Source organism: Bradyrhizobium sp. UNPF46 (assembly GCF_006658625.1).
GTDB classification, from domain to species: domain Bacteria; phylum Pseudomonadota; class Alphaproteobacteria; order Rhizobiales; family Xanthobacteraceae; genus Bradyrhizobium; species Bradyrhizobium nitroreducens.
In genome coordinates this window covers 56,894-114,564 of sequence record NZ_LFJB01000086.1, presented here as the reverse complement: position 1 = coordinate 114,564, position 57,671 = coordinate 56,894, and the positions used below count along the sequence as shown (strand labels likewise).

The 57,671-nt window shown below is 58.1% G+C and carries 52 protein-coding genes and 1 pseudogene (1 of these 53 cut by a window edge); 42 read left to right on the top strand and 11 right to left on the bottom strand.

The genetic code is table 11. The annotated features are described in order from the left end of the window. Nucleotides 1-4: the end of an ABC transporter substrate-binding protein gene (locus UNPF46_RS31285; protein ID WP_142252592.1), read on the top strand. It extends 1,184 nt beyond the left edge of the window; 4 of the gene's 1,188 nt are visible here — the last part of the coding sequence; the start codon falls outside the window, past its left edge; its stop codon occupies nt 2-4. 61 nt (nt 5-65) lie between these two features. On the opposite strand, the gene UNPF46_RS31280 is transcribed toward UNPF46_RS31285, so the two are convergent. Beyond that, nucleotides 66-818, bottom strand: coding sequence for an enoyl-CoA hydratase/isomerase family protein (locus UNPF46_RS31280; protein ID WP_210248360.1), 753 nt, complete (start codon nt 816-818; stop codon nt 66-68). A 305-nt stretch (nt 819-1,123) separates the two neighbouring features. On the opposite strand from UNPF46_RS31280, the gene UNPF46_RS31275 reads away from it, so the two are divergent. Genes UNPF46_RS31275 through UNPF46_RS31215 form a run of 13 tightly spaced genes read left to right on the top strand, consistent with a single transcriptional unit; the run spans nt 1,124 to nt 13,869 of the window. Then, a complete protein-coding gene (locus tag UNPF46_RS31275; protein ID WP_142252590.1) occupies nt 1,124-1,885 on the top strand; it encodes an enoyl-CoA hydratase/isomerase family protein in 762 nt (253 codons plus the stop codon). A gap of 1 nt (nt 1,886) precedes the next feature. Further along, complete coding sequence (locus UNPF46_RS31270; RefSeq protein WP_142252589.1) at nt 1,887-2,672, top strand: SDR family oxidoreductase; 786 nt, start codon at nt 1,887-1,889, stop codon at nt 2,670-2,672. A 15-nt stretch (nt 2,673-2,687) separates the two neighbouring features. Beyond that, the gene (locus tag UNPF46_RS31265) at nt 2,688-3,101 is read left to right on the top strand and encodes a Zn-ribbon domain-containing OB-fold protein (RefSeq protein ID WP_142252588.1); all 414 of its coding nucleotides are present in this window, start codon (nt 2,688-2,690) and stop codon (nt 3,099-3,101) included. Then, nucleotides 3,098-4,240: an acyl-CoA dehydrogenase family protein gene (locus tag UNPF46_RS31260; protein WP_142252587.1), complete on the top strand. Its 1,143-nt coding sequence runs from the start codon at nt 3,098-3,100 to the stop codon at nt 4,238-4,240. The genes UNPF46_RS31265 and UNPF46_RS31260 overlap by 4 nt, the downstream gene beginning before the upstream one ends. Further along, a complete protein-coding gene (locus UNPF46_RS31255) occupies nt 4,237-6,414 on the top strand; it encodes an acetate--CoA ligase family protein (protein WP_142252586.1) in 2,178 nt (725 codons plus the stop codon). The genes UNPF46_RS31260 and UNPF46_RS31255 overlap by 4 nt, the downstream gene beginning before the upstream one ends. After that, nucleotides 6,411-7,583 (top strand): thiolase C-terminal domain-containing protein, encoded by a 1,173-nt coding sequence (locus UNPF46_RS31250; protein ID WP_142252585.1) that lies wholly within the window; start codon nt 6,411-6,413, stop codon nt 7,581-7,583. Before UNPF46_RS31255 ends, UNPF46_RS31250 begins: the two co-directional genes overlap by 4 nt. A gap of 11 nt (nt 7,584-7,594) precedes the next feature. Then, nucleotides 7,595-8,059, top strand: a complete 465-nt coding sequence (locus UNPF46_RS31245; protein WP_142252584.1) for a MaoC/PaaZ C-terminal domain-containing protein — start codon at nt 7,595-7,597, stop codon at nt 8,057-8,059. A 51-nt stretch (nt 8,060-8,110) separates the two neighbouring features. Further along, nucleotides 8,111-9,271, top strand: coding sequence for an acyl-CoA dehydrogenase family protein (locus UNPF46_RS31240; RefSeq protein ID WP_142252583.1), 1,161 nt, complete (start codon nt 8,111-8,113; stop codon nt 9,269-9,271). A 13-nt stretch (nt 9,272-9,284) separates the two neighbouring features. After that, entirely contained in the window at nt 9,285-10,526 is a 1,242-nt protein-coding gene (locus UNPF46_RS31235) for an ABC transporter substrate-binding protein (RefSeq protein ID WP_142252582.1), read from the top strand. Further along, on the top strand, nt 10,523-11,293 hold the full coding sequence (locus UNPF46_RS31230) for an ABC transporter ATP-binding protein (RefSeq protein ID WP_142252581.1): 771 nt from the start codon (nt 10,523-10,525) through the stop codon (nt 11,291-11,293). The genes UNPF46_RS31235 and UNPF46_RS31230 overlap by 4 nt, the downstream gene beginning before the upstream one ends. Continuing rightward, nucleotides 11,286-11,990: an ABC transporter ATP-binding protein gene (locus tag UNPF46_RS31225; protein WP_142252580.1), complete on the top strand. Its 705-nt coding sequence runs from the start codon at nt 11,286-11,288 to the stop codon at nt 11,988-11,990. The genes UNPF46_RS31230 and UNPF46_RS31225 overlap by 8 nt, the downstream gene beginning before the upstream one ends. 2 nt (nt 11,991-11,992) lie before the next feature. After that, the gene (locus UNPF46_RS31220) at nt 11,993-12,856 is read left to right on the top strand and encodes a branched-chain amino acid ABC transporter permease (protein ID WP_142252579.1); all 864 of its coding nucleotides are present in this window, start codon (nt 11,993-11,995) and stop codon (nt 12,854-12,856) included. After that, on the top strand, nt 12,853-13,869 hold the full coding sequence (locus tag UNPF46_RS31215; protein ID WP_142252578.1) for a branched-chain amino acid ABC transporter permease: 1,017 nt from the start codon (nt 12,853-12,855) through the stop codon (nt 13,867-13,869). The genes UNPF46_RS31220 and UNPF46_RS31215 overlap by 4 nt, the downstream gene beginning before the upstream one ends. 508 nt (nt 13,870-14,377) lie before the next feature. Here UNPF46_RS31215 and UNPF46_RS31210 read toward each other — a convergent pair. From UNPF46_RS31210 to UNPF46_RS31180, 7 genes are all read right to left on the bottom strand, one after another. Continuing rightward, nucleotides 14,378-15,538 (bottom strand): ABC transporter substrate-binding protein, encoded by a 1,161-nt coding sequence (locus tag UNPF46_RS31210; RefSeq protein WP_142252577.1) that lies wholly within the window; start codon nt 15,536-15,538, stop codon nt 14,378-14,380. A gap of 30 nt (nt 15,539-15,568) precedes the next feature. After that, complete coding sequence (locus UNPF46_RS31205) at nt 15,569-16,615, bottom strand: branched-chain amino acid ABC transporter permease (RefSeq protein ID WP_142252576.1); 1,047 nt, start codon at nt 16,613-16,615, stop codon at nt 15,569-15,571. 1 nt (nt 16,616) lies between these two features. After that, on the bottom strand, nt 16,617-17,489 hold the full coding sequence (locus UNPF46_RS31200) for a branched-chain amino acid ABC transporter permease (protein WP_142252575.1): 873 nt from the start codon (nt 17,487-17,489) through the stop codon (nt 16,617-16,619). After that, nucleotides 17,489-19,423: an AMP-dependent synthetase/ligase gene (locus UNPF46_RS31195; protein ID WP_142252574.1), complete on the bottom strand. Its 1,935-nt coding sequence runs from the start codon at nt 19,421-19,423 to the stop codon at nt 17,489-17,491. The genes UNPF46_RS31200 and UNPF46_RS31195 overlap by 1 nt, the downstream gene beginning before the upstream one ends. Further along, complete coding sequence (locus UNPF46_RS31190; protein ID WP_142252573.1) at nt 19,423-20,217, bottom strand: ABC transporter ATP-binding protein; 795 nt, start codon at nt 20,215-20,217, stop codon at nt 19,423-19,425. Before UNPF46_RS31190 ends, UNPF46_RS31195 begins: the two co-directional genes overlap by 1 nt. Continuing rightward, a complete protein-coding gene (locus UNPF46_RS31185) occupies nt 20,214-21,068 on the bottom strand; it encodes an ABC transporter ATP-binding protein (protein ID WP_181770194.1) in 855 nt (284 codons plus the stop codon). Before UNPF46_RS31185 ends, UNPF46_RS31190 begins: the two co-directional genes overlap by 4 nt. Before the next feature lie 103 nt (nt 21,069-21,171). After that, nucleotides 21,172-21,960: an enoyl-CoA hydratase/isomerase family protein gene (locus UNPF46_RS31180; protein ID WP_181770193.1), complete on the bottom strand. Its 789-nt coding sequence runs from the start codon at nt 21,958-21,960 to the stop codon at nt 21,172-21,174. A gap of 123 nt (nt 21,961-22,083) precedes the next feature. On the opposite strand from UNPF46_RS31180, the gene UNPF46_RS31175 reads away from it, so the two are divergent. From UNPF46_RS31175 to UNPF46_RS31150, 6 genes are all read left to right on the top strand, one after another. After that, a complete protein-coding gene (locus UNPF46_RS31175) occupies nt 22,084-22,800 on the top strand; it encodes a TetR/AcrR family transcriptional regulator (protein WP_142252571.1) in 717 nt (238 codons plus the stop codon). A 109-nt stretch (nt 22,801-22,909) separates the two neighbouring features. Continuing rightward, nucleotides 22,910-24,517, top strand: a complete 1,608-nt coding sequence (locus UNPF46_RS31170) for an acyl-CoA carboxylase subunit beta (protein WP_142252570.1) — start codon at nt 22,910-22,912, stop codon at nt 24,515-24,517. Nucleotides 24,518-24,524: 7 nt separating this feature from the next. Further along, nucleotides 24,525-26,528, top strand: a complete 2,004-nt coding sequence (locus tag UNPF46_RS31165) for an acetyl/propionyl/methylcrotonyl-CoA carboxylase subunit alpha (protein WP_246668774.1) — start codon at nt 24,525-24,527, stop codon at nt 26,526-26,528. After that, entirely contained in the window at nt 26,525-27,472 is a 948-nt protein-coding gene (locus UNPF46_RS31160; RefSeq protein WP_142252568.1) for a hydroxymethylglutaryl-CoA lyase, read from the top strand. Before UNPF46_RS31165 ends, UNPF46_RS31160 begins: the two co-directional genes overlap by 4 nt. Nucleotides 27,473-27,529: 57 nt before the next feature. After that, a complete protein-coding gene (locus UNPF46_RS31155; protein WP_142252567.1) occupies nt 27,530-28,330 on the top strand; it encodes an enoyl-CoA hydratase/isomerase family protein in 801 nt (266 codons plus the stop codon). Nucleotides 28,331-28,339: 9 nt separating this feature from the next. Further along, nucleotides 28,340-30,298, top strand: coding sequence for an oxidoreductase (locus tag UNPF46_RS31150; RefSeq protein ID WP_142252566.1), 1,959 nt, complete (start codon nt 28,340-28,342; stop codon nt 30,296-30,298). Nucleotides 30,299-30,345: 47 nt separating this feature from the next. Here UNPF46_RS31150 and UNPF46_RS31145 read toward each other — a convergent pair whose 3' ends face one another. Beyond that, nucleotides 30,346-31,506: an acyl-CoA dehydrogenase family protein gene (locus tag UNPF46_RS31145; RefSeq protein WP_142252565.1), complete on the bottom strand. Its 1,161-nt coding sequence runs from the start codon at nt 31,504-31,506 to the stop codon at nt 30,346-30,348. A gap of 240 nt (nt 31,507-31,746) precedes the next feature. Between UNPF46_RS31145 and UNPF46_RS31140 the strand changes: the two genes are divergently transcribed. The 13 genes from UNPF46_RS31140 to UNPF46_RS31080 all read left to right on the top strand — a co-directional run bounded on the left by UNPF46_RS31140 (nt 31,747) and on the right by UNPF46_RS31080 (nt 46,777). Further along, complete coding sequence (locus UNPF46_RS31140) at nt 31,747-32,556, top strand: enoyl-CoA hydratase/isomerase family protein (RefSeq protein ID WP_142252564.1); 810 nt, start codon at nt 31,747-31,749, stop codon at nt 32,554-32,556. Between the two features lie 32 nt (nt 32,557-32,588). Next, nucleotides 32,589-34,157 (top strand): class I adenylate-forming enzyme family protein, encoded by a 1,569-nt coding sequence (locus UNPF46_RS31135; RefSeq protein WP_142252563.1) that lies wholly within the window; start codon nt 32,589-32,591, stop codon nt 34,155-34,157. Nucleotides 34,158-34,193: 36 nt separating this feature from the next. Then, complete coding sequence (locus UNPF46_RS31130) at nt 34,194-35,423, top strand: AMP-binding protein (RefSeq protein ID WP_142252562.1); 1,230 nt, start codon at nt 34,194-34,196, stop codon at nt 35,421-35,423. Next, nucleotides 35,423-36,211 carry an ABC transporter ATP-binding protein gene (locus tag UNPF46_RS31125; RefSeq protein WP_142252561.1) on the top strand — a complete coding sequence of 263 codons (789 nt, stop codon included), beginning with the start codon at nt 35,423-35,425 and terminating at the stop codon, nt 36,209-36,211. The genes UNPF46_RS31130 and UNPF46_RS31125 overlap by 1 nt, the downstream gene beginning before the upstream one ends. Before the next feature lie 3 nt (nt 36,212-36,214). Continuing rightward, nucleotides 36,215-37,108 carry a branched-chain amino acid ABC transporter permease gene (locus UNPF46_RS31120; RefSeq protein ID WP_142252560.1) on the top strand — a complete coding sequence of 298 codons (894 nt, stop codon included), beginning with the start codon at nt 36,215-36,217 and terminating at the stop codon, nt 37,106-37,108. Nucleotides 37,109-37,122: 14 nt separating this feature from the next. Further along, complete coding sequence (locus tag UNPF46_RS31115; protein WP_142252559.1) at nt 37,123-38,199, top strand: branched-chain amino acid ABC transporter permease; 1,077 nt, start codon at nt 37,123-37,125, stop codon at nt 38,197-38,199. Between the two features lie 36 nt (nt 38,200-38,235). Continuing rightward, on the top strand, nt 38,236-39,558 hold the full coding sequence (locus UNPF46_RS31110; RefSeq protein WP_142252558.1) for an ABC transporter substrate-binding protein: 1,323 nt from the start codon (nt 38,236-38,238) through the stop codon (nt 39,556-39,558). Further along, on the top strand, nt 39,509-40,372 hold the full coding sequence (locus tag UNPF46_RS31105; RefSeq protein WP_210248358.1) for an ABC transporter ATP-binding protein: 864 nt from the start codon (nt 39,509-39,511) through the stop codon (nt 40,370-40,372). Before UNPF46_RS31110 ends, UNPF46_RS31105 begins: the two co-directional genes overlap by 50 nt. Nucleotides 40,373-40,406: 34 nt before the next feature. After that, entirely contained in the window at nt 40,407-41,330 is a 924-nt protein-coding gene (locus UNPF46_RS31100; protein ID WP_142252556.1) for an alpha/beta hydrolase, read from the top strand. 34 nt (nt 41,331-41,364) lie between these two features. Next, nucleotides 41,365-42,963, top strand: coding sequence for a flavin-containing monooxygenase (locus tag UNPF46_RS31095; protein ID WP_142252555.1), 1,599 nt, complete (start codon nt 41,365-41,367; stop codon nt 42,961-42,963). Between the two features lie 52 nt (nt 42,964-43,015). Continuing rightward, nucleotides 43,016-43,777 carry an SDR family NAD(P)-dependent oxidoreductase gene (locus tag UNPF46_RS31090; RefSeq protein WP_181770192.1) on the top strand — a complete coding sequence of 254 codons (762 nt, stop codon included), beginning with the start codon at nt 43,016-43,018 and terminating at the stop codon, nt 43,775-43,777. Nucleotides 43,778-43,847: 70 nt separating this feature from the next. After that, the gene (locus UNPF46_RS31085) at nt 43,848-44,822 is read left to right on the top strand and encodes an NAD(P)H-dependent flavin oxidoreductase (protein WP_142252553.1); all 975 of its coding nucleotides are present in this window, start codon (nt 43,848-43,850) and stop codon (nt 44,820-44,822) included. Continuing rightward, nucleotides 44,819-46,777: an AMP-binding protein gene (locus UNPF46_RS31080; RefSeq protein WP_142252552.1), complete on the top strand. Its 1,959-nt coding sequence runs from the start codon at nt 44,819-44,821 to the stop codon at nt 46,775-46,777. Before UNPF46_RS31085 ends, UNPF46_RS31080 begins: the two co-directional genes overlap by 4 nt. Nucleotides 46,778-46,784: 7 nt before the next feature. Here the strand turns inward: UNPF46_RS31080 and UNPF46_RS31075 are convergent, their stop codons facing one another. Continuing rightward, nucleotides 46,785-47,339 (bottom strand): DUF2889 domain-containing protein, encoded by a 555-nt coding sequence (locus UNPF46_RS31075; protein ID WP_142252551.1) that lies wholly within the window; start codon nt 47,337-47,339, stop codon nt 46,785-46,787. A gap of 101 nt (nt 47,340-47,440) precedes the next feature. On the opposite strand from UNPF46_RS31075, the gene UNPF46_RS31070 reads away from it, so the two are divergent. The 3 genes and pseudogenes from UNPF46_RS31070 to UNPF46_RS31060 all read left to right on the top strand — a co-directional run. After that, entirely contained in the window at nt 47,441-48,238 is a 798-nt protein-coding gene (locus UNPF46_RS31070; RefSeq protein ID WP_142252550.1) for an enoyl-CoA hydratase, read from the top strand. Between the two features lie 14 nt (nt 48,239-48,252). Then, a complete protein-coding gene (locus UNPF46_RS31065) occupies nt 48,253-49,419 on the top strand; it encodes a CaiB/BaiF CoA transferase family protein (RefSeq protein WP_142252549.1) in 1,167 nt (388 codons plus the stop codon). Nucleotides 49,420-49,628: 209 nt separating this feature from the next. Next, a pseudogene (locus tag UNPF46_RS31060) lies at nt 49,629-49,873 on the top strand (carboxyl transferase domain-containing protein); the annotation flags it as partial. Between the two features lie 59 nt (nt 49,874-49,932). Here UNPF46_RS31060 and UNPF46_RS31055 read toward each other — a convergent pair. Beyond that, nucleotides 49,933-51,099, bottom strand: a complete 1,167-nt coding sequence (locus UNPF46_RS31055; RefSeq protein WP_142252548.1) for an acyl-CoA dehydrogenase family protein — start codon at nt 51,097-51,099, stop codon at nt 49,933-49,935. Nucleotides 51,100-51,413: 314 nt separating this feature from the next. Between UNPF46_RS31055 and UNPF46_RS31050 the strand changes: the two genes are divergently transcribed. From UNPF46_RS31050 to UNPF46_RS31025, 6 genes are all read left to right on the top strand, one after another. Further along, complete coding sequence (locus UNPF46_RS31050; RefSeq protein ID WP_210248357.1) at nt 51,414-52,607, top strand: thiolase family protein; 1,194 nt, start codon at nt 51,414-51,416, stop codon at nt 52,605-52,607. Beyond that, complete coding sequence (locus tag UNPF46_RS38770) at nt 52,604-53,029, top strand: OB-fold domain-containing protein (protein WP_142252547.1); 426 nt, start codon at nt 52,604-52,606, stop codon at nt 53,027-53,029. The genes UNPF46_RS31050 and UNPF46_RS38770 overlap by 4 nt, the downstream gene beginning before the upstream one ends. A gap of 44 nt (nt 53,030-53,073) precedes the next feature. Continuing rightward, nucleotides 53,074-53,292 (top strand): hypothetical protein, encoded by a 219-nt coding sequence (locus UNPF46_RS31040; RefSeq protein ID WP_142252546.1) that lies wholly within the window; start codon nt 53,074-53,076, stop codon nt 53,290-53,292. Nucleotides 53,293-53,315: 23 nt separating this feature from the next. Beyond that, nucleotides 53,316-54,602 carry a CaiB/BaiF CoA transferase family protein gene (locus tag UNPF46_RS31035; RefSeq protein ID WP_142252545.1) on the top strand — a complete coding sequence of 429 codons (1,287 nt, stop codon included), beginning with the start codon at nt 53,316-53,318 and terminating at the stop codon, nt 54,600-54,602. 190 nt (nt 54,603-54,792) lie between these two features. Further along, nucleotides 54,793-55,863, top strand: coding sequence for a MaoC family dehydratase (locus UNPF46_RS31030; RefSeq protein WP_142252544.1), 1,071 nt, complete (start codon nt 54,793-54,795; stop codon nt 55,861-55,863). Nucleotides 55,864-56,115: 252 nt separating this feature from the next. Continuing rightward, nucleotides 56,116-57,324 carry an ABC transporter substrate-binding protein gene (locus tag UNPF46_RS31025; protein ID WP_142252543.1) on the top strand — a complete coding sequence of 403 codons (1,209 nt, stop codon included), beginning with the start codon at nt 56,116-56,118 and terminating at the stop codon, nt 57,322-57,324. Nucleotides 57,325-57,671 lie beyond the last annotated feature (347 nt).

Genomic DNA, 57,671 nt, shown 5'->3' with positions numbered 1-57,671 from the left:
ATGAGAACGAAGGAGGATCGGCGAGTCCGATCCTCCCGTTCATCTAAAGCGTCCGTCGATCAGCGTCAGACGGAGGAAGAAACCCCGGCAAAGTCAGCATTGCGCTTTTCAACGGCCGCCTTGAGACCTTCCTTGAACTCGTTGCTTGACATGGCTAACGCCTGTCCGAGACCTTCGAAGGCAAACATGTCATGGAGACTGGTCTCGAAGGTGCGAGCCATCAATTGCTTGGCCAATCCCATGACCTCCGAGGGTCCATCAGCAAGCCTGCGTGCTTCGGCAAGGGCTTCCTCCCTCAACGTATCGCTCGAACAGACTCGCGTGACCAGTCCCTGATTAAGCGCTTCCTGGGCAGTCCAGGTTTGATTGCCGAAGAGGAACGATTTCGCCCGTGCCATTCCGATCAATCGGGGAAGATGATACATCATGCCGATGTCGGGCACGGCACCGAGCCGAAAGAAGGCGGCCATGAACTTCGCATTTTCCGCAGCGAAGAGAACGTCACCGCACAGGGATAGGCCCATTCCGCCGCCCGCGGCATGACCATTCACCGCCACCACCATCGGCTTGTTGAGGGAGATGAGCGGGATAAGCCAATCCTTGAGCGCCGCAAAGCGCCGGTGCACCGACCAAGGATCGGAGGCGACTTCGAGCATCTTGAAGTCCCCGCCGGCGCAGAACGAAGGACCCGCTGCTGCCAGCAAGACGGAGCGTGCGGAACGATCGTTTGATGCTTCCTTAATCGCGGCTCCGAGTTCGTCCCGAAGTTCCGAGGTCAGCGAGTTTCTGGTGCTCGGATTGTTGAGCGTGATGATCATGACCGATCCGTCCCGATCCACTTGAATTTGCTTTGAATCCATTTCGTGTCCTCTCTGTTGCAGGATGTCCGGTGCAAACGATATGCCGGGCAAATCTCGTCATGTTTCGCCTCGCTCGCGGAAGTCATGTGTATGCATTACAGACAGATGTAGTGCAGCGTGTGTCACCAGTGAACACCGTGTGACCAGGACAGCCAAAAATTTGGAGCAATGCATGCTCTTTACGGGGGTGGCATGGCCCTTGCTGTCAGACAGGACCGGGCGATGCTTCAAAAACCGTCGAGCCGCGAGTCAGGAAACGTTCCTTGTCAGCAGATATTGTGCAACTGCAAAGCCGTGATCGCATTGCGATCATTACATTGAATCGGCCCCAGCAGCGCAATGCGCTGTCGATCGAGATGAGGGGCATGCTGGCCAAACGTCTCGATGAAATCGATGACAGTATACGCGTGGTCGTGCTGCGGGGCGAAGGGGTTTCATTCTGCGCCGGGGCCGACCTCGGAGACGTGCCTGACTCTCCGATGGCTTGGAGAGACCGAATCGTTACTGCGCAAGACCAGCATCTGCGCATCGTCAACATGAAACAGACAGTCATCGCCGCAGTCCAGGGGGCGGCCTTTGGCGGAGGCGCGTCGCTTGCACTAGCCGCGGACATCCTCGTCATGGACGAGAACGCGAGTCTGGGATTTCCATTCGTCAAGCTGGGTGTCGTTCCGGACGGGGGGGCAAGCTTCCTGCTGCAAGCCAAGGCAAGCCCTGCGGTCGCGCTCGACGTCCTCCTGTCAGGGGGCGTCATACTCGCCGAGGAAGCGAGAGCTCTAGGATTGACGCGTCGCATTGCGCCCGCGGGCGAGCTCGAGGAGCGCGTCATGAAGATTGCCGAGGAGCTTGCGTCGCTTCCTGCCGAAGCCCTGCAGCTAACGAAATCACTGTGCGCCCAGGCGTGGGCGGCCCATCTTCCCGGAACGTTGCGGCATGAGGCGGACGCCTTCGGCCTGGCGACAGCGTCAGAAGGGCATAGGACCGCCATGGCGGCTGCAAAGGCGAGAGTTAAAAAGGCGAGATAGCATGTTTTCGGCAGATCTATTGAAAGGTCGTGTAGCTCTCGTCACGGGAGGCGGCAGCGGCATCGGGAAAAGCATTGCAGAGCAGTATCTCGCGCTCGGCGCCAAGGTAGCGATCGTCAGTCGTAACGCCGAACGATTGGAGAGCGCTGCATTGTCGCTACGTACCCAAGGCGCGTCCGAACTTGCCACGTTCCAGGCAGACGTCAGGAGCTACGACCAGGTCACGGCCGCGGTCGACGCCGTCGTCGAGCGGTTCGGATCTCTCGACATTCTCATCAATAATGCGGCGGGAAATTTCTTCTGCCCGACGGCGGAAATGTCTTCGAACGCGTGGCGCACCGTAATCGACATCGACCTAAACGGAACGTTTCATGGATGCCGCGCTGCTTACACGCATCTCCAGAAATCAAATTGGGGCGGCAGCATTATCAGCATCATTACAATGCAGGCTCTTTCTGGCTGGCCGGGCGCTGCGCATGCCGCCGCCGCCAAGGCGGGTATTCTCTCGCTCACGCGCACGCTCGCCGTAGAATGGGGAGGCGAAGGCATCAGGGTCAACGCGATTTCTCCGGGACCGATCGGGGATACGGAGGGCGCTAAGCGGATCTACGAAGATCGCGGCCGCGCCGATCAGGAGCGCAATCGCGTGGCGCTCGGACGCTTCGGCAAAAAGCAGGAAGTCGCGAACGCCGCAGCTTTCCTCGCGTCTGATCTGGCGAGCTTCGTCACTGGTGAAAACCTCATCGTCGATGGTGGCCGTTGGCTGAAATACATCGCAGAAAAATAGAAGAGGACGCAACAAGTGGAAAAACAACTCCCGCTTCCAGTAGCGAACGCGGACTCCGCCACCTACTGGCAATCCGCGAAGGAAGGAAAGCTGGTTCTCCGACGATGCAACTCCTGCGGCGAAACGCATTTCATGCCGCGATATTTGTGCCCTTTCTGCTGGTCTGAGAACCTCGAATGGGTCGAGGCTGCAGGCAAGGGGACGGTTCACAGCTTTACAATCATTCGACGCGCCTCTTCTCCCGCCTTCGCTGGGCTCACTCCGTATGTCGTCGCGTTGATCGACCTGAAGGAGGGGCCGCGCATGATGAGCAACATCGTCGGCGATGGTGCGCTGAACGTAAAGATCGGCGACAGCGTCACGCTCGGATTCGAGGACCGGGAGGGAGCCAAACTTCCTCAATTTTCGCTAGAGAGGGGCCGCCCGTGAACTTCGAGGATAGCGACGAGCAGAAACTAGTTCGAGATACCACGGCGTCATTCGTGAAGCGTCATTGCAGGTCGGCCGATGTCCGCCAATGGGACCGTGCCGGGCAGTTACCGGAGCACGTCTACGCAGCCATGGCCGAAGCCGGTCTGCTGGCGATGATGGTTCCCGCCGAGTATGGGGGGGTGGGCTCGCCGATAGCCGACTGCGCCATCGCTCTGGAGGAAATAGCCAGGCCGAGCGTGGACTTCGCGACGCGCCTGGCGCTCATCGGCTGGGGAGCGATGATCCTCGCCGATTTTGCAAGCGACCAGATCAAGTCGGAAGTCCTCCCCAAGGTGGTCAAGGGTGAGACCAAGCTGTCATTCAGCCTGACCGAGCCGGGATCGGGGTCGGACGCGGCCTCGCTGCAGACGAAAGCCCGACGCGATGGCGGCGACTACTTGATCTCGGGCCAAAAGCTCTACTCTTCCGGAGCGCACGCGCCAAACAACATGATCGTGCTGGCCGCGCGGACGAATCCGGACGTCAAGAAGCACGCCGGCATCTCGCTGTTTCTCGTTCCCAACGATCTTCCAGGCATCACAATCAACAGGCTCGATGTGGTCGGCCGCCGCATCCTGGGTCTCTGCGAGGTCTTCTTCGACGACGTGCGTCTTCCCAAGAGGATGCTGATCGGCGAGGAAAATAGCGGTTGGAAGTACATCAACAAGCATCTGGAGCGGGAGCGCATCCTGCTGGCCGCCAACTACCTCGGCAACGCGCGAGCGGCAGTCGACGATGCGGTTCGCTACGCATCCGAGCGGAAGCAGTTCGGCAAGCCGATCGCCGAATTCCAAGCTATAGCCCATCTGCTATCCGACATGGCGACCGACCTCGAAGCCGCCCGGTGGATCACCGCAGCGACGGCCTGGCGCTACGACCAGGGCCTATCCTGCGTGAAGCAGGCATGCATGGCGAAGCTGTTTGTGTCGGAGATGTTCGCGCGAGTAACGACGCAAGGCATGCAGATACTGGGGGGCGCCGGCTACACCCACGACCACGACATGCAGCGGTACTGGCGCGACGCGCGCAACGCCACCATCGGCGGGGGCACCTCGCAAATCCAGCGCAGCCTGATCGCACGGGAGCTCGGACTATGACGCAGGTCAAAGGCTACATCGAGAACCGTACTCAACTGTTCGGCCGGAAGGAACTCGGACGGCTGATCAACCCCGCGAGCATCGCGGTCATCGGCGCTTCGGAATCACCTGGCTCCTTTGGTGCGCGCACCATGGAGAATCTCGCGACATTCCGCGGGAAAATATATCCCATCAATCCGAAGCGACCCCAGATATTCGGTCACAAGGCTTATCCGACGATTGAGGCTCTTCCTGAGACACCCGACGCCGTCGTAATTTCAGTGCCCCAGGAGCACGTGGTGGATCTCGTCAGACGGTGCGCCGTAAAGGGCATCGGCGGGGCCATCGTCTATTCGTCGGGTTTCGCCGAGCTCGGCACCGAAGAACGGACGGCCGCGCAGCGCGAGCTCGCGGAGATCGCGCAGTCTACGGGCATGCGGATCATAGGACCCAATTGCGTTGGCATCATCAATTTCGCCTCGAAGATCGGCATGCACTTCATGCCGAAGTTCAACGAAATGCCGATCCTCGTTGGCGGAATCGGTCTAGTCAGCCAGAGCGGTGGCCTCGGATACACGGTGATCCAGGCGCTGCAGAGAGGGATTGGCTTCTCGCAGTTTCTGTCGGCTGGAAATTCGAGCGACGTCGATATCTGCGATTTGATTAACTATCTCGTTGATGACGAGAACACGTCAGTGATCGCGTGTCTGTTCGAGGGGATCAGGGACGGCGAGCGGTTCATCGAATCCGGACGGCGGGCTTTCGCCGCCAGAAAGCCGCTTATAATCTACAAAATGGGACGGAGCACGATTAGCAAAAAGACGGCTCTCTCCCATACCGGCACGCTGGCGGGTTCCAATGCGGCTTACGATGCCGCATTCCGTGAAATCGGCGCCATCGTCGTCGACAATTGGGAAGAAGTGCTGGAGACGGCCTGCTTCTTTGACCGCGCTGGCGTGCCGCGAGGCTCGGGCGCCGGCGTGATGGCAAGCTCCGGTGGCGCCGCGGTGATCTCTGGAGACAAGGCCGAGGAGTACGGGGTGGCGATGCCGGCTCCGCAGCAGGACACCGTGGCAAAGCTGTCGAAACTTGTCCCGGACTTCGGATCGGTATCTAACCCAACAGACATGACTGCCGAGACGATGAAGAGTTTTGACCTCTACAGCGCCTGCATCAAGGCGTTTGCCGACGATCCAAGTTACGCCGTTGTGGTTGTTCCGATGTTGTCGGCTCAGAAGCCGATCACCACGGACAGAGCGATCCATCTCGACCAGCTCGCGGCAGAGCTCTCAAAGCCGATCTGTCTGGTCTGGTTCAACGAATGGTTAGAGGGTCCCGGTAGCGAGATTTACGACAAGAGCCGGCAGATATCGATGTTCCGCTCGATGGGCCGGTGCATGAAGGCGATCCGCTCGTGGCTCGATTACTACGGCCGGCGCCAGTTCTGCGGTCCGAGTGAGGCCAGGCTTAGTGGCATCGGAGCCAAGGCGGCGGCGATCGCAGCCCTTGCGACAACCAGCCAAACGTACGTTCTCAGCGAAGCGCAGTCAAAAAAACTCTTCTCGCTCTATGACGTACCCTTTAATCGAGAAGCCCTTGCAAAGACCGTTGAGGAAGCGGTCGCATGCGCCGAAACCCTGGGGTACCCCGTGGTTCTCAAGGCCGACTCTCCCGATATCCACCATAAGACTGAGGTCGGCGTCGTGCGCCTGAACCTTGGCGATGCCGATGCCGTGCGCGCCGGTTATCGAGAGATCGAGAAGGCGATCGCGTGGCTGAGTGGCTCGGTCACTGTCAACGGAATTACCGTCCAGGAGATGGTCTCGGGTGGCATTGAGTTGATGATCGGCGCCTCCGTTGATCCGCAGTTCGGACCTCTGATCACGTGCGGCTTCGGTGGTACCTCCGTCGAGATATTTGGCGACGTGCAGACCAGACGTGCCCCGGTGAGCGTCGACCAGGCGCTTGAAATGCTCCGGTCGCTCCGCGGCAGCGGCATCCTGTTCGGCTACCGCAATCAGGCACCGGTCGACGTACATTCTGTAGCCGAATCCGTCTGCCGTATCTCCGAAATGATAGCCGACTTGCGCGAAGAGATCGCAGAGCTGGATGTCAACCCGATCAAAGTATCAACGGCTCGGGCCGTAGCAGTCGATGCGCTGATTGGATTAAGCAGGAAGAAGGATTTGGAATGAATAGGTCTGCATCGGGAAAAGTGGCAATCGTCGGAGTCGGAGAATCAGAAATCGGCAAAGTGCCGGGAATGACCGGGTTGGGCCTGAATGCCCAGGCTGCGAAACGCGCGCTGGACGACGCTGGCCTCAAAGTGTCTGACATCGATGGGGTACTCACGGCATACTCGTTTACTGAACCGTACTTCATGCTCGGATCCGTTCTCTGCGAATACCTTGGACTTAGGCCGCGCTATAACGCGTCTCTGATCGTTGGAGGAGGATCGCCCGCCATCATGCTAAAGCATGCGATGGAGGCGATCCTTGCAGGTAGCGCGAACACGATTCTGGTCTGCGCCGGGGAGAATCGCGCGACCGGACAATCGCGCGATTCTGCCGTCTCTGCCTTGCTGGCCGTCGGTCATCCGTACTTTGAACAGCCATATGGCGGATCGATCCCGGGCTTTTATGCGATGATCGCCCAGCGACACATGCACGTCCATGGAACGACGCGCGAGCAGCTTGCTCACATTGCGGTAAATACGCGCCGGCACGCGCTGTTGCATCCAAACGCGCACATGAAAACTGCAATAACTCTGGAGGACGTACTTTCGGCGAAGCCGATCGCGGACCCGTTGGGTATGCTCGACTGCTGTTTGATTTCAGACGCCGGTGGCGCCTTCATCGTCACGACCGCGGAGCGGGCAAAAGATCTCAAGTCCAAGCCAAGCTATCTGCTCGGTATTGGAGAGCATCATACGCATGAGCACTTGATGTGCGCTCCGAGTCTCACGGAATTCGGCGCCAAGCAATCGGGCGCAAGGGCCTACGAGATGGCCGGACTGAAACCCGCCGATATCGACGTCGCCCAGTTGTACGACTGCTTTACGATCGTACCACTGATCGAGCTTGAAGAACTGGGATTTTGCCAGCCGGGCGAGGGCGGTGCTTTCTTCGCCGACGGCAGAGCGTCAATCGGCGGCGAGCTACCGGTGAACACGCACGGGGGCATGTTGTCGCACGCCCATGCAGGCGCTGCGGGCGGGCTGTTTGGCATCGTCGAAGGCGTTCGACAGCTTCGCGGCGGGCTTGGACCCCGTCAGGTGAAAGATGCTGAACTTGCATTAATCCACAACGAGGGCGGCATTCTGTCTTCGCACTGCACGCTGATCCTCGGAAATAAACCGAACTGAAAGGACACGAGATGGTCAACGCCAAACCACGCGGACATTATTTCGACGATTTTGAGGTCGGCCAGGAGTTCGAAAGCCCGGCCCGGACCGTGACGCAAACCGACATCATCAATTTCGCCTGCCTGTCGGGCGATTTCAACGAGGTCCATACGAACTTCGAGTACTGTAAGACTACGCAATTCGGGGAGCCCATTGCCCATGGCCCGCTCGTCTACGCGATCATGGGCGGATTGCAATACGCGAGCGGTATCAACGACGGAACCTTGCTGGCGCTGCTGCAGATCGACAAATGGCGCCTGCTGGATGCTGTCAAGCACGGCGATACGATCCGGCTCCGCTCGAAGGTCGTCGAAAAAAAGGAAAGTAGCAAGCCCGACCGCGGCGTTGTCACCTTCAAGAGGGAATGCGTGCGTCACGACGGACGTGTCGTGCAGGAAATGCAGGCCACCCTGCTCTATCGGCGCCGGCCGAAATAGGCGGCGTTCCAAGGCTCGGTCGTCACGTAGGAAAAGCTCTAGGGACGGTAAATGCATCTGTTTGAAAATAACGAAGAGTTCGGATTATCTGACAACCAAGTGCAGATGCGCCAGAGTGTCATTGGGCTCCTTCGGGAGATGCTACCTGCGTCCAAGGTGGCGGAACTCGACGATAAGAGCGAGTTTCCATTCGAAGCGTACGCGGCTCTCGCGGAGGGGGGCTGGCTCGGTCTGCCGCACGATGAGCAATACGGAGGGGCAGGCGGAAACTATATGGACCTGGCCGTCCTGATTGAGGCGATCGCGTATCACAATGCGCAGATGGCTTCGGCCTACCTGACGACGGTGGTTTACGGCGGCATGCACCTGAAGTTCGGCGCCAGCGAACAGTTGCGGGCGTCGCTACTTCCGAGGCTCATCGCCGGACAGCTGCGACTTGCCTTCTGTTTGACGGAACCCGACACGGGTTCTGACGCCAGCGGCATTCGCACGAGGGCGCTGGCAAAGAACGAAACTTTCGTGATTGACGGGCAGAAGGTCTATATCACCTGCGCCCATGTGGCCGATTACCTCGTCGTTGCGGCGAAGACAGATCCGGAGGCGCGACATAAAGGCATCACGCTCTTCCTCGTCGATGCCAAGGCGAAGGGGGTGACCATTCGGCCGCTCCGGGGTCTCGGCAGGCGAATGATCCATACCAACGAGGTTTTTTTTGACGGTGTCGAGGTCCCTACAACCCATGTGCTTGGCGGGGTCAACGAAGGCTGGAAGAACATCATGCGCGGGTTGAATGTCGAGCGGTTGTTGCTGTCCGCGGCGGCCAGCGGCAATTGTTACAGGATTGTAGAATCTGCAATCGAATTTGCGCAGCAGCGTAAGCAGTTCGGTAAGCCAATCACCGAGTACCAAGCCATCAGCCACAAGATCGCTGACATGCGCAGCATGGCCGAGATATCGCGCGTGATGACTTACCGGCTTGCATCGCTGATGGACGAAGGCGTCGCGCCGAACACGGCAGCGGCCGTTACGAAGATCTTCGCTACGGAAAGCAATTCCAAATGCGCGGACACCGGTATCCAGATCATGGGCGGTGCGGGACTGATGATGAGTTCGGAAATGCAGATGTATTTCCGGGACTCCAGGGTCGGCACGATCGGCGGAGGTACCAGTGAAATCCTGCGCAACGTGATCGCCAAGTCGATGCTCACATAAAGGGACGGGACAAATGCGCGCAATCTCTCGACGAACATTCCTGGCCGGAACGGGTGCACTCGCGGTCGGAGGGCGCAGCGCGCGCGCGCAAAGCGAGCGCGCGGTGCGGGTCGGAATGATCTTGCCGATCAGCGGCAATCTGGCCCAGTACGCCGCCAACATGTTCCCACCGTTCCGCTACGTGATCGATAGGATCAATGCGGAAGGCGGAATTAAGAGCATGGGCGGCGCCAAGATCGAACTTGTCGTGGCCGACAACGCAAGTGGCAGCGCGGGGACGGCCAGCGAGGCCCGGCGGTTGATCACACAGGAGAAGGTATCCTTTATCGCCGGGCCACTGGTAACGAGCGAAATGCTCGCGCTGGTTCCGGTGCTCGACGAACACAAGATCCCGGCGCTCTCTTTCACGAGCGGCGACAGCCGGTCGAAGTATCTCTTTACGATCGGGCTGCACTACGAAAAGGGATATGCGGCGCCGCCGATCGATTTCTTGACCCATCTGGTCAAGGAGAAGCAGCGCAACATCAAGTCCGTAGCGCTCGTCTATTCGAACTACGAAGCTGGACAGCAGATTGCGAATTTTCAGGAGAAGATGATAACGGCCGCCGGTCTTACGGTCGTGGCACGGATTCCGGTCGACCGCACTGCGCAGGATCAGACGTCCACCATACTTCGGATCAAGTCGGTGAAACCTGACGCCGTCGCCGGCCTGATACTGACTCGCGAGGGCGTCCTGATGCAGCAGGCGCGGGCGAACCTGCGATACAACGACACCACGTTCTTTGGCTGCGGGGCCGGCTACGCGGATGTTTCGCTCTGGACAGAGCTCGGACCGAAGCTGGCAGAGCAGGTGCTCACTCGCAATCTCTTCGCTACCAATGGCTTCGTGGCCGGCATCGAACTGCCGGCGGCCAAGGAGATCGTCACCGATTTGCAGAAGGAGATCGACGCAAAGAAGATGCAGGGCCCAATCGGTCATTATCAGATCTGGGGCGCACAGGGGGCCCGGCTCATGCAGGCCGCCTTCGAACTCGCCGGGTCGAGCGATCGTGAGGCGCTGAAGAACGCCTTCGAAAAGGTCAGGATCGAACAGGGCAGTCCGAACCTGTATCTGCCGCGAAAGGAACTCGCTTTCGGTGAGGACAATTGCCTGACCGACCAGACGGCCCTCGCGCTGCAATGGCTGTCCGACGGTAGCCAACAGGCCCTCTGGCCGGCGAAGTTCGCACGTGCAGAGCCCAGGCCATTCCAATGACCTTGGAGGTGAAGTTGGGTGTTCGGACGCACGCTGACGAAGCCTCCGACGTGCTGCTGAAGGTCAGGAATCTCAAGAAGCGCTATGGCGGTGTGACCGCTGTGAACGATGTCTCGTTTGATCTCGTTCGGAACGAGATCCTCGCAGTCGTCGGGCCGAACGGTGCCGGAAAGACAACTTTGTTCGGTCTGATCTGCGGCTTCATAGGGCCGGACGCCGGCGACGTCAGGTTTGACGGCCGTGACGTGAGCGGCATGCCGCCGCACTTGATCGCAAAACTGGGGATGGTGAGGAGTTTTCAGATCGTTCAGGTCTTTCCTGAACTGACAGTCCACGAAACGGTCGCGACTGCGGCTATGCTGCAGCTTCCTCTGCCGCAGGCACGGGACTTGGCCGACGAGATCCTTCAGGATCTCGATCTCGCCGACAAGCGAAACGATCTCGCAGCCTCGTTGCCGATCCAGAGCAGGAAGCGTCTGGAACTCGCAAAATGCGTTGCGACAAGCCCGAAGCTCATCATCCTGGACGAGGTGATGGCGGGCCTGACACTCTCCGAGGCGGAGGTACCGATCGCCGCGATCCGGAAGCTACGCGCGCGCGGGATCACTTTCCTCATGGTTGAGCATGTGATGCCGGTAGTGATGCAGCTTGCGGACCGCATTCTGGTCCTAAACTTCGGCGAGTTGATCATGCAGGGTACGCCAGTGGAGGTCATGGCGCATCCGGACGTGCAGGATGCCTATCTGGGGGCCGCGCTGGATGCTTGAACTGGAGGGAATCAACGCGGGGTACGGCGATCTTGAGATCCTACGCGGCGTCTCGTTAAAGATCGAACGAGGCGACATCGTCGGTCTTCTGGGAGCGAACAATGCAGGCAAGTCCACTCTGGTAAACTGCATTAGCCGGATCGTCCCGTGGAGGATCGGAAGCTGCACCTTCGAGGGCGCGGACATCTCGCGTCTGGAGCCACATGAGGTCACCGAACGTGGCATCAGCCAGGTCCCGGAAGGACGCCAACTCTTCCCGGCGATGACCGTCTGGGAGAATCTCGTCCTCGGTTCGTTTCCCGGCAAGGCGCGCGCACAGCGCGCGCAGCGGATGGAATACGTCTTCAACCTCTTTCCGCGCCTGTCCGAAAGGAAGTCGCAGGCCGCCGGCACGCTATCGGGCGGCGAGCAGCAAATGCTGGCTATCGGTCGGGCGCTAATGTCTGGACCGAAGCTGCTCATTCTGGATGAGCCCTCGCTCGGTTTGTCGCCGAAGTTCGTCCAGACGATCTTTACCGCGCTGGCGGCCCTGCACCGGGAGGGACTGACAATCCTCCTGGTAGAGCAGAACCTGAATGTCACGCTACGCAACGTACAACGCTGCTACGTGCTCGAAAGAGGAGAGATCGTTATCTCCGGACGCAGCGAGGACATGCGCGACGATCCGGCGGTCAAACGAGCCTATTTGGGAGCCTGAACGTGGATATTCTTTCCCAGGCTGTCATCCAGGGCGTTCTGATCGGCAGCACTTATGGTCTCATCGCCTTAAGCATGGGGCTGATCTACAGCGTGAGCGGAATCACCAACTTCGCGCAGGGCGATCTGATGGTCCTCTGTATGTTCGCGACGCTGACGCTTGCGTCGCTTTTAGGGCTTGACCCCTACGTCTCGGTTATGATCACCATCCCGCTCATCTTAGCGGTGACCACGATCATCTATCGCTACCTGATCCAGCCAATCAGTTCCCAGCAATTAATGGTCATCCAACTCACGCTGGGATTGATGTTCGTCATCCAGAACGCGCTGCTGATGGGTTACGGCGGCAATTTCCACCGCGTTCCCTCGATACTCGATGGAGAGGTCGTCTTGATCGGTGACTTCGCCGTCGTCCAGACCTCTCTACTCGTCTCGTTCGTGACGACCTGGCTGCTGGCGGCCGCCCTGTTCTGGACCCTCGGCTATACCGACTTCGGCCGGAGCGTACGGGCGGTCCACCAGAACGCACGGGCGGCGGCGCTGGTTGGTGTCAACGTTCGGCGAACCCAACTCGTCGTCGTGGCGCTGAGCGCTGGCATCCTGGCCGTCTCCGCGTCGCTCCTCGTCTCCGGAAGACCCATCCATCCGAACGAGGGTCTGCACTACACGGTCGTGGCCCTGATGCCGTTTGTTCTAGGCGGCATGGGAAATCTGCTGAGCATCCTCGTGAGCGGAATCATCATCGGCGTCGCTGAGTCCGTTGGGAACGTTTATCTGAACGGCCCACTCGGCTTTGCCGTACCCTACGTCGTGTTCATAGCAATTCTTGTATTCTGGCCGCAGGGCCTTTTCGGGTCGCGATCATGAGAAGCGAAAACGCCACCGTCGGGATCGTCGGCGGGTTCGTGGCCGTCGCGATCGCCTTTGTCGTCGCGGCCCTTCCGGACTACTACGGAGGCGTCGCGACCAAGATGCTGATCTACATCGGCCTCGCCGTGGCCTGGAATATCGTCGGTGGGATTGGCGGCCAGCTATCCCTGGGCCATAGCGTCTTCATCGGTCTCGGCGCGCTTCTACCAGCCGCCATGCTCTTGAAGCTGTCCGTGCCGCTTTGGATCGGCATCATGTGCGCGGCCGCCGTATCTTCCGTGATCGGAGCGGCGATCTCCTGGATCACGTTTCGGTTCAGATTGGGGCATTTATATTTCGCCCTGGTGACGCTCGCGATCGGCGAGCTGGGCCGCGTCATCGTGATCGGGACGGAGTTTCTGGGCGGTGCGTCTGGACTGCTCGTCCAGTACCAGCCTTGGTCGGTGGGAGGGATCAGGATCTCTGTCGCAATGCAGAATCTTTTGTTCGCGCTCGGATTCGCCGCCATCGCTGTGCTGACGACCCGGGCAATCCTCAGGTCAAAGCTCGGCTTCTATCTGAGGGCCTTGAAGGGGAACGAGAGCGCCGCCCAGGCCATCGGCATCAACCTCTTGCGGTCAAAGACCACCGCGATGATGGTAAGCGCAGTACTGAGTTCGATCGGCGGATCGGTCCTAGCGCATTATGACGGTTTCGTCGATCCGGAGGTCGTCGCGTCTCCCATCCTCATCATCTCGATTGTGCTGTTCACCGTGGTCGGCGGTATTGGAACCCTGTGGGGGCCGGTCGTCGGTGTTGCCTTGCTCTTTCCATTCGGCGAAATTCTTCGCGGCTCGCTAGCTAACAGTCTTCCCGGACTGCATCTCGTCGTGTTCGGAGTAACACTAGTCGCGGTCATCCGCCTCATGCCGACTGGCATTCTTGGTTCGGTGGTCGCCAAGTACAGGGTCTGGTCAATTCGGATCCGGCAGCGGCCGGCACAGACGGTGATGGATCCGACGTCTAAGTGATCATATCCAGCTTTCTTGGCGCGCGTCGGGCATTTGCATCGCGTTACATGCGGTAGTGTTCGTCGGAGCGAACGTCGAGCGGGTCAGGAGATAATTGAAACTTCTCCGCAATGGCCTGGATCGTTGGGCCATTCTGAAGCCATCGGTAGGATGAAACGACGTGTGCCAGTGTGATATATGATCCGGCCACGAGGGAACGTCCCATACTCGTTATCGAGGATTGCCTGCACGATCAAACGACTTTCGACTGTCGCTTGACTTGGCTACAGCCATTTCTCCCACACCTCATAGTGGCCTCGATACCCGGCTAACAATCGTATGTCAGCCGCGCTCGCCCCGTCTCCGCAACTCGGACCAGCTGCAGCGGGGCAAGCTACCGCCGTGCCAGATGGAGAGCAAGGAAGCAAGAAAGTGGCTTGACACCAAACCGCAACTGAAGGTCCGACATGATAATGTGAGAGAGTTTCTTTCCTCTCCCGCGAGGGAAGAGGAAACCGTTGCCGTGAACCTAGTTCACAGGCTTGAAACTCAGCGTCGAGAACTCGGACTGCATGATCTGCAGCTTCTGGTTCGAGAACCGGACGCCGGGGCCGAAGCTGATCGGCGCCATCACGCCGGTCTCGACGTTCTTGGTCTTTTCCAGTTCCGCGATGGTGCAGGCCCAGCTCGGCTCCTTGCCGCAGCGGCCGATCGCTTCGATCAACACCTTGGCGGCGGCATAGCCGGTCATGCTGTAGCGGTTGATGCCTTTCATTTCGGCTTCGGGGAGCAGGCCTTTGGCCTTCTCCAGAAACGCCTTGCCGGCCGGACCCGCGAACGGCTCGACATAATCGACGGCGTAGATGCCGTCGCCGGCCGGTCCCATCAGCTTGAGCACCGGCTCGACCCGCCCGGGCCAGAAGATGCCTGTGACCGGCTTGATGTTGAGCTTCTCCAGCTCCTTCATCATCGCGATGTTCTCGCCGATGATGCCGCCGGCCAGGAACACCTCGGCGCCGGAATCCTTGAGCTGCAGCATGTCGGACGAAAAGTCCTGCTGGCCCTTCTTGTAGTTGCCGCTGTAGACCACGTTGAGCTTCTTGGCCTTGACGACGGTGTCGAAGCCGTCGCGCACGGTGATGCCGTAATCGTCGTCCTGCGTGATCAGGCCCCATTTCTTGCCGGGGTTCTTGTCGGCGAGATAGTTGACGAGGTGGATGATGCCTTCCTCGTAGGATTGCCCGACCACGAACACGTTCTTGCGCGGCGGCTCCCATAGGAACTTGACCGGTGCCACGTCGATCACGGTGGGAATCCCGGCCTTTTCCAGAACCGGCATCACGGCGATGGATTGGCCCGAGCCGGAGATGCCGAGCATCGCAAACACCTTGTCGACGTCGATCACCTTCTTGGTGCCCTGAATGGTGCGGGCGGTGACGTAACCGTCGTCTTCGAGCACATATTTGATCTTGCGGCCGTTGATGCCGCCGGCGGCATTGGCTTCCGCGATCGCGATCTTGTGGCCGATCGATGCGGCCACGCCGAGCAGCGCCGGTGGGCCGGTCAGGGGTTCGACGTCGCCGATAAGGATCTCGGTTTCGGTGATCCCGGGATCGGCGGCCAGCGTGGCGCCGGTGGTGAAATACGCCCCTGCGAGCAACAGCGATGCGGTCGCCAGATATTTGATCATTGTTTTCTCCTCCTGTTGGCTTTCTTTTTGTCAGTAACGCAGCGGCCAGTTGACCCACATTCGCCTGAGATCGTGCCAGGCGCCGACCAGCCCGCGCGGCTGAAAGCGCAGGAACAGGATGATGACGAGGCCATAGAGCATGCTCTTGAGCTCCTGCGCGCCGGTGGTGAACGTCGCGTCCATCTGGGCGCTGAACAGGCTGAACACCAGCCGCGTCGCTTCCGGCAGCAGCACGATCAGGATGGTGCCGAGCACGGCGCCGAGCGCCGAACCGAGCCCGCCGACAATCAGGATGGCCAGCGCCTCGATCGAGAGCAGGAACGGAAAGCCCTCGACGCTGACGAACGACAGGTAGATGCCGTACAGCGCGCCCGCCAGGCCGGTGATGAAGGCGGAGGTGACGAAGGCGAACAGCTTGTAGGCATGCAGGTTGATGCCCATGACGCGGGCGGCGGTGTCGTTGTCGCGGATCGCGACAAACGCACGGCCGACGCGGCTGCGGCGGATGTTGAGGGTGGCGAACAGCGTGAGCGCGGCAAAGCCGAGGCAGAGATAGGTGAAGGCGGCGTCGCTGTCGAAATTGACGCCGAAGATCTCCGGCCGCTGCACCGAAATGCCGCGGGCGCCGTTGGTCAGCCAGCGCGCTTCCAGGATCACGGTGTTGATGATGAAGGAGAATGCCAGCGTGGTGATGGCGAGATAGAGCCCCTTCAGCCGCAGCGACGGCGCGCCGACGATCAGGCTGGCCAGCGCCGGAACGACACCGGCGCCGAGGAAGCCGATCAGCGGGTGCATGTGATATTTCGAAACCAGCACCGCATAGGCATAGGCGCCGGTGACGAGGAAGCCGACATGGCCGAGCGAGATCAGGCCGGTATAGCCGGTCAGGATGTTCAGCCCGAGCGCGCCGACCCCGGTGATCAGGATGATCATCAGGAACGACAACGCGTAGGAGTTCAGCACGAAAGGTGCTGCGATCAGCGCGACGACCAACACGGCCGACCACAGCCACACCGGCGGCGAATCCACCAGGGTGACGAGTTCGCCGTAGGTTTGCTTGAAATCTCCGGTGCGCATCCTAGACCCTCTCGATGTCGCGTTCGCCGAAGATGCCGAACGGGCGGATCATCAGCACCACGATGATCATGGCAAAGCCCGCCACTTCCTTCATGCCGGAGCCGATATAGCCGCCGGCGAGATTCTCGGTGATGCCGATCAGGAGACCGCCGAGGCCGGATCCCAGCACGGCGTCGAGACCGCCGAGGATCGTGGCCGGAAACGCCTTGAGACCGAGCTGGAACATCGCCGGCGAGAGGTCATAGGACAGCGCAAAGAACACGCCGCCGATGCCGGCGATGACGGAGGAGGCGGCCCAGGCCAGCGCATGCACGCGGGTTGCGCTGATGCCCATCAACAGCGCGGTGCGATCGTCGGCGGCAACGGCGCGCATCGCGACCCCGACCTTGCTGTAGCGGAAGAACGCCCAGATCGCGGCGAGTAAAACCAAAAGCGTGGCGATGACGGCGATCTGGCCGGTGCGGACGCCGATCGAGCCGATCCGCACGATCGAGCGGCCGAAACCGACATCGAGGCCATGCGGATAGGCGTCCCAGATGAAGTTGATCGAGGAGCGCAGGATGACCGCCAGCCCGATCGTTACCATGACGGTGGCAAACACCGGCTCTCCGAGCATCGGCCGCATCACCAGCCGTTCGATCACGAGCCCGAGCACGACGGCGGCGAGGATCGCGCCGAGTGCGACCACGAACACATTGCCGCTCACGGTGGTCGAGATGGTCCAGGCTATATAGGCCGTGATCATTGTCATTTCGCCCTGCGCGAAATTGACCAGGCCCGTGGACTTGTAGATCACCGCAAAGCCCATCGCGATCAGGCCGTAGATGGCGCCGATCGCAAGGCCGGAGATCAGCAGTTGCGTCAAATACTGCATCAGCCCTCCGCCGGATAAATGATGGCGAGTTCGCGCGCAAACTTCTTCTCGATCAGGGCGCGGCGGACCTTCTGCGTGGCGGTCAATTCGCCGTCGTCGTGGTCGAGTTCCTTTTCCAGGATGGCGAAGCGCCTGATATTCTCGACCCGGGCAAAACGCTTGTTGGTCTCGTTGACGATGCGCTCGACCAGTTCGTGCACCTCCTCGAGCTGCGACAGCGATTTGTAGTTGGTATAGGGCAGGGCCTTGTCGCGCGCCCAGCGGCCGACATTGTCGAAGTCGACCTGGATGATGGCGCCGAGATATTTCTTGGCTTCGCCGACCACAATCGCTTCCTTGACGAATTCAGAGTCCTTCAGCGCGTTCTCGATTTCGGATGGCGCGATGTTCTTGCCGCCGGCGGTGATGATGATCGCCTTTTTGCGGTCGACCACCGCGATCTCGCCATTGTCGAGCACTTCGACAATGTCGCCGGTGCGCAGCCATCCGTCGGGTTCTACCGAGGCGGTGGAGGCCTTTTCGTCCAGAAAGTAGCCTTTGAACACGCCGGGATTGCGCAACAGGATCTCGCCATCGCTGTCGAGCTTCCATTCGGTATCCGGCAGCGGCACACCGCAGCCGCCGATGCGGTGGTGGCTTCCGGTCTGGATGAAGGCGACGCCGCCGCTTTCCGTCAAGCCATAGCCCTGCGAGACCGGGCGACCGATAATGTCGAAGAAGCGCAGCGTCTCCGGCGAGATCGACGCGCCGGCGCACAGACGGTGCCGGCTGTAGGCAAAGCCGAGATGGCGCTGGATGTTGCGGAAGAGGGCGAGATACAGCAGTCCGTAGAGCAGGCGGTCGAACACCGTCTGGGTCCCGGCCTGCCGCCGGTCCGACAGCGTTCGTCCCCAGCCGAGACAGGCCCTGACGAAGCGCTGGCGCAGCGCGCCGCTCTCGCCAAGCCGGAACAGAAAGCCCTGCTGCAACTTTTCGTAGATGCGGGGTACGCCGACGAAGAACGTCGGCGCGATCTCGCGAATGTTGAGCGCGACGGTGTCGATCGATTCCGCGAAGCTGACCACGCCGCCGAGCACCAGATGCGTGACCTCGCCGTAACAACGCTCGGCGACATGGCACAGCGGGAGATAGCTGACCGCCTCGAACGGCTTGTCAGCAATTCCGACAGTCTCGGCGTAGATATAGGCCGCATAGACCAGGTTCCGGTGCGTCAGCATCGCGCCCTTTGGCGGCCCGGTGGTGCCCGACGTATAGACCAGGATCGAGACGTCATCGGGCGAACCCTGCGAGATCAGGCGATCGAGCGCCGCATGCGCCTCGGGGTTTTCGCGGGCGTAGGTCTGGCCCAGCTCGCACAGCCTCTCGAACGACATCAACTGCTGCTGCCGGTATTGCCGCAGTCCCTTGGTGTCGACGCAGACGATGGCTTCGAGCGCCGGCAAGCCGTCATTGTGGCTGATGGCGTCGAGCACCTTGTCGGTCTGCTCCTGGTCGCCGGTAATCACCACCCGCGAACCGGAATGACGCACGATATATTGCAGTTCGACCCAGGGATTGGTCGGATAGATGCCGACCGCGACCGCGCCGATCATCTGGACGCCGAGATCGGCATAGAACCATTCGGGCGTGTTCTCGCCGGCGATGGCGACGCGGTCGCCCGGCTTGATGCCGAGCGAGAGCAGCCCGAGCGCGACCGCGCGTGCCGTCTGGTAGTAATGGTTCCAGGAGTAGGGATTCCAGATGCCGTAGTCCTTTTCGCGCAGTGCGAGCTTGTCGCCGTGCATCTCCGCACGCTGCCGCAGCAGTTGCGGGACCGTGATTGCCGCGTTCTTCAGAGCCGTCCGCAGCGAACCAGAACCGATCACAGGCGTCGTCTGCGCCGGGTTCGACCGGATCGCGGCGTGTTCGGTGCGCGGGCTTTCGAGAACCGACATCACGCGCTCACCTGTGTCGCCGGTTCCGAACGATGACCGCCGAGATAGGCCTCCGTCACCGCCGGATTGTTTCTGATCTCGGCCGGCGTGCCTTCGGCGATCTTGCGGCCGAAATTCAGCACGTGAATCCGGTCGGAGATATCCATCACGATCCGCATCTCGTGCTCGATCATCAAGACGGTGATGCCGAGCTCGTCGCGGATATCCAGCACGAAGCGGGCGATATCCTCGGTCTCTTCCTGGTTCATGCCCGAGACCATTTCATCTAGCAGTAGCAGTTTCGGCTCGCAGGCCAGCGCCCGCGCCAGCTCGACGCGCTTCTGCTGGCCGTAGGACAGCGTGCCGACAATGGCGTCGCGGATATGCTCGATCTCGAGAAACTCGATGATCTCCTCGACCCGCCGCCGGGCCTCGATCTCCTCGCGCCTGGTGCGGCCGAAGAAGATCACGGCATCGAGCACGTTGGAGCGCAGATGGGTATGCCGGCCGGTCAGGATGTTCTCGACCACGGTGCCGTGCTTGAACAGTGCGAGGTTCTGGAACGTGCGTCCGATCCCCCTGGCGGCGAAGCGCGATGGCGAGACGCCGGCCATGTCGGTGCCGTCGAAAGTGATGCGGCCGCCGCTCGGGCGCAACACCCCGGAAATCATGTTGAACAGGGTGGTCTTGCCGGCGCCGTTCGGTCCGATAACGCTACAGATTTCGCCTGCCTTCACCGAAAGGCTGATCTCGGCGACCGCCTGCAGGCCGCCGAAACGCTTGCTCAGGGTTTCCAGGGTGAGCAGGTCCGTCACGACAGCCACCGTTTACGGCGCTTGTAATGCTTGACGTCGCGCAGGCTCTTGCGGCCGGCGTTGGAGACGCCGAGATAGAATTCCTGCACATCCTCGTTCGCGGCGAGCTTCTTTGCGGTGCCGTCGAGCACGACGCGGCCGGTCTCCAGGATGTAGCCGTAGTCGGCGATATCGAGCGCGCGCTGGGCGTTCTGTTCGACCAGCAACACCGTCATCTTCATCTCGTCGCGCAATTTGGCGATCACTTCATAGATGCGGTCGATGATCAGCGGGGCGAGGCCCAACGACGGCTCGTCGAGCGCGAGCAGCACCGGATCCGTCATCAAGGCGCGGCCGATCGCCAGCATCTGCTGTTCGCCACCGGACATGTAGCCAGCGATCTGGTCGCGGCGTTCGAACAGGCGCGGGAACAAGGCGAACACTTTTTCGCGGCGGTCGCGCGCCTCGGCGGCGGTCTTGGTGTAGCCGCCCATCTGGAGGTTTTCGTCGATGGTCAGCGCCGGAAACACCCGGCGACCTTCCGGCACCTGGACAATGCCACGCCGAACCAATTCATCAGGCGCAAGTTGATGCACATCCTCGCCGCGGAAGCTGATCGTGCCGTTCTCGATCACGCCTTCTTCGGTATAGAGAATTCCCGACATTGCCTTCAGCAGCGTCGACTTGCCGGCGCCGTTGGAGCCGAGCAGGGCGACAATGCCGCCTTCGGGCACGGCAATGCTGACGTCGCGGATCGCCTCGATGGCGTTGTCATAGACGATGCGGATGTTGCGGAATTCGAGCAGGCATGACGGATCGGGCGCCGCCTGCGCGCCGCCCGGAGCCGCCTGTGTCGGGAGCGTGGTCGGCATCGCGTTACACCTGCTGCTCGTTTTTGCCCGGCTGTCGTTGATATGCGGCATGTCATAATCCGACTGGCCGTTCAAATGAATAGGTAATGTGTGAGAAGCGAAGCTAACCTGATCCCAATCGTGTCAGAAGCTTTTTCAAACGATCCTTATGTTCGTCTCTCGTGAACAGGAACGTTTGCAGGTAGACTTCATAGCTCAAACAAGTCTGGAGGTCCGTATCTTCAGCTCGGTTGATCGCAAGCTTAGTGACTGCCGCAGCCCGACGCGGCGAGGCGACCATTACGCTCTGAGCAATTTCAAGGGCTCGATCGACTAGCTGGTTCGATGGGACGACGTCGAGAAGGAGGCCGGCTTTGTGAGCCTCATCTGCCGAGACAGTTGCACCGGTGAAAAGCCAATGCCGTGCTCTCGCGGCGCCAACAAGCTTTGGTAGAAGATAGGCGCAACCCATGTCGTTGGCGCCTGCGCCGACGCGGCCGAACGCGAAAAAGTAAGTCGCCTTGTCCGTTCCCAGAGCCATATCGCAGGCTAAAGCAAGTGCAGCGCCGCCTCCGACTGCGGGGCCATTCAGCGCGGCGATCACCGGAAGGTCCAAATCCCGGATGCGCTGAACAATCTTGCTGAATCCGCGGATGTTACGGAATTGAACCTCGGAATCAATCCCCTCCAAACTGACGACCTCTCCAAGCTGGGCGCCTGAGCAGAATACGGAGCCTGCCCCGGTCAAAACTACGACGCTGACTCTGTCGTCAGCCTCGAGTTCGTCAAGCAGCGCAAGCAAACTGTCGGCGAGAGTCAATGAGAGCGGATTACGCGCCTCTGGGCGATTGAGGGTTATCAGCGCAACGCCTTCGCGCCGCTCGCAAGTTATTTCAGGGGAACGGTCCTGCACGTTATAACCTTCGCAAGTAGTTATTCTATCGAATGATAGGTAGAATTATAAACGCTGCAAAGATTGTTTGCAAGTGTCGGCTTGGCGGAAATTGTGCGGTAGTGATAGAGAGGGTATTCGGCGGTGACAGATCTTGCGCAAGGGGGCTCGGTGAGAAGCAAAGAAGGCGGCGCGGTCCTGGGCAAATCTGAAAAGAAGCCTGGAAAGATTAAGCGATCCGAGCAAACGCGTCGTCGGATTCTTGATGCAGCGGCGTTGTGGCTTAACAAGAAGGGTCTGGCGGTCACCAGCTTGCAGGATCTCGCAGATGAGGTAGGCCTGCAGACCGCGAGTCTTTACTATCACTTTCCCTCCAAGGACGCTCTGATCGAGGAGGTCCTGCACAAGGGGATCGAAATAGTCTACGACGACGTTCGCCGCGCGCTCGATGCGCTGGGGCCTGCAGCAACCTACCGCGAGCGAGTCAGAGTGGCGATTGTGGCTCACCTTTCGAGCCTTCTTGAGCACGGGGATTATACCTCAGCAAATATCCGGAACTTCCCCCTTGTTCCGGACAGTCTGCGGGAGAAAAACCTATCGATCCGTCGTCAGTATGGCGACTACTGGCGTCAACTGCTTCAAGATGCGCAAAAAGCCGGGGAAATCGCGCCGAATATCGACTTATCCCTGGTTCGGCTGCTTCTTATCGGCGCGATGAACTGGTCGACCGAATGGTACAATCCTCGCAAGAAGTCGGTCGATGCCATCGCCAACGCCACCTGCAATATGATGTTCGACGGCATCGCTCCGAGAGATGTTCCGCGCGCCGAGGGCGGCAACAAGCGATCGCCGCGTCGATAGCTCCGTTATAGGGAATCGAGGGGCCTATCAGGCGGAGGCTTGACGGAACCATTATCTAACTAATATACGGTAGGTATTGGTGCGCGCGCTTGGACAGGATGCGTATGAAATGGCCGTCATCGGATCGAAAGCGGCAGTCGGATCTGCCTCCTACAAGAAGAACGAGGCGCACTATCGCTCGCTCCTCATTGATCTTCATGAGCGGCGCCGCCGGGCGCGGAGCGGAGGAGAGGAGAAGGCGCGAAATAGGCATGAAGCCGCGGGGAAACTGTTGCCGCGCGATCGGGTCCAAAGCTTGCTAGACCCAGGCTCGCCGTTCTTTGAGCTAGGCGTGCTTGCGGGTGATGGTCTCTATGACCAGTTGCCACCGGGTGCTGGCATCGTGACCGGAATCGGGCGCGTGAATGGTCGCGTCTGCATGATCATCGCGAACGAAGCCACGGTAAAGGGCGGCACATACTATCGCATGACAGCAAAAAAGCATGTGCGTGCTCAAAAGATTGCGTGGGAGCATCGCTTGCCGAACCTCACGCTCGTCGACTCAGGCGGTGCGTTTCTTCCCGAGCAGGCGGGCATCTTCCCTGACGAAGGTCAATACGGCAGCGTTTTTCATCAAATCGTTCGCCAATCCGCCGAAGGTATTGCGCAAATTGCTGTTGTCCACGGGGCCTGCACCGCAGGCGGCGCTTACGTTCCGGCCTTGTCCGATCAGACAATCATCGTTCGCAATCAAGGATATGTCCATCTGGGTGGACCTGAAATCGTGTTTGCGGCGACGGGAGAAGTTGTCGAACGCGAGGCGTTGGGTGGGGCTGAAATGCACAGCAAGGTCAGCGGTGTAACCGACTACCTGGCGAACAACGATCAGCATGCCTTGCTAATCTTGCGTGACCTTGTCGGTGATCTGCCTGCAACGCCGCGTCACATTCGGCCACCACAAGCCGCGGTGAGTCCGCGATACGCCGCTGAAGAACTGTACGGATTGATAAGCTTGGATACGCGGGTCCAGTCCGATACGCGCGAGATTCTCGCACGCATCGTCGACGACAGTCGGTTTGATGAGTTCAAGGCAAATTTTGGCGAAACATTACTCTGCGGATTCGCGCATATCGAAGGGTTTCCCATCGGGATACTGGCCAATCAAGGGCCGCTAATGTCGGATAGTTCCATCAAGGCAGCTCATTTCATCGATCTCTGTTGCAAGCGCGAGATCCCGCTTCTCTTCGCTGCGGACGTCACGGGCTACATGGTAGGTCGGGAGGCCGAGCAGCGCGGGATCTCCAAGGATGGCGCCAAGATGATTACGGCAATGTCATCCGCAAATGTGCCGAAATACAACCTCGTCATCGGCTCCTCATACGGTGCAGGCTACATGGGGATGTGCAGCCGGCCATTTCAGCCGCGCTTTTCGTTTGGCTGGCCGAACGGCCGCGCGGCGCTGATGGGGCCGGAACAGGCCGCGACGACGCTTGCGATGGTTCAACGTGCCAAGCGCGAGCGGGAGGGCATCGAATGGTCGCCGGAGGCCGAGGAGACCTTCAAGCAGCCGATCCGGGAGCAGTTCAGCGCCTTCGCATCCATGAACAATTTCGCGGCCAATCTTTGGATCGACAATATCATCGATCCGACAGAAACCCGGCAGGTGATGGGACTTGCGCTTGATCTCGCGGCCCGAGTGCCAACCGACGAAACCCGGTTTGGCGTGTTGCGGATGTAAGTTGAACATGATCCAGACAATGACAAAAATACTGATCGCTAACCGCGGCGAAATTGCTTGCCGTATTCATCGAACTTGCACGCGGCTGGGGATCGCGTCGGCCACGATACATTCCGAAGCCGACCGAGAAGCGCTGCACGTGCGTGAGATCGGTGAATCGATCGAGGTTGGAGGGGCGGCGGCGGCCGACAGCTATCTCAATGTCGCTGCGATTGTTGCTGCGGCCAAGCGAGTTGGTGCGACGGCAGTTCATCCCGGGATTGGGTTTCTCTCCGAGAACGCCGATTTTGCGGCCGCCGTCGAGGCGGCCGGACTGACCTTCATCGGACCTCGCGCCGAAACAATGCGGCGCTTCGCCGACAAGTGGGATGCAAAGCGCGAAGCTGTGGCGGCCGGCATTCCGGTTATTGAGGGGAGCGACGGAAGCTTTGCGGATTTGGCCGACGTCGAGAAGGCTGTCCGCGCACTGTCGTTGCCGGTACTGCTGAAGGCAGCGGCGGGCGGAGGAGGCCGTGGGGTTCGCGTCGTCTCGAGTCTTGCTGGCTTGAGGGAGAGCATCGAGTCAGCAATGCGCGAAGCACATTCATCGTTTGGGCGGCCCGACATCCTCGTTGAGCAGTTTATCGACAAGCCGCGTCATATTGAAGTGCAGGTCGCTGGCGACGGTGCCGGTCAAGTAGTTCACTTCTACGAGCGTGAGTGTTCCCTGCAACGCAGATTTCAGAAGGTCATCGAGGAAGCTCCTTCATCGGCTCTACAGCCTAAAATGCGCCAGAGGCTGCTCGAAGCAGCCGTTCGAATGGCAGAGCGCGTATCATACCGCGGCCTTGGAACCATGGAATTCCTGGTCGCAGGCGAGAAGTTCTTCTTCCTCGAGTGTAATCCGCGTCTGCAGGTCGAGCACACGGTTACGGAGGAGATAACGGGCCTGGATCTCGTCGAAGTTCAGATCAGGATTGCAGTCAACGGAAAGCTGCCTGTTCGGCAAGAAGAGGTTCGCGCGAACGGACATTCAGTCCAGGCGCGGATCTATGCAGAAGACCCGAGTGCTGGTTTCATTCCATCCACCGGAGAAATCTACGCTATCGCCGTTCCAGGCTCGAACGTGCGCGTGGACACCGGTGTTGATGCCGGCTCTTATGTAACGCCCTACTACGACGCCATGATCGCCAAGATCATAACTCGTGCACCGACGCGCGCTGAAGCGATACATCGCTTGAAGGTTGCGATCGAGGCTACCCTGGTGACGGGAGTGCAGACGAACCTCAAATTCCTGTCTCATCTCCTGAATCATCCCGCTGTCGTGAGCAACACTGTCGATAACCGCTTCATCGACCGCGAACTGTCATCCTTGGTAACCGAAGTTGCCCCTTCATCGGAGATTGTGGCGATCGCGGCGAAGGTGTGGCTCGAACACAACTACCCTCGGCTTGAGGCGGATATTTGGAGTGGTCACGGCGGATGGCGTCTGAGCGATGGCAACAACCACCCGTCTCAAAAACCTTCCTACGTTCTCGTCGCAAGCGATCGTCGTTACAGCGTTCATCTCGGACCCGAAATATCATCCATCACGTCGCTTGCGATCGACGACCATATCCACGCCTTTGCATTTCGCAAGACGGCCGAGAATCGTTGCCTTGCAGTGTTCTCCGATCGCGCGATTGCGGCGGCCTATCGCGTGCGAAATCAGCAGATTTGGATTTCTTGCCCCTTCGGCAGCTTTACGTTCGCCGCTGAACCATTTTTGACCGACGCAGGCCGAGATGAACAGGCCAGCGGTAAGCTCTCCGCGCCCATGATAGGCAAGATAATCAAGGTTAACGTTGTTGTGGGCGATCTAGTCAAAGAAAACGACACGCTGATAGTTCAGGAGTCGATGAAAATGGAACTCAGCATCAACGCGCCATATGACGGTCGAGTGACGTCGGTCGATTGTGCTTGCGGGGATCTCGTCGAGAGAAACTCGATCGTCGTAACCCTTGAGCAAATCGAAACGAGGGCATTAAATTGAGCGAATTTCCGTCTTCAGTCGAGTTTCACGAGGAAGGCCCGCGAGAGGGCTTTCAAATGGAAAAGACGCACTATCCGCTTGAGCAGCGCAAGGTGCTGATCGAGCTTCTCGCCGAATCGGGTCTAAAGCAGATCCAGGTCGGTTCGTTCGTCAGTACCAAGGCCGTTCCAACGATGGCTGACACAGCCGAACTATTTGCTGCGATCGATAAGAAGCCCGGTACGCGCTACACATCACTCTGGTTGAACGAAGCGGGCTTTCGACGAGCCGTGGCAACGCCGGGCATTACCCTCGATGGAAAGATACTCGTCTACACGACTGACGAATTTTGTCTGAAGAATAACAACTGTACCGTGCTCGAGTTGCGCGAAAAACAGAAGAGGTGGCTGGAGCTTTATGACAACGCGGGCGTGCCCTTTGAGCAAGCCTACATCATCACTGCGTTCGGCTGCAATTATGAAGGTGAAGTCGCGGTCAGCAAGGTCGTCGACGCTGTCCGGTTCCTTGAGGAATTGTGCTCTTCATCCAAGCGGCCGCTTCCCCATATCTACCTCGCTGATACGGTCGGCTGGGCTAATCCGGAGAGCATTAAGCGCCGAATCTCCGCCGTGCGCAATGCGGTGCCCGCAGTTCGCATTGGAACGCATCTGCATGATACGCGCGGTCTCGGTGCCGCCAACGTTTATGCTGCCTTGCAGATGGGCGTGGACCTGTTCGACAGTTCAGTCGCGGGACTAGGCGGCTGTCCGTTTGCCAAGCATGCAAATTCCCATGGTGCCGGCAATATCTGCACCGAGGACATGGTGTTCATGTGTCATGAGCTTGGAATCAAGACCGGCATCAATCTGGAGATACTCGTCGAAGCGGCTTTGTTTGCAGAGCGCATGATCGGGCGGCCGCTTGCCGGCAAGCTGATGCATGCCGGGATCCCAAGAAAAAAGTGAGAATGCCACGCCGGTCGGCTTTCGGAGCCGAATCGGTCAATTATCGAAGAGGGAGCGATGACCAATCAGCCAACGACATCCGAACTACCCGTCATCTTTACAAAAGAGAACGGCATCGCAACGGTCAAGATCAATCGGCCGAAAGCACGCAACGCGTTCAACGTGGAAACGTCCGACACCTTGCTTCGAATCTGGCAAGAGATCGATGATTCTCCTGACGTCCGCTGCATCATATTCACTTCTTCTGATTGCGGCACCTTCTGCGCAGGGATGGATCTGAAGGAAGCGGCTCGGCTCAAGGCTGAGACAGGCCGCGATATCCTGAGCTTCTACAAGGATCCGATGCAAGCTCGCATGCGTCGCGTCAAGGTGCCGATCGTCGCTGCGATGACAGGCCACCTAGCAGCCGGGGGCATGATGCTCAGCTTGAACTGCGACATCCGGGTGGGTCTGAAGAACACGAAGATCGGTATCACGGAAACGAAGATCGGGCGCGGCTCGCCATGGGGTATGCCGCTGGTCTGGATGTTGCCTCAGGCGGTCCTGATGGAGATGACGATGACCGGTGATCTTTATCCGATCGAGCGGTTTCACGAACTTGGCTTCGTCAACTATCTCGAGGATTCGCCAGATGCCGTTCGTGCCCGTGCAACCCAGATCGCACGTTCGATCAGGGACAACGCACCGCTTTCAGTGATCGCAGGAAAGCGTGCCATTCTCAATGCGATGAGCGTCGGGTGCGATGCCGGTATGGAATCTGCATTCCATATCTATCGCGAAGCGTACAGCAGCGAAGACGCCCAGGAAGGACCGCGCGCTTTTGCGGAAGGGCGGAAGCCGGTCTGGAAGGGCCGCTAGGAGCGATCGATGTCGGGAGCGAAGCCCTCTATGCTTTCGCTATTCTCTCCGGGCTGGATCGGGACATTGGAGGTCAAGAACCGGATCGTTCTTGCAGCCACCAGCACCGAGTTGGCCGACGCGACTGGCTTTGTCACCGACGAAATGATCGAATTTTATGCTGAGCGGGCCCGCGGCGGCGCGGGCCTGCTCGTCGTCGAGGCGACCTATGTGCATCCCGCTGGCCGGCGCCTTCGTTTCAACAGCATGATCCACGATGACAAGTTCGTTCCGGGCCTTCGAAGGCTCGCCTCGGCGATAGCCGACAATGGCGCAATACCCGTCCTGCAGATCGCGCACGGCGGCCGCGAGAGCCGAAAAGAGCTTACGGGCCATCCTCCCATTGCGCCTTCGGCAATACCCTCGCGTCACACCTCGGTCGGTGCGTCCGACCGCCCTCGCGAAATGACGAGACAGGACATTGCAGAGGTCACGGTCGCATTTGTTGTGGCGGCGCGTCGGGCGCAACAAGCCGGTTTCAAGGCTGTCGAACTCCACGCCTGTCATGGTTATCTGCTGAGTCAGTTCCTGTCTCCGGACAGCAATCGTAGAACCGATGAATACGGCGGATGCATACAGAACCGTGTTCGATTGCTCGGCGATATAGTACGGCGTATCAAGTCTGAAGTAGGGCCCCTGCTTCCCGTTATCTGCAGAATAAACGCCAATGATCATGTCGAGGGTGGACTGGAGCTGTCGGAATCGGTCGAGGTTGCCGCATTGCTGGAGGCGGCGGGAGTAAACGCGATAAGCGTGTCGAATGGAATCCATGCGTCCCGTCCTTATGCTATCGTGCCGCAGATGAGCGTGGAGCGCGCGTGCTACGCTGAGGATAGCGCACGCATCAAGGCGCGCGTGAGGATCCCGGTCATGGGGGTTGGTCGGATCAACACCCCGGAGGTAGCGGAGGCGATGATAGCGGAGCAAAGGGCGGACTTTGTCTGTCTCAGCCGGGCACTGATCGCCGATCCCTTCTTTCCCTCGAAGATCACGAGCGGTGAAGTGGACGACATCGTCCCTTGTATTGCGTGCAACGAATGCCTGGCGACGGTTCATGGCCATTCCGGCGTGGCCTGTACCATGAATCCCCGCGCCAGCCGCGAGCTGTGGTACAAGCGCAACTCTCACGCTGCCGAGACATCGAAATGCGTCGTTGTGGTCGGAGGCGGCGTTGCCGGAATGGCTGCCGCTTTGACCGCCGCCGATCGCGGACATCGAGTCCACTTGATCGAACGTAGCGGAAGCTTGGGTGGTCAGTTGGCATTAGCTCATAAGCCTCCCCACCGCGAAGAGCTCAAGAACGCCTTGGATTACTTTCGACGAGCCATCGATCGCGGGATGATCGAGGTTCATGTCGGCCGGGAATGGGCGGTCTCCGAACTCGTTGGCCTCAAGCCGGATCATGTCGTGGTTGCCGTAGGAGCTACCACACGCAAACCGTCCTTCCCGGGCATTGAAACGGCCCGCGTACACTTCGGTTGGGAGATTATTGCCGAGCAAACCGATCCCGGAAGGCGGAATGTGGTGATCGGCGGAGGATTGGTCGGAATTGAGGTCGCAGACTTTCTCGCGACCCGCGGTCACGACGTGACGCTGGTGGCTCGGTCGGGCCTGCTGAGCAAGGCGGTCTGGGCCGACAAGGTGTACTTCACTGATCGTATCACCGAGCTTGGCATCGACGTGGTGACCCATGCGCAGGTATTGCAAGTGGGCGAGACCTGGGTGCTGCTCGGCTTGGGTGGCAATGAGAAACGCAAGATCGAAATTGTGGACAGTATCATCATCTGTGCCGGCTATGAACCGCAACAGCAACTGGCACTTGAACTCGAAAGGCTTGGAATCGACGTGCGCCTGGCAGGCGACGTTCAGGGCTCACGGAAGTTGTTCCAGGCCATCGAAGAAGGCACGCTGGTTGCGCTGGATCTGTAGTCCATCCGCAGAAAGAGGGTGCCTCACTATGGAGGCACCCGAGAGCATCAATCCCAATACCAGACGTCGTCGAAGCGTTTAGCAATCTCATCCAGCATGACCTCTGTGGCTCCGCCACCGATCGCATGCAATCGCGCATCGCGCACCATGCGCTCAATCACACCCTCGCGAATATAACCCATGCCGCCGTGGAACTGCTGGCAAGTGTACATGATCTCATTGGTGATCTCCGGACAAAGCGCCTTTACCATAGAGACTTCGCGAATCGACTTTTTGCCTTGCTGGGCCAGGTAGGCTGCGTAGTAGAGGAGTTGCTTGCCCGACTCGAGTTTCGCATGAAGCATGGCGAGCCGCTGGCGTATGGCTTGCTTGTCGATCAGGGTGGCGCCGAATGCCTTGCGCTGCCGCACGTAGTCGATCGTACGTTTGAGAACGACAGCGGCTTCCCCCGTGCACATCGCACCCAGCGTTAAGCGTTCACTCTGGAGGTTGTGCATCAAGGCATAGAAACCCTTACCCTCCTCACCGAGAAGATTGGCCGCCGGCACACGCACGTTGTCGAAATTGAGTTCGGCAGTATCACTGCACCAAATGCCCATCTTCTCGAGCTTACGGCCGACCGTGAACCCCGGCGTACCCTTCTCGACGATGAAAACGCTGATGCCCTTGGCCCCCTTGGCACTGGGGTCCGTGCGCGCAGCGACAAAGTAAAGATCGCCATAGGCCCCGTTCGTAATCCAGAATTTGCTTCCATTGATGACCCAGTCGTCGCCATCCCGGTGAGCCCTTGTGCGAATGCCGGAAACGTCCGAGCCTGCATCAGGCTCGCTGATGGCAATGCCGCAAACCTTTCGGCCTGACACGATGTCGCCGGCATAGCGCTTGAGTTGATCTTCTGTCCCAGCGTGAACGAGGTGAGGTGAAGCCATGCCGACATGCACCATCACGGCCACGGTGACGCCACCGTAGGTGGACCGAGCAAGCTCTTCAGCCAGGACGATCTGGCCAAACACGCCCATGTTTGAGCCGCCCCACCTCTCCGGGTATATAACCCCTAGAAAGCCGAGTTCTCCCATCTCCCGAAACAGATCTCGGGGAATTTTCTGATTTCGCTCCCATTCGTCACCGTAAGGAGCAATGCGTTCTTTAACGAAGCGGCGCACTTGTCTGCGGAATTCCTGAAGTTCTTCAGTGAAGTGGGGCACCATTGATCTCGTCGTCCTTCTTAACACGGTAGTTGTTTAAGCTAACGTACATTAGAAATTTTTTGCAAGCAGAGCTACTCCAGAAAGTCATAGGGCGACGGTTTATCGCTCGCTGGCTAGGCATTTTCTTTGCAGTGAAGCTCCACGTCGCCCCTCACGTACTATTGCTAGTAACACGAAACTACCGTATAGTCGTTAGAAATTAAACGATGGTCCTGGGGTCGTGAGGGATTGGAAACGAAGATGACCGATGCGTACGCGAGCAAATACAAGCGCCTGCAGTTCGACCGCCCTGCACCTCGGGTGCTTCGGATCAGCATGGCAAACGGCAAGATGAACTCCGCAGACAGCATCATGCATGCGGAACTCGGGACAATCTGGCGAGACGTAGACGCCGATCCCGATGTCTCGGCTGTCATCATCACCGGCTCCGGTGCGAATTTTTCGGCAGGCGGCGATTTTGATATGGTTGCCGGCATCATCGACGATTTCGAAACCCGCGCGCGCAACTGGAAAGAAGCGCGCGATATTGTTTACAATATCATCAATTGTTCGAAGCCTGTTATTAGCGCCATTCGCGGGCCCGCCGTTGGGGCGGGCCTGGTGTGCGGTTTGCTTGCAGACATCTCGATTGCATCCAAGACCGCCCGCATCATCGACGGCCATACGCGCCTGGGTGTTGCGGCCGGCGATCATGCGGCGATAGTGTGGCCGCTTCTGTGTGGGCTTGCCAAAGCTAAATACTATCTTCTCCTGTGCGATCCTCTCTCCGGAGAGGAGGCGGAGAACATCGGGCTCATCTCTCTGGCTGTTGAAGACAGCGAGCTCGATCCCAAGGCGGTTGAGGTGGCTACGCGCCTTGCCAATGGTGCGCAGAGCGCGATTCGCTGGACGAAGTATTCTCTCAACAACTGGCTTCGTCAGGCAGGTCCAACCTTTGACGCGTCTCTCGCCCTGGAGTTTCTCGGGTTCACCGGGCCAGAGGCAAAAGAAGGCCTCGCGTCGTTCAGGGAGAAGCGACAGCCCTCCTTCCCCGCAACGTCGCCACTTTAAAAATTCGGGAGGGCAGTTTGAGTACCGCGAACATGACGATCGACTCCATCTTTGCCTCTGCCGCGCTCGAAGCCGGGGAGAGGCGACATCTCCAATTCCACGATGGTAGCTACGCGAACTACTCGCAGACCTACGAGCGGGCTCGCCGCCTCGCGGGCGCTCTTGCCGGTGCAGGTGTTACCAAGGGCGACCGGATAGTGAGTCTGATGGGGAATTGTCGGGCACTTTACGAATTTTTCATTGCTACAAGTCTGCTTGGCGCGATTGCGGTACCCATCAATACTCACAGTACGGAATACGAGATTGGCCGGCTGATCCGCGACTGTGGGGCGAATGCGTGCGTTGCCGAAGAGACGCGGGTCGCCGCGCTCTCCGAGGATGTTGCGGCGCTGTTGAAGTGCAAGATTATCGTCGGTCCCGGCGGGGCAGGCTGGCATTCCTATGAAGACGCTCTTGCGCGGGCGGCACCAATTGACGGCTCGCGTAGCACTTCGGGCGACCCTTGCCTCATCATTTACAGCTCCGGTACGACTGGCGATCCGAAAGGAATTGTTCTTCGACATGAGTGTCTCGTGGAGAATGCAAATCGCGTTATCGAGAGAATTAAGTACATCGAAAAAGATGTCTTCTTGACGTTGCTTCCTTCGTTTCATCTATTCGGTTACAGCTTTGACTTCATGTACAGCGCGATGGTCCGTGCCCCGCTGGTTGTGATGGCATCCTTTGAACCGCGGGTCGCACTCGAAACAGTCGAGCGGTTCAGCGTTTCGATACTAACTGGCGTTCCGACGATGTTTGCGCGAATGTTCGACGCGAAAGCGCTTGAAGGACACAATATCAGTAGCGTCCGTCTTCTGGCCGTCGGTGGGGGACCCGTCAGTCCATCACTCAAGCGCCACTTGCGCTCTATGGGGATCGAGGCAGTCGAGAGCTACGGCCAGACGGAAATCAGCACCGTATCCGCAATCCAGATCCCGGGCGTCGATTGCTCGGATGGATCGACGGGGCCGGTGTTACGTGGATTTGAGGTCCGCGTGATCGATCCGGAGGGGACTGAGGTTCCTCTCGGCGAAGCTGGTGAACTGGTTTTCCGCTCTCCGACGTTCATGCATGGATATTGGAACCAGCCTGAACTAACCGCACAAACGATTCGCGATGGCTGGCTGCATTCGGGAGATATCGGTCGACTGGACTCGGACGGGAATGTCTACATTCTTGACCGAGTAAAGGACATGATCGTCGCCAATGGCTTCAACGTGTTTCCGAAGGAGGTTGAGAACGCCATCAGCCTCCATCCTTCGGTTCTGTCGGCCGCAGTTATCGGGCTTCCCGATGAGTTACGCGGGGAAGACATTCACGCGTTTGTCGTGGTTCGGCCCGGTCACACAGTCGACGTTGCTGCAATGGCACAACACTGTGCCGGGCATCTCGCCAAGTACAAGCTGCCGAGAACCTTCAGCTTTCTCGACGAACTGCCGCTGACAGCCACCGGAAAAATTCGACGGTTCAAGCTCCGCGAGATGGCTGCCGCCGACATTTCCAGTGGACGCGCGGTAAGCTCGAAGGCGTCCGCGCGGAAGCCCGGCGGTCACGCCGCCTAACTATCAATTCCCTCAGAACATCTAGCGGCAACAGCAATGACGATCGCTTCGATCATCGAACGAGACAGGAGCTCTACTGGAGCGAAAAGCTTGCCGCAGCTTTTCTCCGACAATGCGGCGCAGCTCGGAAATCGTCCCTGCATGCGGGAGAAACATCGCGGTATTTGGCGCCAATGGACCTGGCAGCAGGTATTCGAGGACGTCCGCGCTCTTGCTGCGGCATTTCACGAGCTAGGGGTGAAGCCAGGCGATCGGATGATCATCCTGGGCGAAAACCGCCCTCGTCTATATTGGGCAATGTCGGCGGCGCAATGGTTAGGAAGTACTCCCGTGCCGCTTGCTGCGGACACTCCGGCGGACGCTCTCGCGCGAGTCGTGGCGGAGCTGGACGTGTCCGTCGTCGTCGTTGACGGAAGTGGTCAGTATGAAAAGCTTCTGCGAGCTGGCGAGGCCATCCGGCCCAAGCTCAACAAGGTGATCGTTGACAATCTTGCTGGCCTGGAGGTGAGTGAGGCACTCCCGGTCAATCCAATGGATGACCTCATCACTGCGGGCAGGCAGGCAGGTTCACCGACGAAGGCGAAACTGGATCAAGCGCTCTCATCTCGACAGCTCCAGGATTGCGTCGCCGATCTTCCGTTTTCTCACATTACCCTTGGCTCGCCCGCCGAGTCATGGTCGCAGATGCAAAGCGTCCGCGTTACCCACGCTGATGCGATCGAGTATGCAGACCAGGATCTAAAGGCGCACGAACTCGGCAATAAGGATGATGTCATCGCGTATCTTCCGTTCGGTTCGTGGGCGGACCTTTACGGCTCGCATATCCTGCCTCTTACGACTGGTGTTACCGTCAATTTTCCCGAGGCTGCGGATACGATTGCCGTTGATATTCGCGAGATCGGTCCGACAATTCATTTCATCCCCGATTGGGCGATCAAAAAGCTTCGCGATGCGGCCTTGGCGCGCGCTGAAGGCGCGGGCGGCGCGCGTCTTGCCAAGTCTATCGAGGCCTGTCGAGTGCGACGAAATCCGTGGACCCTGCTTCTCCAGGTCGTTCTTCTCTGGCCGATGCGCGACGTACTCGGCCTTTCACGAACGAGAATAATGTTCATCGTTGGTGACCCAAAAAGGGGTGCTGTCGATTTTCTGACCGCGCTTGGGATCCCCTCCGTTCAGTCGAAGGAACCTCGCGCGAGAGCGATCGCAACATCAAATCTGCTATCGAGCGCGCGCGCCGGTATCTCAATTCCGTCGGTGGTGCACTGATGCACGCGACCGCCGCCCCGCTGTTGCAGCTCAACAAGATATCTCTTCGGTTTGGAGGGATTGCAGCGCTTTCAAATATTTCCTTCGATGTGCGGGAGCATGAGGTGCGCGCGATTATCGGACCGAACGGCGCGGGCAAGAGTTCGATGCTGAACGTGATCAACGGCATCTATTTTCCGCAAGGGGGCGAGATCATCTTTCGGGGCGAGAAGCGCAGCTGCATGAGTACGCGGGTGGCTGCTGCCGCCGGCATCGCACGAACGTTTCAGAATATCGCCTTATTTCAGGGAATGACCGTCCTCGATAACGTAATCGCCGGCCGGAATCTCAAGTTCAAGGCGAGCTTGCTGGCGCAAGCGGTCTGGTTTGGTGGCGCGCGGCGAGAAGAAATCGCACAGCGCGAGAAAGCAGAGGGGATCATAGAGTTTCTGGAGCTCGAGCGCTACCGCAAGAAGATTGTATCTCAGTTGCCTTATGGGCTCCAGAAGCGCGTTGAGCTTGCGCGGGCGCTTGCAGCGGAGCCAAGCATCCTGCTGTTGGACGAGCCGATGGCAGGAATGAACGCCGAAGAAAAGCGGGATATGTGCCGGTTTATTCTAACCAGCAATCGCCGCAATGGAACAACGATCGTTCTCATCGAGCACGATATGGGCGTCGTGATGGATATCTCAGATCGAATCGTCGTGCTCGACTACGGTCGAAAGATCGCCGATGGTTTGCCGATAGACGTCCGAAACAGCGAGGACGTCATCCGAGCGTACCTTGGCAGAAGCGAGCAGGCGGATTAGCGCATGGCGTTCTTTATGGAAGTTCTCATTGGCGGCCTTCTTGCAGGCGTGATGTATGGATTCGTGGCGCTAGGCTTCGTGCTTATCTACAAGGCATCAGGTGTTTTCAACTTCGCGCAGGGCACCATGGTGTTCCTTGGCGCGCTGACGGCAACGGGACTTAAGCAGCTTGGATTGCCGTTATGGCTCGCAATTGCGATTACAGCGGCTCTCACCATTGTCCTCGCGCTGCTGATCGAGCGGTTGGTTCTCAAACCGCTCCTGGCGCAACCACCGATATCGCTCTTCATGGCCACGTTGGGACTATCCTTCGTTATCGAAGGCGTAGCTCAAGTAATCTGGGGAAACAATGCGCGAGCGCTGGATCTTGGTATACCGGACGTTCCGCTGGATTGGTTGCTCGACACAAGCGGGGTCGGCGTGTCGACATTCGATCTCATCGCATCGTTGATCGCGCTTGCCTTGATTGGGATGCTTTCCGCATTCTTCTCGTACACGAAAACAGGCCGTGCGCTGCGTGCCGTGGCCGACGACACCAAGGCTGCCCTCTCGGTCGGCATCCCGCTGCAACGGGTCTGGGTCATCGTTTGGAGCGCTGCGGGGCTGGTCGCGCTGGTTGCTGGACTTCTTTGGGGCGCTCGCAACGGTGTCCAGTATTCGCTGACCCTCGTCGCCCTAAAGGCCTTTCCGGTCCTGATCATTGGTGGCTTCAATTCAATTCCCGGCGCCTTCGTCGGGGGGTTGATCGTCGGTGCCTCGGAGAAACTGGCTGACGTCTTCATTGGCCCAATGATCGGAGGCGGGATCGAGAGCTGGTTTCCCTATGTTCTTGCGTTGCTGTTTCTGCTCGTACGCCCCGAAGGGATCTTCGGCGACCGCATCATCCGCCGTGTGTAACGAAGGTTAGGCCAATGTTCTATCGTTTATCTGGACAGTTCAAGGCCTCGTACGATGAGGACAACAGGGTCTTCGGCGAGAGGCTTGATCGTCGGATATTCATCGTGACGATGCTGGTCGCTGCGATAGGCGTGCCATTGTTCGCCTCACACTACCTCCTGTCAGCGGTGCTCATACCGTTCTTGATTTTTTCACTGGCGGCACTTGGCCTTAACATTCTGACCGGCTTCGCTGGCCAAGTGTCGTTCGGGTCTGCGGCCTTCATGGCAATCGGAGCATTCGCCTCCTTCAACCTGTTACTGCGTATTCCGGAAATACCCTCCTTAGTCGCATTCGTGCTCGGCGGACTTTGCGCTTCGGCAATCGGGGTCATTTTCGGGCTGCCCTCACTTCGCATCCGCGGCTTCTACCTGGCGGCGTCCACGCTGGCGACACAGTTCTTCATCGTGTGGTGCCTCAGCAAGATTGGCTGGTTCACAAATTATGCCGCGTCAGGCGTCATCACTGTCCAGCGCGTGGCGCCGCTCGGGTTTCCGTTGGATAATCACGTCAGCAAGTATCTATTCGTTCTCGCTGTCGTCACTACGCTGGCAGCGGCCGCCAAGAACCTCATTCGCTCCCACATCGGCCGCTCCTGGATGGCGATCCGTGACATGGATGTTGCAGCTGAAGTAATTGGCGTCAGCCCTTTGCATGCCAAGCTCACTGCTTTCGCTGTAAGCGCCTTCTACTGTGGCATCGCGGGCGCGCTCTACTCGTACGCGTATGTCTCGACCGTGGAGCCTGATGGCTTCAATCTCGATCTCTCGTTCAAGATTCTCTTTATGATCATCATCGGTGGTCTAGGAAGCATTTTGGGGTCGTTCATCGGTGCGGCATTCATTGTGCTGCTTCCGATAGGCCTGAGCATCGCGTTCAGTTCCATGGAGCACCTCAGCGGCCTTAGTGCGCCATCTGGCATGACCTCAAACGTCGAGCTCATCATCTTCGGAGTGATCATTATCGTGTTTCTGGCCGTCGAGCCGCACGGCCTGGCACGCCTATGGCAGCGGGCAAAGGAGAAACTCCAAATCTGGCCGCTGTCGCATTGAAGTCAAAATCGAACAAAGCAACCCCGGAGGATATAGATGAAATACTTGTCAAAGCTCTTGCCTTGTCTTTTGAGCGCGAGCGTCATGTTGGCAGCTCCGGCATCCGCCGATCAGCCCGAGCAGTACATTCCCATTCTCTCGTACCGCGTCGGGCCGTTCGCCGCAAATGGCGCGAGCATGTTCAGTGGTTTGATCGATTACCTAAACCTGGTGAACTCGAAAGGCGGCATCAACGGCGTCCAGATCGCGTTCGAAGAATGCGAGACCGAGTACAACACTTCACGCGGCGTCGAATGCTATGAGCGCTTGAAGGATCGAAACGGTGGGGCGTCGGTCATCGAGACCGGATCGACGGGCATTGCCTATGCGTTGCTCGATCGCCTGCCGCAGGATAAGCGCCCGATGTCCACCATGGGATATGGTCGCGCGGATGCGGCGGATGGACGAGTCTTCCCCTGGGTTTATCCGTTGATCTCCACCTACTGGAGTCAGGCTGCGGCGATGGTGAAGTATGTGGCCGAGCAGTCGGGGGGGATGGACAAGCTCAAGGGAATGACAATTGTCGATCTCTATCACGATTCTGCATATGGCAAGGAATCGTTTCCGGTTCTTGACCACTATGCCAAGGAGCTCGGTTTTAATCTGGTCAAGATTGCTATTTCGGCACCTGGCATCGAACAACAGGCGCAATGGCTTCAGATCCGTCAAGCCAAGCCGGATTACGTGATCCTTTGGGGATTTGGGGTGATGAACGCTGCCGCGCTCAAGGCCGCGGCGCGGGTCGGCTATCCACGCGAAAAGGTCATTGGATCGTGGTGGGCGGGATCCGAAATCGACACCGTGCCGGCGGGCGATGCCGCGAAAGGGTACCTGTCGATGACGTTCACCGCGCCCGGATCATTCCCCGTGATCGAAGACATCAAGAAGACCCTCTATGACCAGGGCAAAGGAAACCTCAGCCGAGATGCCACCTTCGCAAGTGTCTCCCACGTTCGCGGAATTGTCATCGGCATCCTGATGACTGAGGCGATCCGAACCGCGCAGGAGCATTATGGCAAGGGCAAACCCGTGACCTCCGAGCAAGTGCGCTGGGGGTATGAGAACCTAAACCTCGATGAGAAGCGTCAGAGCGAGATCGGAGCGCTCGGCCTGTTTCCGCCAACGAAGACTAGCTGCGCCGACCATGAAGGATCTGGTGCATCAATGGTTCAGGAATGGGACGGCACGAAGTTCATTCCCAAATCGACTGGATGGGTCACCGGCGACCGGGCTTTTGTTCGTAAGCTGGCCGAGCAGTCCGCGGCCCAATATGCTGCAGAGAAGAACATCACTGCGCGCGATTGCGAAAAGGAAAAGTAAGTTGGACTTCCTGCAACTCGACAACGTTCAGGTCGTCTATAACGGCATCATACTGGTGCTGCGAGGCGTGACTCTGAACGTACCGCGCGGCAAGATTGTCACCTTGCTCGGCGCCAATGGCGCCGGCAAGACCACCACTCTGAAGGCGATCTCGAATTTACTTGCGGCGGAACGTGGGAACGTAATCGCCGGGTCCATCCACTTCGATGGGAGGAGGATCGACAGTCTCAATCCGGAGGCGCTCGTGCGATCTGGGCTGATCCAGGTGATGGAGGGAAGGCGGTGCTTCCCGCATTTGACGATCGAGGAAAACCTTCTGACAGGTGCGCACACCCGGTCGGCGAGTCACGCAGAACTACGCGACAGCATTGATAAGGTTTTTCATTACTTTCCCCGCCTGAAGGTCAAGCGACGGTTGAGCGCCGGCTATGCGTCGGGCGGTGAACAACAGATGTGTGCAATCGGTCGTGCATTGATGTCGAACCCCAGGATAGTTCTGCTCGATGAGCCATCGATGGGTCTCGCTCCGCAAATTGTCCAGGAAATCTTCGCGATTGTGAGGGGGCTGAACAATCGCGAAGGCGTCAGCTTCCTGATTGCGGAGCAAAACGCCACCTTGGCGCTGGATTGCGCGGATTTCGGCTACATTCTGGAGAACGGGCGAGTTGTCCTGGATGGTACGGCCGAGATGCTGAAGGGCAGCTCCGACGTCAAGGAGTTCTATCTCGGAATTAGTTCAGGTGAGCGTCGAAACTTCGCTGATCTGATTAAGAATCATCGCAAGCGACAGCCATTTCTGTCCGTTATGGACTGAAACAAGGGTGCCTTGGACTTGCCGGAGGAGTACCATGCCGATCGATCCAATTTTCCAAGCGGCGCTCGACGCCGCTCGCAATGCGGGGGCGCCCGGTCTCTCTGAGGGCACGATCGGCCAGTTCCGGAGCGTTCTTGATGCGAGCGCGGAAGCGCTCGGGAAGGGTCCCGAAATCGGTGGATTAAAGGACTTCCAAATTCCAGGACGTTCGGGTCCGATCGCTTCGACACTTTATTTACCTGTCGGACCACCGGATGGCATTGCGGTCTATCTGCACGGCGGTGGCTGGATTGGCGGATCGCGCGCCGGTTACGAGCAGCTCTGCCGTCAGCTCGTCTCACTGGCATCTTACGCGATTCTATTCGTCGATTATCGGCTTGCACCGGAGCATCCGTTTCCAGCAGCCACGGAGGACGTCCAAGACGTTCTGAAATGGATCGCCGAGAGCTCTATGGCTCGTGGTGTCATGCCCGTCGGATCAGATGTGGTCATTGCCGGTGACAGCGCGGGTGCCAATCTTGCGGTAGTTGCATCAACGGAATGGCGCGGGTCGTTGAATATCGCGCGGCTGGTTCTGTTCTACCCCGTTACGGATTGCGATTTCGAGACTCAAAGTTATCGCGAGCTCGGGCAAGATCTTAATATGACCCGCAGGGACATGCAGTGGTTTTTCGAGAATTACGCCCCGCGAGACAAGTGGATCGATCCGAAGATTTCTCCTCTGCGAGGCTCCCTCGCCGGAGCTCCCCCCACATGGATCGGGCTGGCCGAGTACGATGTGCTGCTGAGCGAGGGACAGGCGCTCGCCGAACGGCTGCGCCAGTTCGGCGTGGATGCACAAAGCATCGTCTATGAAGGAACGCTCCATGGGTTCGCTCGGTGGTTTAACATCTCGCAGACTGCGATGCGGGCAACACGCGATGCGTCGGCTGCCATCCGCGGTGTTGCCTCGTTGTAATCGATCAGTTTGAGTGATTCACCTGGAGCAGGATATGTCCAATCGCTTGCACTTCGACGCCGTCGTGATCGGTGCTGGGTTCGCCGGAATGTTCATGCTGCAACGCCTGCGTGAGTTGGGGTTGCGAACGCGTGTGTTGGAGGCCGGCTCCGATGTCGGAGGAACATGGTACTGGAACCGGTATCCGGGAGCGCGTTGCGACGTGGAGAGCATGGAGTATTCATACTCATTTGACGGCGCACTGCAGCAGGAGTGGGAGTGGAGCGAGCGCTACTCGGCTCAGCCGGAAATACTGAAGTACGCCCAGTACGTCGCGGATCGCTTCGAACTTCGAAAGGACATCCAGTTTCAGACCAAGGTCGTCTCGGCCAAATGGTCTGAAAAGGCCAGCCGATGGACCGTCCTGACTGACACCGGAGAGAGGTTTGAATGCCAATTCCTCATCACTGCTGTTGGCTGCCTGTCGCTGCCGAACCGACCCAAGTTTCCCGGTGATGATGAGTTTGCCGGACAGATTTATCATACGGGATTGTGGCCCAAGGCACCGGTCGATTTTCGCGGGAAGCGTGTTGGTGTTATTGGCACCGGATCGTCCGCGATTCAGCTGGTTCCACTGGTTGCAAAGGACGCCGACCGGCTGTTCGTTTTCCAGCGAACGCCAAATTACTCTCTGCCAGCAAAGAATCGTAAACTCGATCCAGTCGCGGTAAACCGCTACAAATCTCGCTACGATGTCTATCGACGGCTTGCTCGCAAGGCCGCAGTTGGGATTGCAGCCTTCCCGACCCCGATCAAGTCTGCTCTCGAGGTGGACGATGTCGAGCGAGATCTCACCTATACGCATGCATGGAGCGCCGGAAGTACTGGCTTTTCACGTGCATACATCGACATCATACGGGATGAGGAAGCGAATTTGACCGCTGCCGAGTTTGCCCGCGCGCGAATTCGTGATGCTGTCAAGAACAAGAAGGTCGCCGAGAAGCTCGTTCCGACGTATCCAATCGGGACCAAGCGGCTTTGCCTTGATACGGGTTATTTCGAAACGTTTGATCGCCCCAACGTGGATCTCGTTGATGTTCGTTCCGACCCGATCGTATCATTGACGCGCGAAGGACTTCGCACGGTCAGTGCCGAATATGCACTGGATGCAATCGTGTTTGCGACTGGCTTCGACGCGGTGACAGGCCCACTGCAGGCCATTGATATCCGAAATCAATTTGATCAGGCGCTCAGCGAGAAATGGAAGGAGGGACCTCAAACGTACCTCGGTCTCATGACATCAGGCTTCAAGAACCTTTTCATGATTACAGGCCCGGGTAGTCCGTCCATTCTCGTCAATGTCTTCGTTGCAATCGAGCAGCATGTCGAGTGGATCACTCAGTGTCTCACTCATATGCGGCAGGAGAATAAGTCCGTTATCGATGCCGAGGAGACGGCCGAGCGGCATTGGCGCGAAGAAGTGGACGCGATCGCGAACCGCACATTGTTGGCGAAGGCAAACTCCTGGTATGTCGGCGCGAACATAGAGGGGAAGCCGCGCGTGTTCTTGCCATATGCAGGGGGAATGGCCGAGTACACCGCAGTGTGTGAGCGGGTCGTGGCCGAAGGATATAGCGGCTTTCAAATGTCCTGAGCGTCGCTCTCGAGCAATGCCGGCGAGTTGTGTTCCATCGACAGGAAATCAGATGCCAAAACCTGAAGAACTAAAGACGGGTATTTTAGTCGTAACGGGGGGGAGCCGAGGCATTGGAGCCTCGATCACACGGGCAGCGCTTCGGCGCGGCTTCCGGGTTGCCGCCCTTTCGCGCTCCGGGGAGCTTCCGGCCGGAGTTGAACCATACGCTGATCGGGTGACGGCGGTGGCGTCTGATCTCAACAACGAGGAACAAGTAAGAGAGTGCTTTGCGGCGCTCGACGCTCGCTTCGGGCAGATTAGGGCGCTCGTCAACAATGCCGGCATTCACCGCGCCGGTGTCAGCGCGCGGACGAAATCTGATGACTTTGAGTCGATCCTTCAGACGAACACGGTCGCGGCCTTCAAGGCAATGCGCGAGTGCTATCCGTACCTGAAGCGCGAGGGCGGGGTTGTCATCAACATTGGTTCGATTTTCGAAACGCTCGGTGCCGCCCAAAATGCATCTTACAGCGCCTCCAAGGCGGCCTTGAGTGCATTGACGCGCTCACTGGCGAGTGAGTGGTCCCGCGATGGCATCGTTCTGCTCAACGTCGCTCCCGGATATGTCGCCACGGATATGAATACCGACTACCTGGCGCGCACGGAAGTGACGGAATATTTCGCGCGTCAGACCATGATCGGCCGGCCGGCTCAGGCCGATGAGGTGGGTGACCTCGTCGCAGGCCTCCTTGATCTGGACCTCACCCTTTTGACGGGTCAGACATTGCGCGCCGATGGAGGGCATAGTGTCGCGCACGGGCATCTTCGCTAGGGACTCGTAGGACTTGAAAATCTAACGAAGAGTCGGTAGAAAAGTCGACGCTTGATGGGGGATCTCTGCGATGGCCGTTCCGAAACAGCTAGAGGGGAAGCTTTCGCTTCCTGTGATCGTTGCGCCGATGTTTCTGGTCTCAGGACCCGATCTTGTCGTCGGTTGTTGCATCAACGGTATCCTGGGCACGTTTCCGAGCCTGAATCTGAGGACGGCTGCGGCGTTTGAGGATTGGCTCGAGCAGATCACGTCGCGGCTTGCAGAGCACGATCGCGGCTACCCGGAGCGCCCCTCGGCGCCGTATGGCGTCAATATCATCGCGCATCGCACCAACACGCGCCTGGAAGAAGACATGGCGCTTGTCGTGAAGCATCGCGTTCCCTTGATCATTACGAGCGTTGGAAACCCGCGCGACATCGTCGAGCAGGTTCATTCGTACGGCGGTCTGGTCTTTCATGATGTCACGACCGTCGACTGGGCGAAGCGGGCAATCGACGTAGGCGTGGATGGAATCATCCCGGTATGCGCCGGCGCGGGTGGTCATGCGGGTCTCATGAACCCGTTCGCGATCGTTCCGCAGATTCGCGAGTTCTGGGATGGTGCGATTGCGCTGTCCGGATGCATTTCCGACGGTCGATCGGTCTACGCAGCGCAGGCGCTGGGCGCCGACTTCGGCTATGTGGGAACGAGGTTCATTGCGACCCATGAGAGCCTTGCCGGCAAGCCCTACAAGGACATGCTGATCGATTGCGACGCCAGAGATCTGGTTTATACGCCCGCATTCTCGGGAATTCCCGCCAACATGCTTCGGCCGAGCATTGTTTCGAACGGCATGGATCCCGATCGCTTGCCCAAGAAGGATCACATCGACCTCGGCGAGGAGTTCAATCACGAAGCCAAGGCGTGGCGCGATATTTGGACGGCCGGCCAGGGCGTCGGCTCCATTCACGATTGCGTTGCCGTCGCCGATCTCGTCGATCGCATGAAGCGTGAGTATCAGTTGGCCGCCGAGCCGCTGAGGCCGCGCGAGAAGGCGATCGCGTGAGTGCGGACCAGTCCGCCTCGGTTTGGCGACCGAGCGCCGAGCACCTCAGTTCATCGAATCTTTCGCGGCTCATCGGGCGTCTTGGGCTTGATGACTACGACCAATTGCTCGAATTCGCAAACCGGCATCCGGATCGCTTCTGGTTCGAGACGCTCGAAGATCTCGGCGTTTGCTTCGATAAGGAGCCCAGCGGCTTTGTAGACCTCAGCAGAGGAAAGCAGTGGCCGCGCTTCTTTCCGGACGGACAGTTCAATTTCGCGGCGGCTTGCTTGCGCGCGCCGTCAGGGGAGGGCGGGCATGAAAAGCCTGCGCTCATCTGGGAAAGCGAAAAGGGCGACAAAGTTTGTTTGACCTATGCAGAGCTGGGCGTACGCGCCGCACGGGCTGCGACAGGTCTTCGATCGATTGGTGTGAACAAGGGTGATCGCGTTGGGCTTTTGATGCCGAACGTGCCGGAAGCGGTTGTGGCGTTCCTTGCCATCGGTTTGATGGGGGCGATCGTGGTGCCCCTCTATAGCGGATTTGGAGCGGGGCCTGCGAGTCAGCGTCTGCTTGACGCCGGCGCCGTTGTCCTCATCGCGGCCGATGGATTTGTCAGACGGGGCCGTGAAGTATGTCTAGTGGAGACGATCCGCGATATAGCGGCGGCCGTACCCTCTCTGAACCGCGTTGTTGTCTGCTCGGTGATTGGCGCGGCGATCAACGATGCCGGATACGTTCCGTGGACGAGGTTGGCGGACGCAGAGCCCGCCGCCGACGTCGTTGCACCGACGGCAACCGACGATCCGTTCATGATCATGTATACTTCCGGTACCACCGGCACGCCGAAAGGCGCATTGCATACGCACACGAGCTTCCCTCTCCGTGTGGTTCAGGATTGCGCATATATTTTCGACTTTCGGCCCGGCGATCGGCTGATGTGGGTCAGCGATATGGGCTGGATGGTCGGCCCGCTCACGATCATCAGCACGCTGATGTTGAAAGGCACGCTTGTTCTTTACGATGGGGCGCCGGATCAGCCGACGGTTGGCCGGCTCCGTGAGATTGCCGCCACTCATCGCGTGACACATTTTGGATCGGCCCCGACGGCAATTCGGATGATGGCTGCCGCATCTGACCAGGCGCTCGCGGCCGTATTTCCTACCTTGCGGATATTGATCACGGCTGGCGAGGTGATCGATCCGGATGCCTTCGACTGGTACTATCGGAAATTTGGCGGCGGTGTGACGCCCGTGATCAACTACACCGGCGGGACAGAGGTATCAGGCGCAATTCTGACAAACGTCGTTCTGCGGCCGATAGCACCCTGTTGCTTCAACAGCATCGCCCCCGGCATGGCCGCGGGCGTTGTCGATGACGAGGGGCGGCGCGTTGTGGGTGAACCAGGAGAGCTGGCCATCTTCGAGCCATTTGTTGGCATGACGAACGGCTTCTGGAATGCTCGCGAGCGCTATATTGAAGCCTATTGGTCGAGGATTCCAGATACCTGGGTGCACGGCGATCTTGCAATCGAACATTCCAATGGGCAGCTGGAGCTCCTTGGGCGCTCCGACGATGTGATGAAGATCGCAGGAAAGCGGGTTGGACCGTCTGAGCTCGAGACAACTGTGATCGACGGCCGGACAATCAAGGAAGCCTACGCGATCGGCGTTCCCGACGCTCGTTCGGGGGAAGCGATCGTTCTTTTCGTTGTGCCTGGTCCTGAAGCAAAATCCAGGGGAGATTCGGCGCAGTACGCTGCGAAGGTACTTGAGCAGCAGATGGGAAAGCCATACAGGCCGCATGCAGTGGTGGAAGTGGTGCAGCTCCCGAAGACAAGGAATGGAAAGGCCGTGCGACGGTTAGCGCGGCAAGCGTGGCTTGAATTGCCTCCCGGTAACGTCGCATCCCTCGAGAATCCGCAGATTTTTGACGACTTGCTCAAAGCATGCCGCATGCATCGTGGTGAAGCATGACATTGAATTACGATTGTCTACCGGTGTAGTGTTCAGGCCAGCGGCGGGAGGTGAGTTCTTTGTCGCTCGACATTGCCCAGCATGCGTTGAGGAGGCGCGGCCGGCCGTCTCGATCGACAGCTTCCGCCTGGTCCTGCATTTCGCTCCACATGGCTTGATACGCTGCCGTCGCCAATGGCGTCAGCATTTCCATGAGATGCGTACAACTCTTCGTTCCTCCCAGCTTATCGCGTACCTCGCGGTTCCAGCCGCCGCCGATCCTTGTGCCAATGAGGACCGAGAGGCTGGATGGCGCTCCGAAACAGTCTTGATAAGGGCCCGCATCGGTGGCGGCGCTGACATCGTGGACGAGGAACTCTTTGTCAATCGTCAGCCTGATCCACATCTCGTGGATGGCATGATGTGCCGGCGTCGTCTTGCCAAACGGTGCTGTGCTTTCGAAGGGCTTCTCGTCCACAATGTGTCCTTCGACGTCGTAGAGACCATCATCCCGCCGAAAGACCTGCATGTCGACATTGCGACGGTGGATAAACGATCGCGACACGGGTTTCTTGAGAGGCATGATCGGGCCCTTGCTTAAGGTAATCTAAAACAGCTGTTTATTGATTGACGCTCAAAAATCTATCGAATATACGTTAGGTAAACAAGCTGGGAGATGGTCACATGAGCGGCTCGCTTGTATCGGTGGATTACCCAGTTCAAGGCTGCGCGAGATTGACACTCAATCGGGCCGAGTCGAAGAACGCGCTATCTCGAGCTCTGCGAAAGGAGCTGACCTCGACGCTTGATGGGTTTAACGGCGACGATCGTGCCAGGGTGGTCATTTTGACCGGGGCTGGCACGGCATTTTGCGCCGGTCTCGATCTGAAAGAACTCGGATCTGCGAGTTCCAGCGACGTGCTTGGCTTCAATGACATCTCTCTTAATCCTGTCGCAGCGCTAGGAAGGCTTAGCAGCCCCACAATTGCCGCCGTGAACGGACCTGCGATCACCGGTGGGTTTGAGCTGGCACTTGCTTGCGACATCATCGTTTGCAGTCGAACGGCGCGCTTTGCCGACACTCACGCGCGTGTGGGGATATTGCCGACGTGGGGCTTGTCTCAACGATTGTCCCGCGCGATTGGACCGTATCGGGCCCGCGAGCTTTCTCTGACCGGAAATTTCCTTTCGCCCGAGCGGGCTGAACTGTTTGGATTGGTCAACCGCGTGGTCGAACCAGACGTCTTGCAAGCCGAAGTGATCGCACTTGCTGAGGCAATGCTGACGGTAGTGCCTAGTGCTCTTCGTAGCTACAAGAAACTGATTAATGACGGGCTGCAACTCACGCTGCACGAGGCTTTGGCGCTGGAAGCCGAAGTCGCAACTCTTTCTGCCCAAAGCGTCGTGATGAACGATGTTGAGCAGCGCCGCCATGAGGTCCTGGCACGCGCCAAGCAACAAGCGACAAATTTGCCAATATAGCGAAAGTGCAAGCTATGAGCGCGCGTGTCGAAGCCGGCCCACTTGCCGGCGTCAAGGTCATTGAATTGGCTGGGATTGGACCGGCGCCATTCTGTGGAATGCTTTTGTCGGACCTCGGGGCGGACATCATCCGCATCGATCGGCAGCTACGGTCAGACCTCGGTCTTACAATCGCGAGCGAATTCGATTTCACCAGCCGCGGCCGCCGTAGCATCACTGCTGATTTGAAATCAAAGAGCAGTATCGAGGCAATTCTCAAGCTCGTTGAGCGAGCGGACGTTCTGATTGAGGGATTTAGGCCGGGTGTCATCGAAAGGCTGGGTCTCGGACCTGACGTCCTGCTCGCGCGGAACCCTCGACTGGTCATAGGCCGAGTAACTGGATGGGGCCAGGAAGGTCCGCTGGCGCAGGCTGCAGGCCACGATATTAACTACATCGCGATCACCGGCGCTCTTGCTTGCATTGGTCGCGAGGGAGAGCGGCCTGTCGTTCCACTAAACCTTGTCGGCGACTATGGCGGTGGCGCGGTTTATCTTGCTTTCGGAGTCGTAAGCGCCCTGCTTCATGCGTCCAAGAGCCGTAAAGGCCAAGTGGTTGATGCAGCCATGGTAGACGGCGCGACGTCGCTCATGGCGCTTTTTTACGGTCGTCATGCTGCTGGTTTATGGAAGTCCGGACGCGCGAGCAATGAGCTTGATGGCGGCGCGCCCTGGTACGACACTTACCAAACCAAAGATAAGCGATATATTGCGATTGGAGCGATAGAACCGAAGTTCTTCCAGGAATTGCTTAAATGCCTCGGGATCGATGCTGCCGATTGGATGCGTCCTGATGATCCCGTGTGTTGGCCCGATCTCCGTCGGTGCTTGGAGGCGACTTTTGCCAAGCGCACGCGAGATGAATGGGACGCGCTCCTTCAAGGATCCGACGCCTGCTATGCACCGATCCTTGACCTAGCCGAGGCGCCGATGCATCCGCATAGTCAAGCTCGTCAAGCGTTTGTTGAAGTCGATGGCATTACTCAGCCAAATGTGGCGCCACGGTTTTCAATTACACCCGGCGAGATTAAAAGATCAGCGCCGCAACCAGGTCAAGGTGGACTGGAGGCACTTAGATGCTGGGATTTGACGGAATCCGAGATCGATGAAATGCGACGCGGCGGCATCGGGTGGTCGTCCTGAGTCGTAATCCGTGCGGCGAATGAAGACGAAGAGCCTTGATCATTCGCTGCAGGCCCATGAGACACCACGGTTGTTGTTGAAGGTATGCATGTATCCAAAGTCTCGCGTCGGACCAGATACTGATCTTGCGATTGCGTTGGGCAACTGGCCGCCGTACCTGGTTAAAGCGATCAGTTTCCAAATAGATTATGTATTTAGATGGCGCCGTTATGATTGAGGTGATCGAAAAACTCGAAGTGCGGCGCGCGGACGCCAAGCTTGGCGGCGGCGAGAAGCGTATCGAGGGGCAGCACGCCCGCGGCAAGCTGACCGCGCGCGAGCGCATCCAACTGCTGCTCGACAAGGGGTCGTTCGAGGAGTTCGACATGTTCGTTGAGCCCCGCTCGGTCGAATTGGGCGTGCCGGGCGATGGCGTCGTCACAGGCGGGGCACCGTCAACGTCCGCAAGACCTTTGCGCTCATCTCACGAGCGTGACTTGGCAATTTATCCTTTTGCGGATCAATTGCCCTCGTTCACAAGCCAAGTCGCTTGGCGATGATGTTTCTTTGCACCTCATTGGTACCCCCACCAATCATCCCGACCCGAGAATCCCTGAAGTACATCTGAATATCATACTCCATCGCGAAACCTGCGCCGCCAAAGGTTTGCAAACCAAAATTCGCACACGCGAAGTTGTTTTCTGTTGCCAGAACCTTGGCCATGGAAGTTTCCATAACAGGATTTTCGCCGGCGTCCATCATATCTGCAACGCGATAGCTAATTAGGCGAGCTGCCTCGGTCAGCATCTTCATGTCTGCAATACGATGCTGAATGACTTGAAATTCCGAAATTGGTCTACCAAACTGCATCCTTTGCCTAGCATAATCAATCGTATAGTCGACAATCGCCTGACAGTTACCTGCTCCCGATGCTGCGATACAAAGTCGCTCCAAGTTAAGCCCCTTCATTAGAGAGCGCCATGCGGTGTTCTCCTCCCCAATCATCATTGAAGCCGGAACGTGCACGTCCGTCAGAAAGACTTCATTGGTGTGGGTTGTTCTGCGCCCAAGCATATCCATCGGCCTAACTGTGAGCCCAGGAGATTTAGCATCGACAAGGAACATGGAGAGCCCCTTATGTCCTGCGTCCGCAAGGGTTCGGGCTACAACTATGATGTAGTCCGCAACGTGCGCATTTGTGATGTATAGCTTGCTACCATTCAATGTATAATGATCACCTGTCCGCTTGGCGCTCAAGCGGATGCCAGAGACATCCGAGCCTCCTTGGGGCTCTGTGATTGCGATGGCTAGTCGAACGTCACCTTTGACGATACGCGGAATGAACTCGGCTTTCAGCGCGTCGCCGCCGCTATTCAGGATGTGCATGCCGGCGTACACGGTCGTGACCAAGTATGACGCTGCGATTCCGCCATAAAAATAGCCAAGCGCTTCCGCGAGGATTGCGAGATCCTTGTAAGAGCCTCCGCTACCTCCGTACGCTTCCGGGTACGGGAGGCTCATCCAGCCTGCGCCTGCGAGCGCCTTAAACGCCTGCTCGGGAAACTCGCCTGCCTTATCCAGCGCACGGATCTGCTCCCTGGACATGACGCTTTCGAGCAAGGCCAACACGCTTGATCTAATCATTCGCTGATGTTCGTTCAGCCCGAAGTTGCTAAAGCTGCTCTCGATAGCAGTGCTCATACAGTTCTCCAACGAAAGCAGAATACGTACAGAACTCATTTTGCTCTCTCCCAAGCAGGAGCGAGCATCGACGGGGTTTCAAAGTCGAGGTGCCAACGTAGCGAGAGACCGAACAAAAATCTAGCGATAGATCGGTAGATTAGGATTGTCGGTTTGCTAGCCCTGTTTTTGCGCCGCGATCGCGATCAGCAGATTGACAATCTTTATCAGGCTATCTATCATTCGTTAGAATGGAAGGTGTGCTGCATGCGCTCGTAAGCTCTGAGCAAGCTCATTGACAATGTCGGTCACAGTTTATTGGGGAAGGGAAGCTCTTGTCGGCCTCGGTAGTGATGATAGCGGCAAGCGCCGCGCCGGTCGGAAAGATCCAAACTGGACTCTCTGATGAATATCAAGTGGTCGAGCACGAGGTGCTGTCCGGCGTCGTGACCGCGGCAGTAAACGATGCGGGAATCGACAAAGCGTCAATCGATTCGCTCGTCTTCTCCGAGCCGCACATTTACACCCAGCAACGCTATTTTTCGACCTTTATGACGTCGTACCTCGGCCTTCAGTGCCGTGGCGCCGTTATGGAGGTGATGGGGAATGGCATGACTGGAGGCTTTGCCTTCGAACAGGCCGCCGATCAGATTCGTCTTGGCAGAGCCAAAGTTGCACTAGCGCTCGGCGTGAATATGGAAACGGCAACCTCTGCTGCGCAACACATGAATATGTCGATGCGCGCGACTGGCGATATCGACTTTCACAGTCCCGCCGGTTTCACACCGATATCCTGGTACGCCATGGATGCTACGCGCTATATGCACGAATATGGCGCCACGCGGGAGCAACTGGCGTCAGTCGCAGTGAAGAATCGACAGCACGCGAGCTTGAACCCCCTTGCGCACTTTCGCAAGCCGATCACCATCGAAGATGTTTTGAACTCACGGCCGGTCGTTGAGCCACTGTCGCTGTTAGACGTTCCTCCGCGCGACGATGGCGCAGTTTGTTTGGTTCTTGCAGAGGAGGGGTACGCGCGCACGCTCGGCAGGCCGTTTGTGCGGATTCGTGGCCGCGGCTCATATCATGAGGGCATTCACCAAGTCGGGGATCGCCCCCACGACATGATAGCCTTCAATTCCGCAGCTCGGGCAGCGCAAGCGGCCTATCAGGACGCGGGTGTTAGTGCCGCAGATATCGATCTTGCGGAACTTTATGCACCCTGCACGATCGTTGAAATTCTCGTCGGTGAAGCGGTAGGCCTAACCAAACGTGGTGATGGTGCGCGTGCGGCTGCGGCTCACGAGACTGCGTTGGGCGGTCGGATTCCAATCAATACGTCTGGCGGTTGCCAGTCGCGCGGGCATCCAGCACGCTTAACCCCTCTATACAACGCTCTGGAGCTTTTTGAGCAGTTGACCCATCGCGCAGGCGCCCGACAAGTAAGCAATGCGCGACTAGGCTTGATGAGCTGTGAGCTCGGTAACTACAACGCGGCATTGATTCACATACTGGAGCGCGGGGAATGACAAGGATAGCCATCCGTAAGTACTCGACCGCCCGGCCGTACCCTCCGCGACTTACCCGCTTCAACCAACCATTCTGGTCCGCTCTGCGTAGCGGCGATTTCAAGACGACCCGATGTACGAAATGCTCTGAGACCACCTTTCCGCCGAAGCCGATCTGTCCGCGATGTTGGTGCACCGACATGAACTGGGTGGACATATCTCCCGACGGCGAAGTCTACTCATACACCACGATCCATGCAGCCCCTGCAATTTTCGCGGCGGAGGCGCCGTACGTCGTGGCGATTGTTGACCTTGTCCAAGGGGTGCGGCTTGCGTCGCGAATACTGGATAGGCCGGATCACATGTCAGTAGGGCTTAGGGGCTCGATTGTAGCAACGCATCATCCGGACGGCCCTTACTTCGCGTTCGAGATCAAGAATTAAAGAGCTAGAGGTGCAGAGTAGCTGATCGGAGGGAGGACAGATTCGTGTACTCCGCGAACGTCATGGACGAGAAGCGGGATCGCGCTCCGCTGGAGCTTCTCAACCGGCCTGAGCGCATGAATGTCATCCGCGCGGACGGTGATCTCGAGGAGATGCACAATTCGCCCGAACAGGCGATCGTTGGTCTGTTCGAGGAGAAGGTGTCTTCATCCAAAGATAGAACGACATTGGTGATCGTTGGCATCACCAAAAGCGGGCTATAACGCCGGCTCCTCGGAGTAACAAGATGTTCGACAAAAAAAAGATCTCCGCACTTCCCGTTCTTCCATGCGAGGCGCGGTCGGGTCCGAGCGCTCTCGACGGCGTGAGAGTGGTGGATTTTACCCATTTCCTCGCAGGTCCACTTGCAACGCAGATGCTCGCTGACTTCGGTGCAGAAGTCATCAAGATCGAGCCACCAGGCAAAGGGGAAGACTTTCGGTTTTATCCACCGCACGACAGCGAAATGGGGCCAAAGGGAGGCGGTGCGCCGTTTCTTTGGGCCAATCGCAACAAGAAGAGTATTGCGTTGGACATCAAATCGTCAGTTGGCCTTGAGGTAGTCAAGGATCTCATTCGCTCCTCCGACGTCCTCGTAGAGAACTTCTCTTCGGGGGTCATGGAGCGTTTCGGACTCAACTATGAGTTCTGCTCTAAATTGAATCCGCGGCTGATCTATTGCTCGATTTCCGCTTATGGACGCCAAGGTCCGTTTTCCGATCGCAGCGGTTTGGACGCTGTCGTTCAGGCTGAAAGTGGCTTCATGTCGATGAACGGTTATCAGGATCGCCCTGGCGTACGATCTGGCCCAGTCGTAATGGACATCGCGACGTCAATGATGGCAGGCAACGCAATTCTACTCGCACTGTTCGCACGTGAGCGCACCAACAATGGCCAGAAGGTCGAGATCAGCCTCTTCGATACTGCGATGACGATGACAGGCTTTGCAACAATGCAACACTTAACTTCTGGCGTTGAAGCGCAGCGCCACGCAAATACAAGTCCAGACACTTGTCCGACCGGTGTCTTTGCCACCGCTGACCGCGAAGTCTATATTGCCTGCGGAAACGATAAGATATTCCAACGATTGTTCACAAAGGTCATCAATCGCCCGGATATTGCGAATAACGTTGAGTTCTCAAGCAATGCCAAGAGGGGCGTGCATCGCGACTTCATATTTTCCGTCATATCCGAACAGTTTGCGCTGCATCCTTGGGCGTATTGGAGTCGCAAGCTGCGTGACGCAGCGATCCCGAGCGGCCTGGTTCGGACCTTGAGCGAAGCCTTGGCGTCTGACGAAGCCCGGGAGCGGAATCTTGTCGGGCGAATTGAGCATCCTTTGATTGATTGGGTCCCAAATATTGCGTCGCCGCTGCGCCTTGCTGACACGCCCGCCGTGGCTCCCCGGGCGGCACCTTTCCTAGGCCAGCATACGTTTGAGATTCTCTCGCAGACCTTGGGATATGACCAGGAGCGAATCGGGAAAATCGATGCTTCTGGAGCGTGCGGCAAGCTTCAGGATCTGATGTCATGAGCGCCATGTTGGTTAATGGCCACGTTGCTGCAAAGCGCCTCCTCGTGACTGGGGGCGGATCTGGCTTGGGCAAGAACACCAACGTCGAGCATTTGCGGCGCTGAAAGTGCTGTGTAGTGACTGGCGATTATTGAGCCATTTGATCGAAGGATCAGCGTAGTCGGTCAGGCGAATAAAGGCGAGTTCGGTGATGAATAAGTACAAATCGGTTGTTTGGGAAGATGTTCAAGAGGGCGAAAAGTTGCCTTCATACGAATACGAGCTTAGCCTCTTACGGCTTGTCGCTTTCGTGCGCGCGAGCGGGCTCTACGATTATGTCCATTTTGACGGCGACTATGCCCGTGCTGTCGGCGTGCGTGATGCCTTCATTGCGACGCCCCATGTGGCAGGGCTGTTCGGACGACTTTTGAGTGACTGGTCAGGCCCTGATGCAAGTCTTCGCAAACTGACCTTCAGCCTGAATAAGCCAAGCTGCGTTAATGACGTGCTTACGGTCTCGGGCAGTATCACGAGAAAGTACCGCGGGGAAGATGGAGAAACACTCGTCGACATTGACGATCTAAGGATCTCCTACCCGGATGCTGACGGAGCCGCAACGGGGCAGGCGACCTTGTCTCTGCCCTCTCGGGACGGCCGTCCCATGCAGAACAGACGCGCGACCGCTACAAAACCAGCGACGCGCATCGATCCCGAAATGCCTGAAGTGGCTAAGGCTAAGATCGGTGTAGTAAGCGAATGCAGTCAGGGCCGAAGCATTCCAATCTCAGAGGACGAACTCCTTCTCTGGTGCGAAGCGATTGAGGACTGGAATCCGCTTTATTGGGACAAGGAGTATGCGAGCACAACTCCACATGGACGATTGATTGCCCCTCCGTTCGGCATGCTTCTGGGACCAGGATCTTCCGTCCAGCTAGGTCTCGGCTACAAACGGCCGGGTGCGGCAACGCCACTAGGCATCGAGAAGGGACTACGTGGGTTGCCGTTGCTTCAGTCTATGCGCAAAGGATGGGCGGATAGCTCTCGACCACTATCCATTCCGGGATACCCCGAACTGGCGGTCGTGAAGGCTGAAACGGAATTCTATACTCCATTAGGAGTTGGCGACACCATCCGTGTTACCGAAGAGTTGCTCGAATGTTCCGGAAGGAAGAAAACGAGACTGGGTGAAGGTTACTTCGGAGTATACGTAAAGTTGTTCTTCAATCAAGCCGACGATCTCGCGAAGTGTTATACGTCGACAATCTTTCACTACAGGGTGTGAGACAGGTTGCCAACGCGTTTTGGCGCTGAAGAGCCCTGCCGGGCTGGAACCGTCAATTTTTAGAGCTGGACTAGCCGCGGATAGATCGCCTCATCTTGATTCGCAAGTTGAGGTGATCGTTCTCCCGCACTTTCGACGGTCCAATCTTTGCGCGCGCCCGTCGCCGAGCAGCCAGAGTATGCTCTGTCGAACGCCACTTCTGTGACAACCGCACCGCCTTTCTAAAGAAGTAGAACAGTTGGGGAGAGCAGCATGAGATACGTCGGTCTCGCTTTTTTTCTGAGCGGAGTCTTCCTTGCCGCCAGCGGCGCTGCGCAGGCTCAAAAGCAATATGGTCCGGGCGTCAGCGACGTGGAAATCAGGATAGGACAAAACGCGGCGTTCTCTGGCCCGGGATCGAGTTACGCTTTTCAATACCGCGTTATGGCCGCCTATCTAGATGCTTTGAATGCGCAGGGTGGAGTCAATGGACGCCAGATCGTGTTGCTCCAAAGGGACGACGGTTACAGTCCACCGAAGACTGCGGAGGTGGTCCGCCAGTTAGTCGAGAACGAAGACGTCCTTGCGATTGTTGCACCATTTGGCACGCCTACGAATGCGGCGATCCAAAAATATCTGAACCTCAAAAAAGTTCCGCATCTTCTTATCCAGAGCGGCGCGTCGCGCTGGAACGATCCCGATCACTTTCCCTGGACCACCCCCTACTCCCCCTTTTATGTGATAGAGGGGCGCGCTATTGGCCGGTTTCTCTTGAATGAGTATCGATCGGCAAAAGTCGGCGCTTTGTATCAAGCTGACGACGTTGGAAGAGACTTCATGAAAGGTTTGCGGGAGGGGTTAGGCGCCGAAGCGTCTACGATGATTGTGAAAGAAGCCAACTACCAAGTAACCGACCCCACAATTGATTCTCAAGTCGTGGCCCTGAAATCTGCCGGCGTTGACGTAGTGTTTCTCGCCGCTCAGAACCGCTTTGCAGCTCAAGCCATACGGAAGATCGCTGAACTGGGATGGAAGCCTCAGATTATCTCAACCTCCATTGCAAATTCGGTGAAGGAAGTTCTTGTCCCAGCAGGTGAAGCTGCCTCTACCGGGATTATTAGCACAACAAATTATAAAACGCCGAGCGATCCCGCTTTCCGAAGCGACAGCGGCGTTCAGCAGTACCTATCTTTCCTAAGCAAAGCGTTTCCAGGCCATGATCCTGATGACATTGCGGCAATAAGAGGAGTTTCCGTGATGGAAGCGGCAGTTGAGATCTTGCGGCGCTGTGGCGACAATTTGACCCGTGAAAATGTCCTTAAGCAAGCGACGAACTTACGTGGCCTGCGATTGTCGCTATTGATGGATGGCGTTACCATACAGACCCATCCCGAGGACTATTCAGCTATTAAACAAATTCAACTCATTAGATTTGATGGAGAAAAATGGGTGAAATTTCGCGAGTTGATCGATGACGAATGATGCATTGAAGTAGGGCATCGTGAGCTAAATTGGTCATTCGGCCTGCAATATTGGCTCTGACGCAAGTTTGGTGCAGCGCCGACTACTCGGCAACAATCGGTCTGGCTTGAAGCAGGTCGATGTTGCCGCGGCCGTACATTTGACGTCCAACGAGCTTGAGGCGCGGGGTCTGACCTTTAGTCTGTACACCTCATCTCTTCTAGCTCAATCGACTGCCAGACTTAATGCGCTTCGAACCTCCAGCGACCCTTGCGTCTGCCTCCATGACAGGCGATGTCGGACTGCGCGAGCATGCGACATTTTTAGATGAAGCTGCATGGCACGCTTTCCGAGTCCGCCATCGCGTA

Bases quoted from the DNA above. Each gene is read 5' to 3' on its own strand.
- UNPF46_RS31235 (WP_142252582.1), top strand. From the start codon at position 9,285: ATGCGCGCAATCTCTCGACGAACATTCCTGGCCGGAACGGGTGCACTC.
- UNPF46_RS31030 (WP_142252544.1), top strand. From the start codon at position 54,793: ATGAATAAGTACAAATCGGTTGTTTGGGAAGATGTTCAAGAGGGCGAA.
- UNPF46_RS31090 (WP_181770192.1), top strand. From the start codon at position 43,016: ATGCCAAAACCTGAAGAACTAAAGACGGGTATTTTAGTCGTAACGGGG.
- UNPF46_RS31065 (WP_142252549.1), top strand. From the start codon at position 48,253: ATGAGCGCGCGTGTCGAAGCCGGCCCACTTGCCGGCGTCAAGGTCATT.
- UNPF46_RS31085 (WP_142252553.1), top strand. From the start codon at position 43,848: ATGGCCGTTCCGAAACAGCTAGAGGGGAAGCTTTCGCTTCCTGTGATC.
- UNPF46_RS31055 (WP_142252548.1), bottom strand. From the start codon at position 51,099: ATGAGCACTGCTATCGAGAGCAGCTTTAGCAACTTCGGGCTGAACGAA.
- UNPF46_RS31245 (WP_142252584.1), top strand. From the start codon at position 7,595: ATGGTCAACGCCAAACCACGCGGACATTATTTCGACGATTTTGAGGTC.
- UNPF46_RS31035 (WP_142252545.1), top strand. From the start codon at position 53,316: ATGTTCGACAAAAAAAAGATCTCCGCACTTCCCGTTCTTCCATGCGAG.
- UNPF46_RS31145 (WP_142252565.1), bottom strand. From the start codon at position 31,506: ATGGTGCCCCACTTCACTGAAGAACTTCAGGAATTCCGCAGACAAGTG.
- UNPF46_RS31110 (WP_142252558.1), top strand. From the start codon at position 38,236: ATGAAATACTTGTCAAAGCTCTTGCCTTGTCTTTTGAGCGCGAGCGTC.
- UNPF46_RS31105 (WP_210248358.1), top strand. From the start codon at position 39,509: ATGCTGCAGAGAAGAACATCACTGCGCGCGATTGCGAAAAGGAAAAGT.
- UNPF46_RS38770 (WP_142252547.1), top strand. From the start codon at position 52,604: ATGACAAGGATAGCCATCCGTAAGTACTCGACCGCCCGGCCGTACCCT.
- UNPF46_RS31280 (WP_210248360.1), bottom strand. From the start codon at position 818: ATGATCATCACGCTCAACAATCCGAGCACCAGAAACTCGCTGACCTCG.
- UNPF46_RS31195 (WP_142252574.1), bottom strand. From the start codon at position 19,423: ATGTCGGTTCTCGAAAGCCCGCGCACCGAACACGCCGCGATCCGGTCG.
- UNPF46_RS31025 (WP_142252543.1), top strand. From the start codon at position 56,116: ATGAGATACGTCGGTCTCGCTTTTTTTCTGAGCGGAGTCTTCCTTGCC.
- UNPF46_RS31210 (WP_142252577.1), bottom strand. From the start codon at position 15,538: ATGATCAAATATCTGGCGACCGCATCGCTGTTGCTCGCAGGGGCGTAT.
- UNPF46_RS31250 (WP_142252585.1), top strand. From the start codon at position 6,411: ATGAATAGGTCTGCATCGGGAAAAGTGGCAATCGTCGGAGTCGGAGAA.
- UNPF46_RS31140 (WP_142252564.1), top strand. From the start codon at position 31,747: ATGACCGATGCGTACGCGAGCAAATACAAGCGCCTGCAGTTCGACCGC.
- UNPF46_RS31150 (WP_142252566.1), top strand. From the start codon at position 28,340: ATGTCGGGAGCGAAGCCCTCTATGCTTTCGCTATTCTCTCCGGGCTGG.
- UNPF46_RS31255 (WP_142252586.1), top strand. From the start codon at position 4,237: ATGACGCAGGTCAAAGGCTACATCGAGAACCGTACTCAACTGTTCGGC.
- UNPF46_RS31185 (WP_181770194.1), bottom strand. From the start codon at position 21,068: ATGCCGACCACGCTCCCGACACAGGCGGCTCCGGGCGGCGCGCAGGCG.
- UNPF46_RS31070 (WP_142252550.1), top strand. From the start codon at position 47,441: ATGAGCGGCTCGCTTGTATCGGTGGATTACCCAGTTCAAGGCTGCGCG.
- UNPF46_RS31135 (WP_142252563.1), top strand. From the start codon at position 32,589: ATGACGATCGACTCCATCTTTGCCTCTGCCGCGCTCGAAGCCGGGGAG.
- UNPF46_RS31095 (WP_142252555.1), top strand. From the start codon at position 41,365: ATGTCCAATCGCTTGCACTTCGACGCCGTCGTGATCGGTGCTGGGTTC.
- UNPF46_RS31200 (WP_142252575.1), bottom strand. From the start codon at position 17,489: ATGCAGTATTTGACGCAACTGCTGATCTCCGGCCTTGCGATCGGCGCC.
- UNPF46_RS31120 (WP_142252560.1), top strand. From the start codon at position 36,215: ATGGCGTTCTTTATGGAAGTTCTCATTGGCGGCCTTCTTGCAGGCGTG.
- UNPF46_RS31215 (WP_142252578.1), top strand. From the start codon at position 12,853: ATGAGAAGCGAAAACGCCACCGTCGGGATCGTCGGCGGGTTCGTGGCC.
- UNPF46_RS31075 (WP_142252551.1), bottom strand. From the start codon at position 47,339: ATGCCTCTCAAGAAACCCGTGTCGCGATCGTTTATCCACCGTCGCAAT.
- UNPF46_RS31240 (WP_142252583.1), top strand. From the start codon at position 8,111: ATGCATCTGTTTGAAAATAACGAAGAGTTCGGATTATCTGACAACCAA.
- UNPF46_RS31170 (WP_142252570.1), top strand. From the start codon at position 22,910: ATGGCCGTCATCGGATCGAAAGCGGCAGTCGGATCTGCCTCCTACAAG.
- UNPF46_RS31125 (WP_142252561.1), top strand. From the start codon at position 35,423: ATGCACGCGACCGCCGCCCCGCTGTTGCAGCTCAACAAGATATCTCTT.
- UNPF46_RS31155 (WP_142252567.1), top strand. From the start codon at position 27,530: ATGACCAATCAGCCAACGACATCCGAACTACCCGTCATCTTTACAAAA.
- UNPF46_RS31115 (WP_142252559.1), top strand. From the start codon at position 37,123: ATGTTCTATCGTTTATCTGGACAGTTCAAGGCCTCGTACGATGAGGAC.
- UNPF46_RS31205 (WP_142252576.1), bottom strand. From the start codon at position 16,615: ATGCGCACCGGAGATTTCAAGCAAACCTACGGCGAACTCGTCACCCTG.
- UNPF46_RS31225 (WP_142252580.1), top strand. From the start codon at position 11,286: ATGCTTGAACTGGAGGGAATCAACGCGGGGTACGGCGATCTTGAGATC.
- UNPF46_RS31230 (WP_142252581.1), top strand. From the start codon at position 10,523: ATGACCTTGGAGGTGAAGTTGGGTGTTCGGACGCACGCTGACGAAGCC.
- UNPF46_RS31130 (WP_142252562.1), top strand. From the start codon at position 34,194: ATGACGATCGCTTCGATCATCGAACGAGACAGGAGCTCTACTGGAGCG.
- UNPF46_RS31165 (WP_246668774.1), top strand. From the start codon at position 24,525: ATGATCCAGACAATGACAAAAATACTGATCGCTAACCGCGGCGAAATT.
- UNPF46_RS31100 (WP_142252556.1), top strand. From the start codon at position 40,407: ATGCCGATCGATCCAATTTTCCAAGCGGCGCTCGACGCCGCTCGCAAT.
- UNPF46_RS31270 (WP_142252589.1), top strand. From the start codon at position 1,887: ATGTTTTCGGCAGATCTATTGAAAGGTCGTGTAGCTCTCGTCACGGGA.